Below are 40863 nucleotides of genomic sequence, written 5' to 3'. Positions count from 1 at the left end.
CTCGGCGTTGTTGATTGCCACTGAGAACTGACCCGGTAGCATAGGATATTTCCATCGAGAATTGACCCATGTTTGAACGTGTGCGTCCGGCCAACACATTTCACGAACTGAGCCATCCAGGCGATGATCTTGCGTTAGTACCGGCATTAATGCTGGGATTAGATCGGGATCTTAGATGTTGGCATGGCTCGCATGGAGATTATTTCAGGCATTGAACGCAGGCGGCGCTGGCCGTTGGAGGTGAAGCTGGCCATCCTGGCGGAAGCGGCTCAGCCAGACGTGCGTGTCTGCGATGTGGCACGTCGGCATGACGTTCATCCATCGCAAATTAGGGTCTGGCGCAGAACTCTCTACGGTCGAGATGACTCGCCGTCGTTCTTGCCGGTTCGTCTTGTTGACAACGATCCTTCGCGGCACGTGCCATCCACTGTGTCCCCGGAAACGTTTGTACGGATCTCGCTGCGCAACGGTCGCAGCCTGAAGGTACCGGCAAAGATCGAGCGAAAGACTTTGGCATCGTTGATCGCTTGTGTTGAAGCGGCACGATCGGGCCGTCAGGGAACGTACAGGTTTATCTGGCTTGCGGAGTGACTGACATGCGTCGCGGGATCGACGGTTTGTCTGCACTGGTCGAGGGAGTGATCAGACAAGCGCCTGGTTCTGGAGCGATCTTCGGGTTCCGCGGCAGGCGTGCCGACCGGATCAAGCTTTTATGGTGGGACGGCCAGGGGGTTTGCCTGTTTTACAAGGTTTTGGAACGCGGATACTTCCCATGGCCGGCAGTCAAAGATGGCGTTGTGCATCTGACGCAGGCTCAGTTGTCGATGCTCGTCGAGGGGATCGATTGGCGGCGACCGACATGGACGTCAGCGCCTCATCGCACGGGCTGAAAGTGTTATTTTGCAGGGGGTGTCAGGGGTAATACTGGCGCTAGAGGGCCAAATCAGTTACATTTTTGGGTATGGAAACAACGCCGCCACAGGGTCAGGACGAGCTATCTGCACTGCGTGCATTGGTTGCTGAACAGGCGGCGAAACTCGAGCGACAAGACGCGGAAGTTACCAAGCGCGATACCATAATCGACATTTTGCGCGCGCAGTTGGAGTTGCTGCGACATCGACAGCATGGGGCCTCGTCCGAGAAAATAGACCGCAAGATCGAACAATTCGAACTGATGCTCGAGGAGATTGAAGCGTCCCGCGCCGAGGCTGAGGTTCGCTCTGGAAGGACACCTCTGCCGGAGCTGGAAGATGCCTGCGAAAAGCCAAGGCGCAGACCTTTGCCGGATGGGCTGCCGACAGAAGAGCGGATCTATCCGGCGCGGTGCAATTGCCCGACCTGCGGCGGGACATCGTTCCTGAAAGCACCTGATAAGGTGGTCCAGGTCATGGAGCATATGCCGGCATCCGTGAAGATTGTTCGCCATGTCGAAAAGCGCTTCGTTTGCAAGGACTGCGACACATCGGTGTCTGGCAAGATGCCGACCCTACCGATCGAGCGCGGCAAACCCGGTCCCGGATTGCTTGCCCATATCATGGTCGCCAAATTCGACGATCACATCCCACTTTACCGACTGTCGGAGATGTACGATCGGCTTGGGATAGATATCTCCCGTTCCGTGATGGCCGACTGGATGGGGCGTGCATCGGCTTTGCTCGGCCCCCTGATTTTGCTGATCAGAGCGCATATCGCGGCCGTCGATCGGATCCATACCGACGACACTCCGGTCGATGTTCTCGACCCTGGACGAGGAAAGACCAAGACCGGGAGGGTCTGGGTCTACGTCTTCGATGGGCGCGGCTATCAAGACCCCAGGCCCGGAGCGATCGCTTATTATTACAGCCCTGACCGCAAGGGGGGGCACCCGGCCGAACATCTTTCCAACTTCAGTGGCGTGATGCACGCGGACGGCTATGCTGGCTACAACAAGCTGTACGGCAATCAGATCATCGAGGCTGCCTGCATGGCGCATGTACGCCGCAAATTCCATGACGTGATCAAACTCAAGCCATCACCGATCGCGCAGGAAGCGCTGTCGCGCATTGGTGCTCTCTACGATATCGAGGATCGTATCCGTGGCATGTTGCCTGACGAGAGGCGGGATTTGCGCCAGTAGCATGCTAAACCCATCCTGGCCGAGCTGAAAGAGTGGATCGAGGATGTCCAGACAACACTGCCACAGAAACAGAGGCTGGCGGGAGCTATGCGGTATGCGCTGTCACGATGGGCAGCATTGAGCGTCTATCTTGATGACGGCCGGGTTGAAATCGACAAGAACATAGCTGAGCGTGCCATGCGACCACTGGGAATTGGCCGCAAAAACTGGTTGTTTGCGGGCTCCGACAAGGGTGGTGAGCGCATCGCAAATATCCTGAGCATCATCGAAACCGCAAAGCTTCATGGCCACAATCCGGAGGCGTATCTGACCGATGTCCTGGCCCGGATCCAGGATCACCCCACCGATCGCCTCGAAGAGCTTTTGCCTTGGCGGTGGTCATCGCTAAAAGAATTGAACGAGGCGGCGTGATAGTTCGCTCCCGAACCGACAAATCGCTCAAGACAGAATTGAGCGATGCTGACCGAAAGTCCGCTCACCGGACGCTCACGGCGAGTACGGCACGGAAGCGTTCAAGATATGCCAGCTCCTCAGCTCTATCCCTGAACTCTCCCGCCCTGACCCGGCCGGCAAACTCGGTTCTATGCCGCTCATTCAGACCGGCACTGTGTTCCTGAAACGCCTGCATCGAGGTGAGGATGGAAGCCGGGCGTCTCGCATTTATCGCGGTCATATTCATCGGCCTGTCGACAATCCAGGGGGCAAACATTCCATGGGATTGCAGCACGGCGATGAACGTTTGGGATTTCCACGACTCAAAGGGAGCGTTCGTTCGATATCGCTGGCCTCGGGGAATCAGCCTGTTTGCTTCGTCAGCTTTGTGTTCGTAGACGTCTCGTCAATAAAAACCAGTCGTGCCAATGCCTTGTTGAAGAAAGGCTGTCGCCGCCCGGTCCACAGTTCACGCGCCCGCGCGACCCCGGGGCGCTGCTGCTCGCTGGCCATCAGGCTTTTTTTATGGCTCAGGTCCAGCCTTTGAAGAAGCCGTCCGACACTGGGGCGATGGACGATAACGCCAGATCCGCAGAGTTCCACGCAAAGCTCGTCCAGTGTCAGTTCGCCATTCTGTGCCATCCGCCCTTCAATCCACGCGTGATGCACCGAAAGCTTGCCGCCGCCAACATGCCCTGTCGGCGCGGGCTATCGAAAAATTCGTGACGCACCCTAGCAAAATTTAAAGGAAGATTTGTGGGTAAGTTATATTAGTTCGACAGGGTGACGAAATAAGAATTTATGTTATGTAAGCGGATGGGAGTCTCATTATTAACCCAAGGTTACCGTTATGGCCTTTCTCTCACCATCTTCATCTTCCGCAAAAACAGAAACCCTGATTGTCAGCTCCGACGGGCGCGGCGCCAACAAGGGCCGGGCAGCGGTGATGATGCTGGTAGCCGTTACGTTGTTTGCCTGCCTCGACAGCTGCGCCAAGTTCGCCAGCCGAGAACTGCCCGCTATCGAGACGGTCTGGTTCCGGTTCGCCATCCATTTCATGCTCGTGGCGGTGGTACTCAATCCATGGAAGGCGCCGGAGGCATGGCTGACAAAGCAGCCTCGCCTGCAGATGATGCGGGCGCTCATTCAGATCGTTTGCACCGGCCTCAATTTCGTCGCCCTCAGCCAACTCCAGATCGCTGAGACGTTGTCGATCCAGTTCACCGGTCCAGCCTTCGTCACACTACTGTCAATCGTGTGGCTGGGCGAAAAGGTGGGGCGCTACCGGTGGACGGCGATTGGCCTCAGTTTCATCGGTGTGCTCGTCATTACGCGGCCCCAGCCCGGTGCTCTTGACCCCGCTTTTGGCATCGTCCTGCTGTCCGTTATTATAGGCGCTGGCTATTCCATCATGACGAGGAGGCTGGCGGGAACAGAATCGGCAGGCAGCATGCTTCTTATCATGGCGGCTCTCCCGGCGCTTATTTTGACGCCGATATTGCCCTTCGTCTTCATTTGGCCGAGCGATGCGTACACCTGGCTCGCGCTCTTCGGCGCGGGCTTCTTCGGTGCGATCAGTCATTATTTCTATATTCAGGCACACCGTTTCGCGCCAGCAAGCTTTCTCGCTCCGCTACAATATTTCCAGTTTCTCGCCGTCCTCATCCTCGGCTACGTTTTCTTTGGCGACATCCCAACTGTCTGGACGTTTGCCGGCGCGCTGATTCTGATTGGTTCCGGGCTTTATATTTGGCACCGTGAGCGGGTTATCACCCGCCTCAACGAAACATAGGCTTTCCCTCCATAGAGCGCCAACTTGACATGTGTAGGCAACACCGCTTAATAAATTCGTCAACGTACCGAACAAATAAAAGGAGCGTCGTTCATGCCACTGGATATCGCGTTCGCGAGTACCGTTTTGAACGCTTCCAAGACCGCGCAGACGTTAGGCGTGAAGCAGGCGAGCGCGTTTGATCAAATGCTGAAAAATCGCCTCGTGATCGGAATCGATCTGGGTGGAACAAAACTTCTAGCAGGGCTTGCCGACGCCGAAGGCAACATACTTGCGTCGCGCGAAGAGCCGACGCGCCACGGACCAAATGCACATGTTCTCGACCAAATAACTGAGATGGCGATGGCTTTGGCACGTGAGTCAGGTGTTACCGTCGATGACATCGCACAGGTCATGATCGGTGTTCCAAGCGCAATATCACCGCAAACCGGACTTGGGTCGCTTTCACCGAACCTCGCGCTGCCAGTCGACCGGCCGCTTGCCGCCCTTGTCGGCGAACGCCTGTCGTGCCCGATCGCGGTAGAAAACGATGTCAACTTGGCAGCTTATGGGGAAGCCAAGAGCGTTGCTGGACACGACGTTGCTTCGATCGTCTTCATCTCTTTCGGCACAGGCGTCGGCATGGGTCTGGTCGTCAATGGCGCGTTGGCGCGTGGCGCTTTCGGTCGCGCAGGTGAGATCTCTTATCTGCCTGTGGGTGCTCAACCGCATGCATCAGCGCCCACATCCGCAAGCGGCCTGTTCGAGGATCTGGTCGGCACGACTGGTATCCGCCAGCGCTTTAAACTGGGCAGCGAAAGTGTTGCCGGTCTGTTTACCCGTGCGATTGCCGGCGATGCGTCCGCGTTAGAAGCAATCGATGTCGTAGCGCGCGATGCCTCGCTCGGCCTTGCCGCAGTTCAAGCGCTGATCGATCCTGCCCGCATCGTGGTTGGCGGCGGCATTGGTGCGCAGCCAATCTTTCTCGAACGCCTGCGCCATCATCTTGTCCCGCTTCTTCCGTTCGATTGCCCCGTCGAACCAAGTCGCTTTGGTGTTCAGGCTGGTCTCATCGGCGCCGTGATGCTCGCTTCCCATCTGGCCGCGGCGCGAACCGCCGCCGCTGCCTGAGCTTTCTGAGGAGACCTTGGATGACCGAGACCGATATTGCCTTTGCGAGGCCCGACGGACTGGTTGAGACCCGCCACTCGGTGCAGATGGCGTTCATGGCGCCGCGCCTGCAGGGCGATTTCATGCCGGAGGGTCAATTGAAGCTGTCCCTCTGGGGTTGCGGCCAGATGGCGAACATCTTCTTTGATGCATGGGATGGTCCTTTTATCCATGCGCCAAACCGGATAGTCGCCGGCTCTCGCTCCGTGCATGTGGCGCAGACGGCGCCGACGCTTCTTTTGCGGGGCGCGCGGCTGAAGGCTGTGCGTCCCGCCAGACGCTGTGCCTGGTGGGGCACGCTGACTGCGCCGGAAAAAGTACGCCACGAAGGCGCGCGTCGAATCGCCACCACGCCTTGGGGTTTCACTATCGTTGAAACGCGGACGGGCGGTGACATCGTGATTGCGGTCGGTGCTAGCCGTGCAGAGGCGGAGCGCGGGTTGTTGCTTTCCGCCGATGAGATTATCGCCGAATGCTCCTCGCATGTGGCGCGTTGCGATATCCTGCCTTCTGCGGGACCTCTGATGCGATCCATGGCCATACAGAGTACGCACGCCTCGCTTTCTTCGATCCGCCGCGCAGAAGATGGCCGTTTTCTTGGGCTGGCCGCTGGTCAGGCATATTCGGCACCGACCCGCACCTATTATCGCGACGGCTACTGGACACTGCAGCCGCTGCTCTTCCTAGAACCGCAGGTGGTGCGCGACCAGATCGACCTGCTGGCGACTGGCATCCAGATAGATGGCGAGGCACCGAGTGCCGTCATTCTCACTGGCCCGAAGCAGGGTGAGGAATGGGAGAGATTCCGCGTCAATTCGGCCGAATACAAGATGGAGCATCTTCGTTCAACAGACTGGTGGAGCGATCACTTCGACAGCCCTCTCTTCTTCGTCCTGACCATCGGAGACTATATACGCGTCACGGGCGATACCGCGGCGCTCTCCGACCACTGGAAAACGGTGGCGGCGATCTTCCGCCGTTACCAGGGTTTCGATCATTTCGGAACGGGCCTCGTCGTCAAACCGCGCCACGACCGTGACTGGGCCGACAATGTCTATCGCCACGGCTACGTTGCCTATGACATCGGCTTGTGGATCGGGGCGCTCGACGTAATCGCCGCCCATGGAGGAGCGCTGGATGCGGACTTGTCAGACGAGGCACGTGCACTTGCCCAGAAGGCGCGTGCCAATCTCGATGAGGCAATGTTGACGCCGGATGGCTGGTATCAAGACTACGGTCTGAAAGGCGAGTTCGTGGAGGATCACCTGACGCTCGACAGTCTGACACTGTTGCGCTTTGATGCGGTCTCCGCCGATCGGGCGCAAACGGTGCTGGAGAACGTTGCACGGTTGCTCGAAACCCGCAACAATGATCGCCAACCCTATGGAGATTGGGGCGTGATGTGCGCTTGGCCACCATTCAAGCGTACTGCCGACACCCGTGCAAAGTCCGCCTTCGCCTATCGATACCACAATGGTGCTGACTGGCCCTATCTCTCTGCCCTCTATGCCGAGCAGCGCCTGAAATACGGTGTAGGGGGGGCGGATTATCCGTTGACGCGCTGGTGGAAGACCAGCCTCGAAAAGGGCTGGATAGGCTCCGTCGAATATTTTTCGCCACCCTTCGCGCGAGGATCTCTTCTGCAAGGCTGGACTGGCATGCACGCCGCCGCGATTCTCGAGCATCGCGCCATCATCGAGGCAGCGATTGACGCAGGACGCTTGGCCGACTGAGAGACCCAAGGTACGGCAGTAGGCACACTGCCGTCTCCGATCATTGATCGGCCAAGAGATGACGCTGGATACATTACACCCCAGGGGATATCAGCAGAACTTCCGCGCCATTCAACCCGATGGGAGCGGATCGCGCCTCGTCAGGCATATTCACGTGCAAATAGAAGTGTTGCTCGTTAGCCGATGAGGAGCCACGGATGGAGGACGGGCCGACTGAGCATTGCTCAAGACTGGTTGGAGGCTCACCTTCAAACCACCCTTGCGCTCTGCGCCGCTGCATCGTCGAGGATCCAGGTTACGTCGGTATGGCCGGCCAGCGCAGAGGCGGGACAATCGGAGTGGTAGCCGCCAGCGAGCGCCTGACGGACTGCTGATTGCTTGGCGTTGCCGGTGGCGAGCACGAGGATGGACCGAGCCGTCAGGATCGTGGCGATACCCATGGTGATCGCGCTTCGCGGTACTTCGGCATCTTCAAAGAAATCTTGGTTGGCAGCCAACGTTTCGGAATGCAGGACGACGTGGCGAGTGCGGCTTTGAAGCGTTGATCCAGGCTCGTTGAAACCGATATGTCCGTTGCGTCCAATACCAAGAAGCTGCAAGTCGATGCAGCCTGCTTGACGGATTTGAAGCTCATAGGCTTCGGCTGCCTCTTCCGGATTTGCGGCCATACCGTCTGGAACGTGGGTGCGCGACAATTCAATATCGACGTGATCGAATAACAGCCGGTTCATGGTGGCGCGGTAACTTCCGGGATGATCGGGAGGTATTCCGACATATTCATCCAAGTTGAACGTCGTGGTGCGGGAAAAACTCACCCGACCGCTCAGGTACGCCGCGACCAACGCGGCGTAAACGGGTTCCATCGTGGCACCGGTGGCAAGGCCAAGCACTGCCTCGGGCTTGTCGCGCAAGACCGCGATGATGCGCTCGGCAACGGCATTTGCCGCCTGCGGTGCGTCGGCAAGGATGATCGGTGTCATGTTAGTATTCCGAGATCCGGAGACTATGCCGACGCGAGGCGGTACGGCTCTCCGCTGGATGGAGTTCAAGCAGCGCTGACGATGCGGCTTCCATCGGCGCGACGCTTGGGGAGTGATTGTTCCGTCTTGCCATCGAAGAGGTGGAAGCGGTCTGGCTTGATGCCAAAATTCAGTACGTCGCCTTCTTCAGCAGGCACATGGTCTGGCAGGTGAAGCACCGTGTTAACCTCGGAGCCTTCGACCTTGCCAAACATGTAGGTCTCCGTGCCAACGCTTTCGGTATAGGTGACCCGGACGCGAACGCGGTGATAGGTATCCGAGTGCTCCTTCAGCATATGGAAGTGGTTAGGGCGTACGCCAAGGATAACCTTGTCGCCGACGGCAGCCGCGGAGCCATCCACCGGGACTTGCACAACACCGAACCCTGCGACCTCGACGCCGACATTCTCGGCACCAACGGCTCGCAAAATTCCGTCGTAGAAATTCATTTGCGGTGAGCCGATGAAGCCGGCAACGAACTTGTTGACGGGGAAATCGAAGAGATCGAGTGGCGCGCCAAACTGTTCCAGTACACCGGCATTCAGCACCGCGATGCGATCGGCCATTGTCATGGCCTCGATCTGATCATGCGTCACGTAGATCATGGTGGCATCGAGGCGCTTGTGCAGGCGGCTGATTTCGCCACGTGTCTGCACGCGAAGCGCCGCATCGAGGTTCGACAGGGGTTCGTCGAACAGGAAGACTTTGGGATTCCGCACGATGGCGCGGCCGATAGCGACACGTTGGCGCTGGCCACCGGACAATTGTTTTGGACGACGCTCCAGCAGCGGTTCGATGGCAAGCATCCGCGCCGCCTCGATGATCCGTCGCTCAATTTCCACCTTCGTCATCTTGAGGTTTTCGAGCCCGAAAGAAAGGTTCTGGCGAACTGTCATGTGTGGATAAAGCGCATAGGATTGGAAGACCATGGCAATGCCACGATCCCCAGGTGGAAGGGCAGTCACATCCTCCTCACCGATGAGCACACGACCAGCTGTGGTCTCTTCCAAACCCGCGATGATACGCAGGAGGGTGGACTTGCCACATCCAGAAGGACCAACGAGCACAACGAACTCTCCGTCGTTGACAGTCAGTTCAACGCCGTGGATAACGGGATGCGTGCCATAGCGCTTCACCACGCCGTTTAGTGTGAGACTAGCCATTGCGAACCCCTTCGATCTATTCTTCTCGGCACGCCGCTGCAGATCATCGAAGCGGCTGTAGCGATACCACTTTGCTGTCTTTTATATAGTTCGTCAAGTTGCCGAATATAATTTTCAGATTTGTCGCCGTGGAAGGTCGTCGAATCCTTGCATCATGGTTTATATAGCTAACGCACCCACTCCGATAGTTCGTCACCTCTCCGAACCCTATGCAGATGAGCTCGATTTCTGTAGATGAGGAAAAGTGGAAATATTGAAACCGAGTCACCTAAGAGCGCATTGATGACCCTACGCCAAAGTCCTTCTCCCGTTCTCCGCCAGATTTCCGTGCGTGCCGCCATGGACGTGCTGCTGCAAGAAGGCCCGACCTCCCGTGCAACGCTGGCCAAGAAGACAGGTCTGTCCAAGCAAACCATGTCGGAGGTTATCCGCGCGCTGGAGGAATCCGGATGGGTGCGTGTCAACGGCATTATTAGCGGCAAGGTCGGGCGTAGCGCCGTGACCTACGAGGTGGCGGAAGCGAGTGGCTATGCTGTCGGCGTGGATCTAGGGGCGACGACGATCCGCATCGCCATTGTCTCTGTTTCCGGCACCATCGTTCATGAAAGCGATCATCCGACAGATGGGCGTGCAGGTGAGGCGCTGATCGGCCACGTGCATGATCTGGTTCAAAAAAATCTGCAGTTTGCAGGCATCGGTTTCGAAAAGATACTGCTGGCCGCTGTTGCGACGCCTGGTGTCGTCGATCCCGTTTCTGGATATCTGGCGCTGGCGCCTAACATGGCCGAAACGGGTCGCCTTGACGTGGTGCGCCAGCTCAACGATGCACTGGGCTGCCAAGTTGTCATCGAAAATGATGTGAATGCCGCAGTGCTCGGCGAAGCCTGGAAGGGATGCGCCGCACGGTTGGAGACGGCTGTGTTCATAGCGCTTGGCACCGGTATCGGCCTTGGTATGCTTGTCAACGGCAAGCTGGTAAAGGGCGCGCGCGGGGCGGCTGGCGAGATTTCATACCTGCCCATCGGCGCCGATCCCTATCGTGAGGATAGTCTTGAGCGTGGCGCGCTCGAAAGTGTCATCGGCGCGAAAGGTATCGTTGATCGCTATCGCGCGGCCGGTGGCGTCGAGGCCGACACAAGGCAGATCCTGGAAGCGGCGGAAACAGGTGCTGAACCAGCGCTTGCCGTAATTCGGGAAACGGCGAGGCTGGCAGCACTTCTGATCGTTTCGGTCGATGCGATGATCGATCCAGAAATGATCGTGCTAGGTGGCAATGTTGGACGAAACGCCTTGCTCCTGTCGCTGATACGGTCCGAACTACCTCGTCTGACCCGCCGCCAGATCAGCCTGGAGTCCAGCGCGCTTGGTCCGCGAGCTACTCTGATCGGCGCCGTTGCGATCGCCCTCAACCAGTTGCACAACGCACTGTTTTCGCCGCAGGAACTGCCAAGCGAAATGCGTTTGCCACAGGCGAGGAATTGAGCCGAACCATCTGTATGGTCATCTTCAATGGGCTCTTCACTCCAATTTTACGGTGAAGCGATGAGCTGGAAACGCCCTGAACTCCGACGTCAGGATGTCTCCAGCCATCCAGATGGCCCCGGAATTGATGCTGACTGTCACGCCCGCCAGCAGGCAACGTCGTGCGGCTTCAACTCTGGCGTACCGATCAGCAGCTGTTCGGCTGCAACCGGCAGAGTATAACTTTCCGGTCCGTAGTTGAACGCGAAAGTGAGGGAGCCGCGGCGGCGCATCCGGACATGTTCGGGAAGGTCGACCACCGAGAGCCCCGCCTTTGCCAAAAGATAACGCGCAACCGAGCCAAGCAGGTCGGTTTCCGGCCAGCCAGCCAGATAGTGAAAGCGACCAGCGGCGGTGAGTGCGGTTGCGCCGTCATCGAAGTGGGCAAGCACCTCTAGATCGGTCTCGAGAAAATCCCGCCAACGGGTGACGGTGCCGGAAACCGTGCCGGAGACTGCGGCAGAGAGGCCAGGCCGCATACTTTCGACCTCTGTCACCTTTAGTGGCATAATTCCCTGTAGCGTAGGGCCGGGTGGCAGGCTCTCGGGGATTGCGAAATTCTGGTCCTTCGAGCCGGTGCGTGGTCCGAATAATATCAGGGCGTTGGTTTCCTGAAACGCCTGCAGGGCCGCCTCGGAGACAATCGGCAGCGTTGGCACGAGCACCAAGCTATAGCCAGAAAGGGAGGTGCCGGGCTCCACCACGTCCACGTCGATTCCCAGCCGGCGGAAGGCCTCATACCAACGCAGTTTGAGGATGCGATAATCGAAATCCTTTCCCTGCGGCTGGAACTGCGTGACCCAGGCCGCCTGATAATCGAAGACGAGCGCAACAGGCGCAGGCGTTGTGGCGGGTAGCGGACCGAGATATGCAATCTCCTTAGCCACTCGGCTTGCTTCCGCGCCACCTTGAGACAGAATATGATCTGGACGCAGAAGGCCTGCATGCATCTGCTCCTGCGCCTTGCGATACTGCCGCCACCGGAAGTAGACCACGGCCTCGGCGCCATGCGCCAGCGCCTCCCAGGTCCACAGCCGCACCATTCCGCGTTCGGGCACGGCGTTCCAAGTGGCCCAGTTTACCGGGCCTGGCTGCTGTTCCATGATCCAGAAGCGGCCATTGCCCACAGCGCGATAGAGATCGTGCTGCAGAGCCGAGACATCGGGATGGCCGGTGCGGGCGAAGCGGTTGCGCTCCGCGTCCGTCAGCGGCAGGCTTTCGATCCGCCCAAGCGGATAAGAATCCCAACTCGCCACATCCATCTGCCGGCCCATCTCGAAATGGTCGAAGGTATGAGAGAAACCCATAAAATTATGAGTGACAAAGCGGCCTGGTGCGTGGGCGCGAATGATCTCGGCCTGCAAGCGGAAATAGTCCACAAAGAGATCGGAACGGCAGCGCATGAAATCGATCTGGCTCGATGGATTGGTGTCGCAAACCTGGCGCGTGGGAAGTTCAACCTCCGCAAAGTCGCCAACCGTCATCGACCAGAAGTCATTGCCCCAAGCCGCATTCAGTGCATCGATTGTCGTGTAGCGGGCCTTCAGCCAGTCTTGAAAGTGTGCACGGTCGAGATTGCCCCAGGAGAAGATTGTATCATCGCAACCGAATTCGTTATCCACTTGCCAACCAATAATGGCGTGATGCTCGCCGTAGCGTTCCATCATGGCCGTCACGATTCGGCGCGTTGCCTCGATGAAAGCGGGACTCGCGGGCGTATAGTGCCGGCGCGAACCAAACAGCCGCGGCAGTCCGTTACGATCAACAGGAAGGATATCCGGATGCAGATCGACAAGCCAGCGGGGCGGAGCAGCAGTCGGCGTGCCAAGAACCAGTTTGAGCCCGGCGGCGGCCAGTGTCTCTATCGCGCGATCAAGCCAGGACCAGTCGAAAACACCAGGGGCCAGTTCCATGCGGGCCCAGCCGAATTCTGCAATCCGCACCACGCCTATACCGGTCTCTGCCATGCGCCTGGCATCTTCAGCCCAGATGTCTTCAGGCCAGTGTTCGGGGTAATAGCAGACGCCAAGCATGTCACATATCCATCAGGCAGGAAAATTCGGAAGAAATAAAAAGGGAGGCGCCGGATGGTTGGTATCCGGTACCCTCGCTGACGAAAGGGCCTTAAGGGTTACTCCTTGCTTGCACCCGACAACAGCCCGTTCATGAAATAGCGTTGCAGGCTCACGAACAGCACCAGCGTCGGAATGACTGACAGCACTGACATCGCAAGCAGCCGTGGCCAGTTGATGTCCCATTGGCCGACATTATTGGCGAGCGCCAGTTGTACCGTCCATTTCGACTGGTCGGTGATGATCAGATATGGCCAAAGATAGTCGTTCCACCGCCAGACGAAATTGAAGGCGGCAAGGGCAGCAATTGCCGGGACGGATAGGGGCAGGATAATCCGAAACAGGATGCGCCATTCTGGCGTGCCGTCGATGCGTGCCGCTTCCAGCAAGCTGTCGGGAATGCTGCGGATGTACTGGCGCATGATGAACACACCCGAGGGGGTGGCCGCCGGAGCGAGGATCACGCCCCAAAGCGAGTTCAAGAGGCCCAGATCCTTCAGCACGATGAAAATCGGTATCAGGATGATTTGCAGTGGAATCATCAGAGCCGACATGATCAGCATGAAGAAGAAGGTTTCGCCTCGAAAGCGAAACTTGGCCAGTGCATAGCCTGCCATCAAGCTGATCAAGACCGAGATCGCCGCAGATATGATGGCCACGAACAGAGAGTTTTGGAAGAATAGACCAAAACCTGTCTGATCGAAGGCGGTGGCGAAGTTCACCAACGTCGCTGGAGAGGGCAGGAGCGTTGGCGGCCAGGCAAAGATGTCGTTCGGTGCCTTCAGTGCACTGGCCAGCAGCCAAAGCGGCGGCAGCAGGAAGAGCACAAGTACGATCACTAGCAATGGGCCACGGAAGGCCCAGTCGCGGGCGGCGCGGCTGGAGAGTAGGGCGGTGGTCATGCTTTCTCCTTGCTGACACGAAGCTGGATGGCAGTGAGCACGAGCAGGATCAGGAACAGTACGGCGGATTGCGCCGCGGCCACGCCGGCCTGATTGGCCTTTGTGAAGGCTGTCTCATAGATGGTCTGGATAAGGTAGACCGTCGATCTACCTGGACCGCCTCCAGTCAGAGACACGACCAATTCGTAGACCTTGAAGGCTTCGACCGAGGACAGAATGACGACCAGTGAGATACTAGGCTTTAAAAGCGGCAGCGTGATGCGCGTGAAGATGCGCCAGTTACTGGCAGCATCGACGCGGGCCGCTTCGTAGAGATCCTCGGAAATGGTAGTGAGACCGGCAATCAGGATCATCATATAGAAGCCGGCGCTGGCCCAAACCCAGACGATAACGACCGCGACCTGCGCCATTGTACCGTTGTCGAGCCATGGAACGGGCGCGACATCTACCAGAGACAGAAGATAGTTCATCAGGCCGGAATTGAGGCCGAACATCCATTTCCAGACGACGCCGGTAATCAGAAGGCTGATCATTGAAGGGAAAAAGACAACGGCGCGTGCAGCGCCCACACCGAAGAATCGGTTCTTCAGCAGGATGGCAAGCCCGAGCGAGACAACGGTCACCGCAGGGACCGCGATCAGCACGAAGCCGACAGTCTTGGCCAGTGTGCTGAAGAACTCCGGGTCGTTGAAAAGGCGGACATAGTTGTCGATGCCGACGAATTTGGGCCAGGTGGCCTGTGCCCGCTCAACCACGACGATACCGCGCTTGAAGAAGGACATCCACAGGCCTTGGACCAGCGGATAGAGGGTGAAAACCGCGAGCAGTACAACCGTTGGCGTCAACAGCATGTAGGGAAAAAGCCGTGTCGTCCATGGCGTGCCGCCAGGGGCTTTGCCGGTGGACACCGGGATTGCTCCCGGCGCCGCTTCGATGGTGGATGGGGTGCTGGTCACTGGCCCGCTTCCGTCAAGGATTCCTGAGCCGTTTTGATGATCTGGTCAATTGCCTGACTGCTAGTGATCTGGCCTGTGGTGGCCTGGAACAGCGATTGGCGCATCGGACCCCAGACATACTGCATGGCGGGGTTCGCCTGGTCGGTGGCGGCAAAATTGGGGCTTGCGGACAGCTCCTCCTTGAAGGCTTGTAGGGCGGCGGACGCCTTGGCGTTGCCGTAGTCGATTGGCGGAACCTTAAGATTAGCCGGAATGTACATTATCGGTTTGGTGTAAAGTTCCTGCGCCTTTGGATCGGTGGTCAGCCACTTGATGAAGGCATTGACTTCATCCACATGCTCGCTCGTGTTGAAGCCGATCACGTAGTCGCCGCCAACCATGCTGGACTTGACGGTGCCGTAGGGTGTCGGGCCTGCCTGCCAATCGAAAGAGGCATTTTCGGCCAATCCTCCTACTTGCCAGTTACCGGACATCCACGCGACTGCCTGACCGCTGGTGAAGAGTTGTTTCGGATTGTCAGAACTCGAACCCGACCACAGGCCTGGCGGCATGTGTGTCTTGGTCAGCCCGATGAACTTGTCAAGGACGGCGGTTGCCTTGTCGTGATCGAAGACAACCTTGTAAGGCTCGTCCTCGGAATAAATGTGGTTGCCATACTGGAATTGCATGGTCAGCCAGCGGCTCTGGGAGATATCCCAAACGAGCGGGTAGCGCACGGCGGCCTTGTCCGCCACCTCCTTGGTCTTGGCGAGGAACTCGTCCCAAGTCCAAGAGGTCTTGATGTCTGGAATATCAACGCCTGCCTTTTCAAAGGCGGACTTGTTGATCAGCATGCCTGTCGCCGTTACCTGTAGCGGCGCGGCTATGATCTGGTCGCCCAACTTGGCGCCAGCGGCCCATCCTGGAACGAAATCTTTGAGATAATCCTTGCCGAACACCGGCGCGAAATCCGTCAGGTAGGGGCGGATAAAGGGCCGCATTGACGATGTTTTCGAAAGGTCCGGCAGCGTGCCTGCAGCCGCTAGCTGGGCGAATCGATTGTCGATGTCGTCGTAGGGAACGATCTGCAAATTGAAAGTCGTTTCCGGCTTCAGCTTTGTATAGGTAGCAAGCACATCCTTGATCGCCTGCTCCTCGGCATCCGTGCCAAGATACCACATGATCTTCAGTTCAGACGCATATGCGGGCGCGCCGGCGAGCAGACCGGCTGCGATAAGAGAGCCGTACATAAACCTTTTCATTTCGGTTTTCCTTCTCTGGAGTTGGCATTTCTTGTAGTTCGCGGCCTGGCTCGTATACATCATAGGCTGGCCCCCTCGGGCGCCAGCAGCCCGGAAAGAGGAGTGCCAGAGTGGCAAGGTTCTGCAGGGGAAGGGTTCGCTGTGGAGCCTGGAGTAGAAAGTAGGCAGCGCACGGCTCGGAAGGAGACCTCCTTAACGCACCCGCAATTCGCCTTCCTATGCCTTCTCCCAAACGCTTGTCCTATTCCGACGTAACCTTCGCGTAATTTGTTCGGCAACTTGACGAAGTATGGAATCGGATGCTGAACTTTGTCAAGAGCGCAGTGCGCGGTGAATTAGCGCGACAAATATTGCTGTTGAAACTGGACTGACCTGAGACCCATTTTTCCTCCAGTTTTCGGGAGAGTCTGGGGTTTTCTATCTTGCCTTTGGCATCATCTGGTCGAATGCTGAGGTATCGCACGTCGATCGATCAACGGGCAAAACCTCGCACGCTCGAAGCTGGCTCACCCCATGCTGTTGGCCGACATGAGCCACAGCGTCCCGCTTCACATCGGGCGTTCTCATGCTCTTTCAAGATTCCGATGATCGGCTCATCCGTGAACCGTGATTGCTTCATGCCGTCCGTCTCCTCAGAGTGACGGACTCTACCAAAATATCGAGGACAATCAGGGTCTCAGGTCGTGTTCGCCAAGCTCAAAATCCTCGTCCGAAAAGCCGAAGAGCGGATCGGCGAGACAGGGTTGAGGCGCGTCGGCAATCTTCTCAAGGCCTTCGCTCCCCGCAAAAGCTCAAACTATCTAACGCAGGCAGCATATGGTTCAGTATAGGCCTGACAGACTCTAGTGGGCTTCGTCCCAGTTGCTAGCGGCTCTTGCGTCTACTTTCAGCGGCACCTTCATGTCGATGGCTGGCAGTGTGGCGCTTTCCATGATGGTGACGACGATGGGGAGGACCTTGTCGATTTCGGCTTCTTCGACCTCGAAGATCAGTTCGTCATGGACCTGGAGGAGCATGCGTGCCGATAGGCCGGACTGATCCAGGGCCGGCTCGATTTGGATCATGGCGCGGCGGATGACGTCGGCGGCTGAGCCTTGGATAGGCGCATTGATAGCAGCGCGTTCGTTGAAGGCTCTGACGGAAGGGTTGGACGATCGGATTTCCGGATAATGAATGCGGCGACCGAAGATCGTTTCGACGTATCCTTTATCGCGGGCGAAGGCTTTCGTGCTTTCCATATAGTCGCGAATACCGGGGAAACGCTCGAAATATTTTTTGATATATTCCCCCGCCTCCGCGCGGCCAATGGCAAGCTGATTGGCCAGACCGAAGGCGGAAATACCGTAGATGATGCCGAAATTGATCGCCTTCGCGCGTCGTCGCACATCCGATGGCATGCCTTCGACGGGAACGCCGAACATTTCTGACGCGGTCATCGCGTGGATGTCGATGTCGTTCTCGAATGCATTTCTCAGCTGCGGTATATCCGCCACATGCGCGAGCACGCGCAGTTCGATCTGACTGTAGTCGGCCGATAAAAGCTTGTTGCCGGGGGTCGAGACGAAGGCAGTGCGGATTTTCCGCCCTTCGGCAGTCCTTACCGGGATATTCTGCAGGTTGGGCTCGGACGACGACAGACGTCCAGTGGTCGTGGAGGCGAGCGAGTAGGACGTGTGCACGCGCTTGGTTTGCGGGTGCACGTAAGTCGGAAGCGCGTCCGTATATGTCGATTTCAATTTTGTCAGCTGGCGCCAATCCACGATCTTGCGAGGGAGTTCCGCACCTTCGGCAGCCAGATCCTCCAAGACCTGGGCGGATGTCGACCATTGCCCTGTCTTGGTTTTCGAGCCGCCCGGCAGGCCCATTCGACCAAAGAGAATGTCACCCAGTTGCTTGGGCGAGCCGATATTGAATTTTTCACCGGCGAGTTCGTAAATCTCGTCTTCGAAGGCCGCTGCTTTCTGTGCAAGCTCGCCAGAAAGGCGCGACAGGATTTGCCGGTCGACGGTGATACCGCGTTCTTCCATGCGCGCGAGGACGGGCAGGAGCGGACGTTCCAGCCGCTCGTAAACCGCCGTCATCTTGTCGGCAGCGAGGCGTGGTTTCAGCACCATCCATAGCCGCAACGTCACATCTGCATCTTCGGCGGCATAGGTCGTCGCCTTGTCGATATCGACGAAATCGAAGGTAACGCCGGACTTGCCGGATCCTGCAACCTCCTTGTAGGAGATCGGCGTGTGGCCCAGCCAACGTTCGGAAAGCGCGTCCATGCCATGCAGGCCCTTGCCCGCTTCCAGAACATAGGACATCAGCATGGTGTCATCAAAACTCTGCATGACGATGCCGAGACGCTTAACCAGCAGGTAATCATATTTGAGGTTCTGCGCGACCTTGAGCACCGAGGGGTCTTCCAGCAGTGATTTCAGCCGGACAAGCGCCTCATCGAATGCGATCTGGTCTGGCGCAAGTTTGATACCGTCGCTGAACAGATCGCCGCCCGAGCCTGTCTTGTGGTTGAGCGGCACGTAGGCTGCACGAATATCGAGGCCACCAGCATCCTTGGAATTGTCGGCCACCGCCAGGGAAAACCCGACGAGCTCGGCCTGCATAGGGTCCAGCGAGGTGGTCTCGGTGTCGAAGGCGACGACGCCGGTTTCGCGCGCAAGCGCTATCCACCGATCGAGCTCTTCGACGGTGCAGATCGTTTGGTAAGACGTGATATCGATTTTGGCGGCAGAAAATCCGGCTTCTCGCGATGATGCCAAGGCAGCCGGTCCTGTGCCATCCATCTTGGAACCGACCGGATCGAAATTGTCGACGGCATTTTCGGCCAGTGGAACAGATAGATTCGTTGCTGCATCCATATCCGGGCCATGCGCCTGTGGACCACGCTCGACAGGCACATGCGCTGCATCGATGGATGCTGCATCCGCTCCTGTCGTTTCGGCAACGCGCCGCGTCAGCGTGGTAAATTCCATGGCCTTGAGAAAGGCGATCAGCTTCGGGCCATCCTGTGGCTCAAGCGTCAGGGCGTCGAGTGGCATTTCCAGCGGTACGTCGGTTCGAAGCGCGACGAGCTGGCGCGACAGACGCGCAAGCTCGGCATTGGCAACGATATTTTCGCGGCGTTTCTGCTGCTTGATTTCGCCAGCGCGCTCCAGCAGCGTATCGAGATCGCCGTATTCGCCCAGCAACTGTGCTGCCGTTTTCGGCCCAATTCCGGGAATTCCGGGAATGTTGTCGGTCGAATCGCCGGTCATGGCTTGCAGGTCGATCATCTTTTCAGGAGCAACGCCCCATTTTTCGATGACATCGGGCACGCCGATCTGCTTGTCCTTCATGGCGTCGTACATATGCACATTGGCCGAGACGAGCTGCATCAGATCCTTGTCGGATGAGATGATGGTCACGTCGGCGCCGATCGCCTCGGCCTGGCGGGCATAGGTCGCGATGATGTCATCCGCTTCGAAACCCTCGGTCTCGATGCAGGGGAGGTTGAAGGCTCGGGTGGCCTGGCGGATCAATCCGAACTGCGGCACCAGATCTTCCGGCGGTGCGGAGCGGTTGGCCTTGTAGAGATCGTAGAGTTCGTTGCGAAAGGTTTTCGAGGAATAGTCGAAAATCACCGCAAAATGCGTAGGCGTAACGCCGACATCGGTGTTGCGCGCATCCTTCAGCAGCTTCCACAGCATGTTGCAGAAACCGGAGACGGCATTGACGGGCAATCCATCCGATTTGCGGTTTAGCGCAGGAATGGCATGGAACGCCCGGAAGATGAAACCGGAGCCGTCAACGAGAAAGAGATGATCGCCTTTTTTCATGGGAAGAAGGGATAGCGCGCCAAAGCGCAAAGGTCTATCGTCGCGACGACTGCCCTACAACATTCTTTGACCGTGTTGCGAGTGATGAATGGGAAATCGAATATCTCAGTCCTGCTGGCGACGGTGATGTTGGTGGCAGACGGTCTTCGCGGCCACTTTCCAGCGCATCGCAAAAATAGACAAAGCCTCGCGTCAAGCGCAGTTCGAGCTTTTGAATGCCGCACTGATCGCCACCTTTCTTGTCCTCCTTCAGCCGAAAGACGCAGCGAGCGCATGGCGCGTCGGACTTGATTTCGGTGCTGGTACCTTGATCATCGCCGACGCGAACATTCTGCTATTTGCGTATCGGTGCAAGATGCGTCAACAGGTCGATCAAACTTCACCGGAACGTTACAAATTTGTAATTCTGCCCTCCCTTGAAAAACCGCATTTGAAGGCGCATTTCTTGGAGGACGGCGACTGATCACGCCGTAGTCTGATTGCTGGCTCGTCCCCCGCCGCTTCAGACCGGACAAAGGCCTACCCCCCCTCTCCGGGCCTTTGTCCTTCAACATACCGCCATGGCTGTCCCTCCCGGCCATGGCGGTTTTTTATTGTCGTTTTTTGATCCGTATGCTCCGCGAAAGCCAACCGATCTACATAGCATGATATGCAATAAAAGCCGTGCAGCGTGATCCAAGGGAGGAGATGATATGCGTTTTTCGAGAAACGATTCGGCGACCTATCTTGCAGCGCAATTGGCAAAAAGTTTTTCGAAGGCGCTAAACAGGCGCGCGGTGGTGCTCAGTTTTTCTCCGGGCCAATTTCCGGTGTTGCTGGAGCTCTGGAACGAGGATGGCCTGACCCAGCGACAATTGCTGGATCGCGTTGATGTCGAACAGGCGACGCTTGCCAATACGCTGGGGCGGATGGAGCGCGACGGGTTGATCCATCGCAAACCGCATCCCAGGGATCGCCGGGCACAGATTATCGAATTGACGGAGAAGGGCCGCGAGTTGGAGGTCCAGGCCATTGCCGCCTCCCAGGATACAGACGATGCGATGCTGGCGGGACTTTTGAAGTTCGAGCGACACTTGCTGCTCGAATATATGGGGCGTACGATCGACGCAGCGAGAGCGGCCGACCAGAAAATCTGATGTGAAACTTTCGAGTCCGCGCGACCATGCGCGGTAGGGCAGATGTCATCGCCTTCGGCAAAGAGGTGATTTTCCGGCTCGAAACACTGAAGTCTTTGCTCTATTGTCCTGAAATCTTCGCATGACAGGATCGCGTAATGACAGACATATCCCCCGTTCTCTCGGCGGTTGACGAAAACCTCAACTCCAGCCTCGACAAGCTTTTCGAATTCGTTCGCATAAAATCCATCTCGACGGACCCTGCCTACAAGGCGGAATGCAGCAAGGCGGCTGACTGGCTGGTTCGTGATTTGACGAATATCGGCTTCAAGGCATCCGTGCGTGAAACCGCAGGTCATCCTATGGTCGTTGCCCACCACGATGGCGCGGCACCGGATGCGCCGCACGTCTTGTTTTACGGCCATTACGACGTTCAGCCTGTCGATCCCCTCCATCTGTGGGAAAACGAGCCGTTCGATCCTGCGTTGAAGGATATTGGCGAAGGCAGACAGGCCATCACGGGGCGTGGTACCTCGGATGACAAGGGTCAGTTGATGACCTTTGTGGAAGCGTGCCGGGCCTACAAGCAGGTCCATGGCGCGTTGCCGCTGCGCATCACCATTCTGTTTGAAGGCGAAGAGGAATCTGGTTCTCCCTCGCTCAAACCCTTCCTTGATGCCAATGCCGATGAACTGAAGGCGGATTACGCGCTGGTGTGTGATACCAGCATGTGGGATCGCGAAACACCTGCGATTGCGGCAGCCCTGCGCGGGCTGGTCGGAGAAGAAATCGTGGTGACGGCGGCTGACCGCGATCTCCACTCCGGTCTTTTCGGCGGGGCTGCGGCCAACCCGATCCATATTCTGACGCAAATCCTGGCCGGTCTGCACGATGAGACGGGTCGCATTACCTTGCCGGGCTTCTATGATGGCGTTGAAGAAACACCGGGCAATATCAAGGCGTCGTGGGATAATCTCGGCCGCACCGCCGAAAGCTTTTTGGGACAGGTCGGTCTCTCCATCCCGGCTGGCGAAAAGGGTCGTTCAGTTCTGGAACTGACCTGGGCGCGCCCAACTGCTGAAGTCAACGGGATCATCGGGGGCTATACCGGTGAAGGCTTCAAGACCGTGATTGCGGCGAAAGCGTCGGCGAAAGTGTCGTTCCGCCTGGTTGGGAACCAGGACCCTGCCGCTATCCGCGAAAGCTTCCGTGCCTATGTCCGTTCCAAAATTCCCGCCGATTGCTCGGTGGAATTTCATGAGCACGGCGCTTCGCCAGCCATCCAGCTATCTTATGATTCGCCCGCATTGACGAAAGCGAAGAATGCGCTTTCGGACGAGTGGGCAAAGCCTGCCGTTGTGATTGGGATGGGCGGATCGATCCCCATCGTGGGGGACTTCCAAAAGATGCTGGGTATGGATTCGCTGATGATCGGCTTTGGCCTGACGGATGACCGTATTCATTCGCCGAATGAAAAATACGATCTGCAATCGTTCCACAAGGGCATCCGTTCGTGGGTTCGCATCTTGACGGCCCTGGCTGTGAAATAAAAAAAGCCGCCCGGCAACGGGCGGCGTTATCGAGGCGAATGCCTGAAAAAGCAAAAGGCCGGGGCAAGCCCGACCTTTCCTTACCGTTTCAGCCTCAGTGCCAGTACATCCGTGGTCAAAGCGCATAAAACGGTATGTGTCTCAGCACGGCGCCAGCAAATCCGCTGTCGCTCATGTCTTCCGAAACAGATTGCGCTGCTTTGGTTAACATTTAGTTAACGCTCAACTGCGCCATCATTTCGTTCAGATGACCTCATAAGAGGTTGCTGAAACACTGATGGCCTTTATATTGGTGTCGGGTCGCATGTTTTCAAGGGGAAGACTGATTTTTAACCCAGTTCCGTCTTCAGAGTGCGCTTCAAGGCGGGCGCTTTACCCAAAGAAAAAGGCCGGTTTGACCCGGCCTTCAACGTTTTATCGGATCAACCCCACAGCCGATCCATCGTCAGTCTTAAGCAGCGACGATGCTGTCTGCAGACATCTTGCCAGAACGACGGTCCTGCACGAGTTCATAGGTGATCTTCTGACCATCCTTGAGGCCGTTCAGGCCAGCGCGCTCAACTGCGGAGATGTGAACGAAAACGTCCTGTGCGCCATCATCAGGCTGAATGAAGCCGTAGCCCTTGGTTGCGTTGAACCACTTTACTGTACCAGTCGCCATAACGATGTTCCTTCCGTTGGCATTACTTTTGCGCTGAACGTCAGCGCGGTGTTCTCGAATTTGAAGGGAAGATCGTCGTTTACGTCTATGGGGACGCTGAAGCTCTGGTCGTCAAACAAATATCGATGGCAAAACACCTAAGGTTACGGCACCAATAAGTCAAGTTTCTTCGATAACGAAGCCGCGTCTGCTGCCTCGAAATTTGCGACCTGATCGTGTAAATTCCTGCAGGAATTCGGGGTATCTCAACTGAAACAGGAATCTAGGAAAGCAAAAACCCGGCGCGGGAGGAGGTGCGCCGGGTTCTTGATACTGACTGACAACTGGGAGGAGGAGTGTTGTCAGTCCAATCGGGCGACGCTGGGAGGAGGAGTGCGTCGCTTCGATGATTTGAAAATACCATATTCGATAGCGATGAACAGTCGAGACATTGCAGCGCAGCATTGCGTAAAATGCATACCTCTCTATCGAAACCTTGCTTCTGTGAAGCGCAACGCCTAAAGATTACGCATGAGCCTTGAATCCGTCAGAGAATTCTTCGCACGTCGTGCACCCGAGATCGGCGTGCTGGTGACCGAGGACAGTTCTGCGACTGTGGCTATGGCGGCGCTGGCCCACAATGTCGATCCAGATCAGATCGCAAAGACGATTTGCCTGAGGGCCGGAGACATCGTTCTTCTCGTCGTCACTGCCGGCACAAAAAGATTGGACAATCGCAAATTCCGCGACCGATTCGGTGCCAAACCGCGCATGTTGGGCGGTGACGACGTCGTGGAGGTGACCAGTCATCCCATCGGCGGCGTTTGCCCCTTCGGTCTGCCCTCTGCCATGCCCGTCTATTGCGACATCTCGCTCAAGGCCTATGACGAAGTGGTACCGGCAGCCGGAGCCACCAATGCCGCCGTGCGCATTGCACCCGATCATATGGCAGCACTCACGGCGGCGGAGTGGATCGACGTCTGCCAGTGACGGCAACGTGATGGTTCGACGTCCTTAACCCCACCTTAAATCGCCGCATTTAAGCTTCATCGGGATCGAAAGGCGATCACGGTGCAGCAGATCGAAGCGCCACATCATGGAGCAATTTCCCGCTAATGGCAGGTAACGGCAAGTCACGCCAGCGCGTAGAACCTTCTTTCGGGGATTTCAAGGAATCCGGCGATGATCTGCGTCTGGATGAAAGCGACCGCATTACCGGCAACAAGGGCAAAGCGCGCGGCAAGACGTCCGCGACCTATGACGTTGACGATGCACCGGCACCCAAGCGCCAGCGCGCAAAACCGTCTCGCGCGCAAAAGCGGCAGACGCGTTCCGCTGGCGGCGGCATAACTGGTTTCATCCGCACATTCGCCTATTGGTGCATCGTGCTTGGCATATGGGGCGGTATCGGTGTGGCAGGTCTCGTTGCCTACTATGCCGCGCGTATGCCCAGCGCCAGCACATGGTCGATTCCCGAGCGTCCGCCCAACCTCAAAATCGTCGCGGTCGATGGTTCCGTTCTTGCCAATCGCGGTACGACGGGGGGCGAGGCGCTGGCGCTAGAGGATATGTCGCCCTATTTGCCCCAAGCCGTCATGGCCATCGAAGACCGGCGGTTTTATTCGCACTTCGGTGTCGACCCGCTTGGCCTTGCCCGTGCCATCGTTACCAACATCGTCAGCGGTCGCGCTGTCCAGGGGGGGTCAACACTCACTCAGCAACTGGCGAAAAACCTGTTCCTGTCTCCCGACAGAACGCTGGAGCGCAAGATTCAGGAAGTTCTGCTCGCCTTCTGGCTGGAGCAGAAATACACCAAGGATCAGATCATGGCGATGTATCTGAACCGGGTCTATTTCGGCTCCAACGCTTATGGTGTTGAAGCGGCGTCGCGTCGTTATTTCAACAAGTCCGCCCGGGACGTCAATCTGGGCGAGGCCGCTTTGCTGGCCGGATTGCTTAAAGCGCCGTCGCGCCTGTCACCTGCGCGAGATCCTCAGGCCGCCGAAGAGCGTGCGCAGGTCGTTCTGCAGTCGATGCAGGATGTCGGCTTCATAACAGAAGACGAAATCAAGACAGCCATGTCACAGCCACCCACCAAGGCCAAGCGCTTCTGGTCTGGTGCCGAACACTATGCCGCCGATATGGTGCTCGATGAAGTGCGCATGCTGGTGGGCGATGTTAAGCAGGATCTGGTGGTCGATACGACCATCGATCTCGATCTGGAGAAAGAGGCTGAAAAGTCGTTGTCCGACGTCTTGAAAAACGAGGGCAAGAAGCTCGGCGCATCGCAGGCAGCACTGGCCTCCATCGATGGCACCGGTGCCATCAGGGCCATTGTTGGCGGCGCTGACTATTCCCAAAGTCAGTTCAACCGCGCATCCAAGGCCAAGCGCCAGCCCGGTTCGGCCTTCAAACCCTTCGTCTACATTGCCGCGTTGGAAAATGGCCTGACGCCCAATTCGGTGCGAAACGACGCGCCGGTCAAGATCGGCAAATGGACACCGGAAAATTACGATCAGAAATATCGCGGCGAGGTCACCCTTGCTACCGCACTGGCCAATTCGCTCAACACCATCGCAGCCCAGCTCGTCATGGAAGTCGGCCCTGAAAGGGTCACTCAGGTGGCGCACCGCATGGGCATCGAATCGGATTTACAGGCCAATGCCTCCATTGCGCTGGGAACGTCGGAAGTCTCGCTTCTGGAGCTGACCTCGGCCTACGCGCCGATGATGAATGGCGGCTTCAAGGCCACGCCGCACATCGTCAAGCGAATCACCGATGCCGATGGCAAGGTTCTCTATGAGAACAAATATGACAATCCGCCACGGGTGCTGAGCGAAGCGATTGCCGCCACCATGAACAGCATGTTGACCGGCGTCATCAATGCGGGCACCGGCAAGGCCGCCAAGCTCAAAGGCTGGCAGGCGGCGGGCAAGTCCGGCACCACGCAGTCCTTCCGCGACGCGCTGTTCGTCGGCTATACCAGCACGCTGACAACGGGCGTCTGGTTCGGCAATGACGATGGCACCTCCATGAAAAAGGTGACCGGTGGTGGCCTGCCCGCTAAGGCGTGGAAGGAATTCATGACGGCTGCCCACTCCGGGCTGACGCCATCGCCGCTCTTCGGTCTTGGCAATTTAGGCACCCCTGAGATCGGTCAGCCCATGGCCGATGCACCGACTGCCCTGCCAAAATCGCTCAGTGATCTCATATCCAATGCACTGGGTGGAAACGGTGCGCCTGTCCCGGCTAACTATCCGGCAGCACCAGTCGGTCGCGACCAGACCGCATCAAACCCGCAATATCCGCCGGTCGATGCACCGTCCCAGCAGTTCCCGCAGCATCAGCAGCAGCAGCAATATGATGGCGGTCCTGTACCCCCGGCCGATATCGGCGGCGGTGGTTTACAGCAAAGACAGCCCGCACCGAAACAGACGACCCTGTTCGACATTCTGATGGGCAACTGATCGCACGTCTATGTCGCATCCATCTGGACAGAAAAAAGCCCGGTCGAGCCGGGCTTTTTTCGTTTTAGTTGATCTGTTCAGGCGGCGCATTCGGATCCGGCAAGGGAGCCGGATTGGCCGAAAGCGTGCGCAGATAAGCGATCAGATCGGCGCGTTCCGTTTCTTTCTTGATACCGGCAAAGCCCATGGCTGTACCTGGAACGTGCTTCTTCGGCGCCTCGATGAAATAGCTGAGGTGGTCGTAGTCCCACTTCACGGTGCTACCCTTGGAAAAGTCCTTCATGCCAGCCGAATAGCTGAAACCTGCGTGGCTGGCGATCGGGCGATTGACGACGTCATAAAGATTAGGACCGACTTTGTTGGGGCCGCCGCTCTCCCCGGTGTGACAGCTCGTACACTTTTTGAAGACGGTCTCACCCTTCGCGGCGTCAGCGCTGGCGAGAAGCTTTGCAATTGGCGTGGCAGCGGCGGCGGGTTCACCGCTGGCGCTGTCAGCACTTGTTTCTGCAACAATGGCGTAGCCTTCCTTTTCCGGCGCTGGCGCGTGGAAAATTCCCTCGGATGCGATCGACACCGACATCAGGACGAAGATCGTGCCCAATAGGGCACCAACCGCCATGTTAACACGTGAATCCATTGATTTGCGCTCCCTCACAACCGTTCGCATAAACGGACATCTTGAAATTGCTCGAAAGCTATGGCTTTTGCACAGCCTGCGCAACTTGAATATGTTCCCCGCACCGTGACGTATTGCCACTTTTCAGGCGGGATTTGAAGGGTGTTGGATGAATAATAACGTTTTCGAAAAGGCCATTGTCCTTATTCCGGCACGAATGGCCTCCACACGCCTTCCCGGAAAGCCTCTGGCGGATATTGCGGGCCACCCGATGGTCGTTCAGGTTGCAATGCGCGCGCGCGAAGCAGGTGCTGAGCGCATCGTCGTCGCTGTCGATCATCCCGATGTCTTTGACGTGGTGAAGAATGCCGGTTTCGAGGTGACGATGACGAGCCTCGACCACCAGTCCGGCTCCGACCGGATTTTTGAAGCCCTGCAAAAAGCCGACCCGCACGGCCGCGCCGAATTCATCATCAACGTTCAGGGCGATCTTCCAACGATCGAGCCGGAGACGATCCGTGCCTCACTCCGTCCCATGGAAAATGCCTCGACTGATATAGCCACGCTGACGGTCGAAATCACCGATGAGGAAGAAAAGACCAACCCCAGCGTGGTCAAGATCGTCGGCAGCCCGATATCCCAGACACGTTTGAAGGCACTTTATTTCACGCGCGCGACGGCACCCCACGGCCAGGGTCCGCTTTATCATCACATCGGGCTCTACACCTACCGCCGCGCAGCACTCGAAAGATTCGTGTCCCTCAAGCCATCGGCCCTTGAGATGCGTGAAAGCCTCGAACAGCTACGGGCGCTGGAGGCCGGCATGCGCATCGATGCGGAAATCGTCCATTCGGTGCCGCTGGGCGTCGACACACAAGTGCAGCTCGACAAGGCGCGCGAGATTTTGGGAAACACAGGCAGATAATGGCGATCAAATCATGAGCAGCAATTCGATTGCCTTTCAGGGCGACTATGGCGCCAATTCCGACATGGCCTGCCGCGATGTCTTTCCGCAGCTTGACCCGCTGCCGTGCCCGACGTTCGAGGATGCCTTCAACGCGCTTGAAAACGGTGACGCCGATCTTGCGATGATCCCCATCGAAAACACGCTCGCGGGTCGTGTCGCCGATATTCACCACCTTTTGCCCGAATCACGCCTGCACATCATAGGCGAATATTTCATGCCCATTCGCTTCCAGCTGATGGTGTTGCCGGGTGTGAAGAAGGACGAGATCAAGACCGTCCACAGCCACATTCACGCGCTGGGACAGTGCCGCAAGATCATTCGCTCCAACGGCTGGAAGCCCGTCGTTGCAGGCGATACGGCCGGTGCGGCAAAGCTGGTCTCCGAACTGGGCGATCGCAGTATGGCAGCGCTTGCGCCGCGGCTGGCATCAGATCTCTACGGTTTGGAAATCCTGGCAGAGAATGTCGAGGATTCGGACAACAACGTCACCCGTTTCGTCGTCCTGTCGCGCGAGGAAGACTGGGTCAAGCGGACATCGCCGGAAGAGGTGATCGTCACGACCTTCGTCTTCAATGTCCGCAACATTCCAGCCGCGCTCTACAAGGCCATGGGCGGCTTTGCGACCAATGGTATCAACATGACGAAACTGGAAAGCTACCAGCTGGGCGGCAAGTTCGTGGCCACGCAGTTTTATGCGGATATTGAAGGCCATCCCGAAGACGAGCCGGTGCGCCACGCTTTGGAAGAACTGCGTTTCTTCTCCGAAAAAGTTCGTATTCTCGGCGTCTACAAGGGCCATGCCATGCGGCGCAAGCTCAACATCCTCTAAGCTTGCGATCCGGTTTATTCAGCCGTGTCCCATTCGATCCAGTCGCGCATCAAACGGTGCGCGATGGCACCGCGTGGTGGTGGTGACTGGCCGTTGGCCGCCCCCATCTCCAGAAGGGTAGCCACCTCGTCGCGGCTAAACCAGCGGCAATCTTCAAGCTCTGCCTCGTCGCGGGTGATATCGGTCGACAGCGCTTCGGAAAAACAGCCGATCATCAGCGTATGGGGCATCGGCCAGGGCTGGGAGGCATGGTAACGCACCCGGCCAACAGCGATATTGGCTTCCTCATGCGTCTCGCGGCGAACAGCGTTTTCAATGGTTTCGCCGGGTTCGACGAAGCCCGCAAGGCAGGAATACATGCCGGGTGGAAAATGCGCTCCACGACCCAGCAGGCACAGTTCCCGGTCCAGATCGATGGTCAGCATAATGACGACGGGATCGGTACGCGGGAAAATCGTGTGGCTGCACGCAGCGCAAATCCGCTTGTAACCGCCGATATGCAGTTCCATCGCGCCGCCACACCGTCCACAAAAACGATTGTCTGAGTTCCAGTGAAGAAGGCTCACAGCCTGCGCGACCTCGCCCAGCAATTCCTCACCGATCAACTGATCGCGATAGAGGCTGCGGGCATCGACAGGCTTGAAATGGCTGGCAAGATTGTCTTCGGCGGTTCGCACCGGCACTGCGACGCGTGGCTCGCCATTGTCCTTGTATCCGAGAAGAACAGCATTTTCGAAATCGGGATCGAGCTCGGCCAGCTCGTAGGCCGAAAACAGCGGGTCCAGAACCTGACCGTCATGCTTGAGCACGAGCTTGGTACCTGCAAAGGCCAGAAGATGTGTACCTTCCACCTTCAGCGCATCGGAGACACAGCTTTCGGTTCGCTTTTCGGCCAGACGATCCAGATCATTCTGGGCGAATGCGGTCAGAGTGCTGGGTTCCGGATGGGGGGAGTTGGTATCGAATATGCTTTTTGAATTCATCACAATGCGCCGGCCAGTTTCTTCATGAGATCATGTCTGTCATCGTCCGCGTAGGGAACAGCTGTCCCGTGACCCCAGATCGGACCCGGCCAGCATTCATCGCCTTGCCTGCGGGCAATGATATGGACGTGGAGCTGGCGCACGATATTTCCAAGAGCGCCGACATTTATTTTTGTCGCTCCCGTCAGTTCTTTCAGCGCAGAGGCGACCTGATTGGTTTCGAAAGTCACCAGCGCCTGATCCAGCGGGGTCAACTCGAAGAGCTCGCTCTTGTCGTTGCGTTGCGGCACGAGAACGATCCACGGCCAACGCTGGTCGTTTTGAAGACGCATTTGGCACAAACCCAGCCGGGTTATCAGCACGCTGTCGCGCGCCAGTCTTTCATCCAGCCGGAATGTTTCCACGGCATCCTCCCAATTGTTTTGAATGTGATAGCAGTTTTTTGGCAGCTTGGCTTGCATTTGCTTTTATTATTGCCGATATGTGCCTCCGGGAGGTTGGTGGTGGACGAGCCACTCGCCAACCGGGTCAGGTCCGGAAGGAAGCAGCCCTAACGAGCCAGGCACGGGTCGCCGTGCCAGCCTCCCACCTTTTCTATTTCGAAGACGTGCTCAGGTTTCGCCGGGCCAGTTCGGCCTGAAAGCGGGCGCCACCCAAAGCATGTCTCGCAAAAGTGTATAGCGGTTTTGCGACCAAGACATGCGATAGTTTTAACGACTGGCGAGGCGATGAGCGAAACCGGAACCAATCAGCCCAAGACAAAAGAGCAGGGTGCCGGTTACCGGGTTCTGGCGCGCAAGTACCGCCCCAAAGATTTTTCCGACCTGATGGTTGGCCAGGAGCCGATGGTTCGCACGCTGACCAACGCGTTCGAAACCGGCCGCATCGCGCAAGCCTACATGCTGACCGGCGTTCGCGGCGTGGGTAAAACCACCACGGCCCGTATTCTGGCGCGCGCGCTCAACTACAAGACCGACGAAATCGACAAGCCGACGATCGATCTGCGGATTCCAGGTGAACATTGTCAGGCCATCATGGAAGGCCGCCATGTCGATGTGATCGAGATGGACGCTGCCTCCCATACCGGCATCGACGACATCAGGGAGATCATCGAGCAGGTGCGTTACCGCCCGGTCTCGGCACGTTACAAAGTTTACATCATTGACGAAGTGCACATGCTCTCGACGCAGGCGTTCAACGGTCTCCTGAAGACATTGGAAGAGCCGCCCGAGCATGTGAAGTTCATTTTCGCGACGACCGAAATCCGCAAGGTTCCCATCACCGTTCTGTCACGCTGCCAGCGTTTCGATCTGCGCCGCATCAGTGCGGCCGATCTGGTTGGTCTGTTTACCGCGATTGCTGCCAAGGAAGGCTTCGAGGCCGAGAGCCAAGCACTGGCAATGATCGCCCGCGCCGCCGAAGGGTCTGCCCGTGATGGCTTGTCGCTTCTGGATCAGGCCATCGCCCATGGCGGTGGACGGGTCGAGGCGGAAGCGGTTCGCGGCATGCTCGGTCTGGCCGATCGGGCCCGTATTGTCGATCTGTTCGGTCATGTGGTGAAGGGCGATGTCGCCTCCGCCCTGGAAGAGTTTACGGGTCAGTACGAAGCGGGTGCCAACCCCGTCGTGGTGTTGAACGACCTTGCCGATTTCACCCATCTCGTCACCCGCATGAAATATGTGCCGGACGCAGCCGACGACCCATCTCTGTCCGAGGTCGAGCGTGTCAGTGGCGCTGAGTTCGCCGATACGATTGCAGTCTCTGCACTATCGCGCATCTGGCAGATGCTGCTGAAGGGCATTCCTGAAACCGAAAATGCCTCGCGTCCGGCCGGTGCCGCCGAAATGGTGCTGATACGGCTCTCGCATGCCGCCAATCTGCCCGCCCCGGAAGATGCCGCACGTCGTCTCCTGGAGCTTTCCAACGGCGAAGGTGGTACGTCCGGCAGTGGAGCGCCATCCGGCGGTGGCAATGGCGGCGGTGCGCGGGCTTATTCGTCCACGCAGGCTGTCGCATCCGCTCAGCTTTCACCGCAACGCCAGACATCGCCACAGCCGACAGCCCTGTTGCGCGCGGTGCCGGACGCTCGCCCGCAGGAGATGCAGGTTGCAACGCCAAAGCCAGAGGAACGGCTGGAACCCAAGGTTCCCGTCAATTCCCTGAATGATATCGTTGATCTTTGCACCAAGCACCGTGACCCAATTTTGAAGGCGAGATTGCGCAATTTCGTCCATGTCGTGCGGCTGGAGCCCGGGCGGTTCGACCTGCGGCTCGGCGAAGGTGCGCCCGGCTCGCTTCCCGGAGAGATCGGCACGAAGCTGAAGGAATGGACCGGCATCCACTGGGTCGTGTCCATCAGCAAGGAGACTGGCGAGCCGACGCTCGTGGAGGCCGAAGGCAATGCGCGCGAAGCCCGCTTCGTCGATGCGCGCCAGGACCCGGATGTCGCTGCCATTCTGGCGCAGTTTCCCGGTGCAAAGATTACCGACGTCCGCATCCGCGCACCCCTGGTGGATGACGTCGAAGAGATCGCGCCGCCCTCCGTTGCCGAATCCAGCGAAGGCGATATTTTGCCGGGCGACGACATAGAATTCTAAGCAAAAGACAGGAGTTTCGACATGCGTGACATCATGGGAATGATGGGCAAGGTCAAGGAAATGCAGGCCAAGATGGAAAAGATGCAGGAAGAGATTGCTGCACTTGAGGTCGAGGGAACATCCGGTGGCGGTCTGGTTACCGTCAGGATGAGCGGCAAGGGATCTCTGCTTGGTGTGAAGATCGATCCTTCGCTTTTGAAGGAAGAGGAAGTCGAAATTCTCGAAGACCTGCTGGTTGCAGCCCATAATGACGCCAAGCAGCGCGCCGAAGCCGTCACCGCTGAAAAGACGCGCGACCTCACCGCCGGTCTGCCAATCCCGCCGGGCATGAAGCTTCCCTTTTAATCGACCTCAACCGTCCAGCATGGCCCTGAAACGGCTGGCAAGCGGGGTGGTGAGATAGGCATCCCGCTCCGCTTGCGACAGTCTGCACGGCCTGAACCGTTGAAGAATGACGGGTATCGGCAGCTTGGTCCCCTGATAGGGCGTGAACGTCACCACTTCATCGGTGGCGATCATGCCCCCTTTGAGCACACGACAATAAAAGCCTGGCTGTCCCGCCTGCTTGAAGCGAGGCGCGAAACCATCGTCGCCAATCCGCGTTGACAGTGTGGCACAGGGAATGCGGGCGGCGGTCACTTCCAGCTGCACCTCTGCTGCTATCAACCGGTCGCCCACATGCATCTGAGCGCTGTCGATGCCTTCGATCACAAAGTTCTCCCCGAAAAATCCGGGTTCGATGACAAATCCCAATTCGCGCGACCAGAAATCGAGATCTACGGAGCCCATGACGTAAAGCGCCTGATCCGGCCCGCCATGGTGCTTTTTGTTGCAGACGGCGTCGCTGACGATACCGGCCTGATCGACCAGAACAGGACCTTGCACGGGATGTTTGAAAATCCCGGTTTTCGATGTTTTTCCGGGCAGGATTTTCGCATCGGCCCGGCAGATGGCGCGTATTTTCATGGGATGCTTTCCGCTTGTGATTCCCGTTATGACATTTATGCAGTAGAAAGCGCTCATGGCAAAACGAGTCACCGGCCCAGAAATCGAAAAACTCATCCAGCTTCTGGCCAAGGTGCCGGGACTTGGGCCCCGTTCGGCCCGCCGCGCAGCACTGCATCTGATCAAGAAGAAAGAGCAGCTTCTCGGCCCGCTCGGTCATGCCATGGGTGACGCCTATGACAAGGTGAAGGTGTGCTCGCACTGCGGTAATGTCGACACCATGGACCCCTGCACGGTCTGCACCGATGATCGCCGCGATCAGGCCATCATCATTGTGGTCGAGGATGTTTCCGACCTCTGGGCTCTGGAGCGGGCAGGCGCCATGAACACCGCCTATCATGTTCTGGGCGGTACGCTATCGCCGCTCGATGGTGTGGGACCAGAAGACCTGAACATCAAGGGGCTGATCGAACGCGTCAGCGAAGGTGGCATTCGTGAGCTCATCATCGCGGTCAACGCCACTGTCGAGGGACAGGCGACGGCGCACTACATCACCGACCGGCTAAGCGATCTCGGCGTCAAGATCACTCGTCTTGCCCATGGTGTGCCGGTCGGTGGCGAACTGGATTATCTCGATGAAGGCACGTTGACCGCAGCCCTGCGCGCCCGAACCGTGATCTGACACGCCAAGCATTGGTCTCTGGCCGGTTGACTGAAAAGGAAACGGAATGCGTCTGAAAACGATTGGCCTCATCTTCGCCACTGCCGCCTGTCTTGTGCCAGCCAGTGCAACACTTGCGCAAACGAACCCGACGGGTGCCGCCGCTGCCAGATACGATGCCGCCTTCAACACATGGCTGAAACAGGACATCTGGCCGGAAGCACGCCAGGCCGGTATTTCGCAAAAGACGCTGAACGCAACGCTCACGGACCTGTCCATAAACTGGAAGTTGCCCGATCTCATCATTCCCGGTCAAAAGCCACCAAAGGAACAGGCGCAAAGCCAGGCAGAGTTTTCGTCGCCCGGCGCTTATTTTTCAGAGCAACGTTTGCAGGGCCTGGCGGCAACAGGCCGTTCGCTGGCAGCAACACATGCCGCGACGCTCAAGCGCATCGAGGCGACCTATGGCGTCCCTGGCAACATCATCATTGCGGTCTGGGGCCGGGAATCCGGCTTCGGTCGCGCAAAGCTGCCCAACTCCGTCATCGACGTGCTGGCAACCAAGGCCTACACCTCCACCCGCAAGGACATGTTTCGTGACGAGCTGATCGACGCCCTGAAAATCGTTGAAAGCGGCGATATTTCAGCGTCGAAGATGATGGGCTCATGGGCGGGCGCCCTTGGCCAGCCGCAATTCATGCCCTCCAGCTACCTGAAATATGCCGTTGATTTCGATGGTGACGGTCACCGCGACATCTGGAATTCCGTGCCTGATGCCCTCGCATCCATAGCCAACTATCTTTCCAAGCGTGGCTGGCAGCGAAACCGCGATTGGGGTTTCGAGGTTTCCATACCAGACGATGTATCCTGTGCGCAGGAAGGTCCTGATCTGGCCCGCCCGGTTGCGGACTGGCAGAAGATGGGCATCCGCCGCGTCTCCGGAAAAGCCTTTCCTTCCAATGATTTGACAGCGGATGGCATGATGCTGGTTCCGGCTGGTCGCAACGGACCGGAATTCGTGGTGACGCCGAATTTTTATGTCATCAAGGAATACAACAACTCCGATCTCTACGCGCTTTTCATCGGCAATCTGGCCGATCGTATCGCCTATGGTGCGGGGCCGTTTCAGGGACAGTGGAGCGATGTCGGCTCCATGCTGCGCTCCGATGTGCTGGCCATGCAAAAGGCGCTGGTCGCGAAGGGCTATGATGTCGGAAAAGCCGATGGCCTCGCAGGCTTCAAAACCCGTCGTTCCCTGGGAGACTGGCAGTCGAAAAACGGCATGCGGCCGACATGCTTTCCGCAAGCGTCGTTGAAAGCCAGACTGAAGTAGTGTAGGGCTTAGCGCGATTAAAGTCTGGCGTCACGGTCGCGACGCGAAAGCCTCATCGGCCCCTTATCGAAAAAATATGGGGAAGGGCTGGTCAAAGCCTGATGGGGCATGTATAAGCGCGCCAAAATTCAGATATAGAAACATGAGACATTCGGCCTGGGTCCTGGCTGGTTCCCGTGTTTCGCCGCTTCAGTGGAGTTACACAAATGGCAGTACCTAAGAGAAAAACAAGCCCGTCCAAGCGCGGCATGCGTCGTTCGGCCGATGGCCTGAAGTCCGCAACATATGTTGAAGACAAGAACTCCGGCGAACTTCGTCGCCCACACCACATCGACCTGAAGACAGGCATGTACCGTGGTCGTCAGGTTCTGACACCGAAAGAAAGCGCTTAATCTTTAGCGCAGTCTTTGATTGACGAACAAGCCGGCCCCTGGGTCGGCTTTTTTGTTTTGATCGGAGCCGGTTCGATCCCGCTTGGAAAATCAGGCGCCTCCACTTAGACTTGTATGAGGGAGAGCGGACATCGATCAGTCTGCCATGTGGAGGGGTGAGCCGGTGAGATATCGCTGGATCGGTGTTGTCATTGTTTGCTTGGGCCTTGGCGGTTTCGCCTTGACCAAGGGGAGCGATCTCGTTGCCGAAAGCTATTTCGATGAGGTCGCCGCTCAGGGCGGCACGACGCTGAGGCTGGCGGTCTCGGCTCTCGGTGGGCATCTCAGTCGCTATGAGCCGCTGCCCGCATTGATGGCTGATCACGACGATATCGAGGAGCTTGTCGCGCATCCCCAGGATCAGGCCCTGCGGCTGCGCGCCAACATCTACCTTAAATCCATCAACGATTTGCTGAAATCCTCGGATATCTACATCATGACGCTGGATGGCGAGACGATTGCCGCCAGCAATTACGACGGTCCGGCAAGCTTCGTCGGACAGAATTTCAGCTACCGTCCCTATTTTCAGGATGCGGCCAAAGGCCAGCAATCGAAATTCTTCGCGCTCGGCACCACCTCGCACAAGCGCGGTTATTATTTCGCTTCACCCATCCTCTTCAACACCGAAATCAAGGGCGTCATCGTTTTCAAGGTGGATATAGAAGGCATCGAAGCGTCCTTTGGCAATGGCGAAAACCGGATTTTTGTCAACGATCCCGAAGGCATCATCTTCATGACGGGAACGCCGGAATGGCTTTATGCGGCCGTGCAGCCATTGACGCCCGAGCGCATTGCGAAAACCGAGAGATCACGCCGCTATTCCGACGCCAACCTTACGCAGCTTCGCCTTACCCGCAGCACGTTCGGCAAAAACGACCTGATGACCATTCGCGAGGGCGATCAGGACCGGGAGTATGTCTTCCTGTCCCAGCCGATGCCGGATGCAGGCTGGACGGTCAATGTGCTGATGGACACGGGCTCGGTGCGCACGCAGGTCAAGACGACGATGATTGCCATTGTTCTGTGCCTTTGCCTTGCCGTTGCGCTGGTGGCTGCCATGTTGCAGCGGCGCAAGAGCCTTCAGGACAGGCTTGTCCATCAGGCCGAAGCGCGTGCCGAACTGGAGCGACGGGTGGAAGAACGCACGGCCGACCTTGCCCGCGTCAATGTCGACATCAAGCATGAGATTGCCGAGCGCAGGCAGACGGAAAAGCGGCTGCGCAAAACCCAGAAGGATTTGATCCAGGCTGGAAAGCTGGCGGCACTGGGACAGATGTCGGCTGCTCTGTCGCACGAGTTCAACCAGCCGCTGGCTGCGGCCAAGACCTATGCCGAAAGCGCATCTTTGCTGATAGAGCGCGGGAGAGTGGGCGAGGCCTCGGACAATCTCAAGCGCATCTCCGCGCTGATCGACCGCATGGCGGCCATTGGCAAGCATCTTCGCAATTTTGCCCGCAAACCCAACGAAAAGCTCGGCCCCGTGCCACTGGATACCGTCGTCAGCGACACACTGGAGATCGTCAATGCCCGCCTGAAGGCGGCGGATGCCACGCTGGTCGTGGACCTGGGGCCAGTGCCGCTCAACGTCAAAGCGGGGCCTGTCAGACTTCAGCAGGTTCTGGTCAACATCATCTCCAATGCTGCCGATGCCGTCGAAGGGCTTGAGGATCGCCACATCGATCTCACCGCCCGCCAGGAGGGCGACAAGGTCATTCTGTCGATCCGCGATCGTGGCCCCGGCGTGCCGTCGGCGATCATCGAACGCATATTCGATCCCTTCTTTTCCACGAAGGGTGTCGGCAAGGGGCTGGGCCTCGGGCTGTCCATTTCCTACAATATCGTCAAGGATTTTGGCGGGCGTTTGAGTGTGACCAATCTGCCCGAAGGTGGAGCAAGGTTCGATATGGAGCTGGATGCTGAACTGCCGATGGAGATGGCTGCCGAATGAGTGTGTCGCGTGTTCTGTTGATCGATGACGAGGAGGATTTGCGGCTTTCTACCGCGCAGGCGCTGGAGCTTGCCGGTTTGGAGGTCGTTACAGTCGACAATGCCGATCATGTCTTCGAACTGATCGGGTACAGCTTCGATGGTGTCATCGTCAGCGATATCCGCATGCCGGGCATGGATGGACTGACCCTGCTGCAAAAGGTCCGAGAACTCGATGCGGAAATTCCGGTCATTCTCGTGACAGGCCATGGCGATGTGCAACTGGCGGTCAGCGCCATGCGCAACGGCGCTTACGATTTCATGGAAAAACCCTTCAACGTTCAATATCTTGCGGGCATCATCAAACGCGCCATAGACCGACGTTCGCTCGTTCTGGAAAACCGCAGGCTTCGCGCCGTTGCAGGCAAACGCGACGATCTGGAAACCCGTTTGCCGGGACGCACGCAGGTCATGGTCGATTTGCGCTACCGCATCAGGGCAATCGGTGCCGCCGATGCCGATACGCTGATCATTGGCGATACCGGCGCCGGCAAGGAAGTCGTGGCGCGTGCGCTTCACGATGTCAGTGCCCGCGCCGACAGGCCCTTCGTTGCCATCAATTGCGCGGCCTTGCCGCAGCACCTCATCGAAAGCGAATTGTTCGGCCACGAGGCAGGTGCTTTTCCAGGCGCGCTGCGCCCACGTTACGGCAAGTTCGAACATGCGCGGGGCGGAACGGTGCTGCTCGACGAAATCGGCTCCATGCCTTCAGACATGCAAGGCAAGCTGCTGCGGGTTCTTCAGGAACGCACGATAACCCGTCTCGGCTCCAATGAGAGTGTCGAGCTCGACGTCCGCTTCATTGCCACCAGCAAGGCCGATCTGGCGCAGGAAGCACTGGCGGGCCGCTTTCGGCAGGATTTGCTGTATCGGTTGAATGTCGCCACCGTGCATGTGCCGTCACTTGCCCAGCGCCGCACCGATATTCCGCTTCTCTTTCTCCAACTGGTGCGCGAAGCCGCCGCGCGTTATGGCAGAGACGATCTCGATGTGCCCTCGGAAATCATCTCGACGCTGTCCATGCAGGATTGGCCCGGGAATGTGCGAGAGTTGAGAAATGCCGCAGACCGGCTGGTTTTGGGGCTGGATGGCGGCGCCTCGGAGGGACAGCAGCCTGCCTCGCAGGATCCGGCAAACCTGTCGGCCAAGGTCGCAGAGTTTGAAAAATCGGTTCTGGCAAGAACGATCGCCCTCCACAAAGGCAACCTCAAGGCTGTCTATGAGACGCTCGGAATATCGCGCAAGACGCTTTACGAAAAAATGCAGAAACACGCTCTGACCAAACATGGCCTTATGGATGAAGACCTGAACACACTGTCGTAATCCGTTTGATAAGCTTTGATGGGTGGATTTCTACCCATCGGCGGTGCCCAATGTTTCGATTTCCACCCATCTCGGCGGCTTCGAGGGCTCTTTTCCGTTGGTTTTCATGGACTGCCATTGCGCGCATCTCGACACCGATTGCAAATAGCCTCACCCCGACCGACCGCAATAGGAGTGCGCCGGTCGAAGAGGCCATATTTCATCGGGAGGAAAAGATGAAAATTCTGAAAACCGTCACAGGTGCAGTCGCTGCTGCTGCCGTATCACTGTTTGCCCTGTCCGCGGCTGCGCAAACCTACCCGCAGCGCAACATCACCATGGTCGTTCCCTTCGCCGCAGGCGGCCCGACCGATACGGTCGCGCGCCTTGTTGCCGAATCCATGTCCAAGGATTTGGGACAACAGATCATCGTCGAAAATGTCGGCGGTGCCGGTGGTACCCTTGGTGCAGGCCGCGTCGCATCCGCCGATCCGGATGGTTACACCGTGCTTCTCCACCACATCGGCATGGCGACGAGTGCCACGCTATACCGCAAGCTGGCTTACAACACGCTCGAAGCCTTCGACTATGTCGGTCTCGTCACCGAAGTGCCGATGACCATCCTGTCGCGCAAGACGCTCGAAACGACTGATCTCAAGGGCCTGATCGAATACGCCAAGGCCAACAAGGATACGGTGACCGTCGCCAATGCCGGTATTGGTGCGGCCTCCCATCTGTGCGGCATGCTGTTCATGAGCGCCATCCAGACGCCGCTCGTCACCGTTCCATACAAGGGTACCGGTCCAGCAATGACCGATCTTCTCGGTGGTCAGGTCGATATCATGTGCGACCAGACGACCAATACGACGAAGCAGATTCAGGGCGGCACGGTCAAAGCCTATGCCGTCACCACGCCGAAACGTCTGGATGTTTTAGCAAATGTGCCGACCTCGGCTGAAGCCGGTCTGCCGAACTTCGAAGTCGGCGTATGGCACGGCATCTACACGCCCAAGGGTACACTGTCCGCTATCAACGAGCGGCTGTCCAAGTCGCTTCAGATCGCGCTGAAGGACCCGAATGTCGCTGCCCGTTTTGCCGAGCTTGGCACCACGCCGTCGCCTGAAGCCGATGGCACACCAGCGGCCCTCAAGGCCAAGCTCGAAGCCGAGATACCGCGCTGGAAAACGGTGATAGAGGCCGCCGGTCAGTACGCCGACTGAGCCTGCTTTCAAGCAATCGACCGGTGGCCTTCAAGAGCTGCCGGTCTTCACTCGCCAGCGGGGGACATCACCATGAAATCACTTTCTTTCGACACAACAGAGGCGGTTTGCGGCGCCTTCTTCATGCTTCTCGGCATTTTCTTTGCCTGGCAGTCCTATGGGCTCGAACTGGGAACGGCATTTCGCATGGGCCCCGGCTATTTCCCGCTGGTACTGTCGCTCATTCTTGTCGGGCTCGGCACACTCATTCTCGTGCGGGCCGGGAAGGTTCAGGGCGAGCCGCTGGGGCCAATCGCCTGGCGTG

35 protein-coding genes, 1 other RNA gene and 1 pseudogene (1 of these 37 running past the window's edge) are annotated in these 40863 nt (G+C 57.8%); 24 read left to right on the top strand and 13 right to left on the bottom strand.

Annotation, left to right across the window (positions count from 1 at the left end; genetic code table 11):
• Nucleotides 1-183 precede the first annotated feature (183 nt).
• The 3 genes and pseudogenes from tnpA to tnpC all read left to right on the top strand — a co-directional run bounded on the left by tnpA (nucleotide 184) and on the right by tnpC (nucleotide 2527).
• The gene (gene tnpA, locus EKM04_RS19960) at nucleotides 184-591 is read left to right on the top strand and encodes an IS66-like element accessory protein TnpA (protein WP_183896799.1); all 408 of its coding nucleotides are present in this window, start codon (nucleotides 184-186) and stop codon (nucleotides 589-591) included.
• Between the two features lie 5 nt (nucleotides 592-596).
• Nucleotides 597-890, top strand: coding sequence for an IS66 family insertion sequence element accessory protein TnpB (gene tnpB / locus EKM04_RS19955; protein WP_183896798.1), 294 nt, complete (start codon nucleotides 597-599; stop codon nucleotides 888-890).
• A gap of 71 nt (nucleotides 891-961) precedes the next feature.
• Nucleotides 962-2527, top strand: a pseudogene (tnpC, locus tag EKM04_RS19950) (IS66 family transposase).
• A 384-nt stretch (nucleotides 2528-2911) separates the two neighbouring features.
• Here the strand turns inward: tnpC and EKM04_RS19945 are convergent.
• Nucleotides 2912-3190: a hypothetical protein gene (locus EKM04_RS19945; protein ID WP_234910964.1), complete on the bottom strand. Its 279-nt coding sequence runs from the start codon at nucleotides 3188-3190 to the stop codon at nucleotides 2912-2914.
• A 208-nt stretch (nucleotides 3191-3398) separates the two neighbouring features.
• On the opposite strand from EKM04_RS19945, the gene EKM04_RS19940 reads away from it, so the two are divergent.
• From EKM04_RS19940 to EKM04_RS19930, 3 genes are all read left to right on the top strand, one after another.
• Complete coding sequence (locus EKM04_RS19940; protein WP_183896797.1) at nucleotides 3399-4340, top strand: DMT family transporter; 942 nt, start codon at nucleotides 3399-3401, stop codon at nucleotides 4338-4340.
• A gap of 93 nt (nucleotides 4341-4433) precedes the next feature.
• A complete protein-coding gene (locus EKM04_RS19935; protein WP_234910963.1) occupies nucleotides 4434-5450 on the top strand; it encodes an ROK family protein in 1017 nt (338 codons plus the stop codon).
• Between the two features lie 20 nt (nucleotides 5451-5470).
• Nucleotides 5471-7222, top strand: a complete 1752-nt coding sequence (locus tag EKM04_RS19930) for an amylo-alpha-1,6-glucosidase (protein ID WP_183896796.1) — start codon at nucleotides 5471-5473, stop codon at nucleotides 7220-7222.
• Nucleotides 7223-7470: 248 nt separating this feature from the next.
• Here the strand turns inward: EKM04_RS19930 and nagB are convergent, their stop codons facing one another.
• Together nagB and EKM04_RS19920 are read right to left on the bottom strand one after the other, a co-directional pair.
• A complete protein-coding gene (gene nagB / locus EKM04_RS19925) occupies nucleotides 7471-8202 on the bottom strand; it encodes a glucosamine-6-phosphate deaminase (protein ID WP_183896795.1) in 732 nt (243 codons plus the stop codon).
• 65 nt (nucleotides 8203-8267) lie between these two features.
• A complete protein-coding gene (locus EKM04_RS19920) occupies nucleotides 8268-9404 on the bottom strand; it encodes an ABC transporter ATP-binding protein (RefSeq protein WP_183896794.1) in 1137 nt (378 codons plus the stop codon).
• 282 nt (nucleotides 9405-9686) lie between these two features.
• Here EKM04_RS19920 and EKM04_RS19915 point away from each other — a divergent pair, with 282 nt between their 5' ends.
• The gene (locus EKM04_RS19915; RefSeq protein WP_183896793.1) at nucleotides 9687-10886 is read left to right on the top strand and encodes an ROK family protein; all 1200 of its coding nucleotides are present in this window, start codon (nucleotides 9687-9689) and stop codon (nucleotides 10884-10886) included.
• Nucleotides 10887-11023: 137 nt separating this feature from the next.
• Here EKM04_RS19915 and EKM04_RS19910 read toward each other — a convergent pair whose 3' ends face one another.
• The 5 genes from EKM04_RS19910 to polA form a co-directional block, all read right to left on the bottom strand.
• Nucleotides 11024-12958 carry a beta-galactosidase gene (locus tag EKM04_RS19910; protein ID WP_183896792.1) on the bottom strand — a complete coding sequence of 645 codons (1935 nt, stop codon included), beginning with the start codon at nucleotides 12956-12958 and terminating at the stop codon, nucleotides 11024-11026.
• Nucleotides 12959-13056: 98 nt separating this feature from the next.
• Nucleotides 13057-13899 (bottom strand): carbohydrate ABC transporter permease, encoded by an 843-nt coding sequence (locus EKM04_RS19905; RefSeq protein WP_183896791.1) that lies wholly within the window; start codon nucleotides 13897-13899, stop codon nucleotides 13057-13059.
• Nucleotides 13896-14855, bottom strand: a complete 960-nt coding sequence (locus tag EKM04_RS19900) for a carbohydrate ABC transporter permease (RefSeq protein ID WP_252094089.1) — start codon at nucleotides 14853-14855, stop codon at nucleotides 13896-13898. Before EKM04_RS19900 ends, EKM04_RS19905 begins: the two co-directional genes overlap by 4 nt.
• Nucleotides 14852-16096, bottom strand: a complete 1245-nt coding sequence (locus EKM04_RS19895) for an ABC transporter substrate-binding protein (RefSeq protein WP_183896790.1) — start codon at nucleotides 16094-16096, stop codon at nucleotides 14852-14854. The genes EKM04_RS19900 and EKM04_RS19895 overlap by 4 nt, the downstream gene beginning before the upstream one ends.
• Nucleotides 16097-16938: 842 nt before the next feature.
• Nucleotides 16939-19917 (bottom strand): DNA polymerase I, encoded by a 2979-nt coding sequence (polA, locus tag EKM04_RS19890; RefSeq protein ID WP_183896789.1) that lies wholly within the window; start codon nucleotides 19915-19917, stop codon nucleotides 16939-16941.
• Nucleotides 19918-20128: 211 nt separating this feature from the next.
• Here polA and EKM04_RS19885 point away from each other — a divergent pair, with 211 nt between their 5' ends.
• The 3 genes from EKM04_RS19885 (at nucleotide 20129) to EKM04_RS19875 (ending at nucleotide 22582) form a co-directional block, all read left to right on the top strand.
• On the top strand, nucleotides 20129-20380 hold the full coding sequence (locus EKM04_RS19885) for a hypothetical protein (protein WP_183896788.1): 252 nt from the start codon (nucleotides 20129-20131) through the stop codon (nucleotides 20378-20380).
• 229 nt (nucleotides 20381-20609) lie between these two features.
• A complete protein-coding gene (locus EKM04_RS19880) occupies nucleotides 20610-21053 on the top strand; it encodes a MarR family winged helix-turn-helix transcriptional regulator (protein WP_183896787.1) in 444 nt (147 codons plus the stop codon).
• 137 nt (nucleotides 21054-21190) lie between these two features.
• A complete protein-coding gene (locus EKM04_RS19875) occupies nucleotides 21191-22582 on the top strand; it encodes a dipeptidase (protein ID WP_183896786.1) in 1392 nt (463 codons plus the stop codon).
• Nucleotides 22583-23033: 451 nt separating this feature from the next.
• Here the strand turns inward: EKM04_RS19875 and EKM04_RS19870 are convergent, their stop codons facing one another.
• Nucleotides 23034-23243 (bottom strand): cold-shock protein, encoded by a 210-nt coding sequence (locus EKM04_RS19870; RefSeq protein WP_045230211.1) that lies wholly within the window; start codon nucleotides 23241-23243, stop codon nucleotides 23034-23036.
• A 510-nt stretch (nucleotides 23244-23753) separates the two neighbouring features.
• Between EKM04_RS19870 and EKM04_RS19865 the strand changes: the two genes are divergently transcribed.
• Nucleotides 23754-24212 (top strand): YbaK/EbsC family protein, encoded by a 459-nt coding sequence (locus EKM04_RS19865; RefSeq protein WP_183896785.1) that lies wholly within the window; start codon nucleotides 23754-23756, stop codon nucleotides 24210-24212.
• A 125-nt stretch (nucleotides 24213-24337) separates the two neighbouring features.
• Nucleotides 24338-26689 (top strand): transglycosylase domain-containing protein, encoded by a 2352-nt coding sequence (locus tag EKM04_RS19860; RefSeq protein WP_183896784.1) that lies wholly within the window; start codon nucleotides 24338-24340, stop codon nucleotides 26687-26689.
• Between the two features lie 64 nt (nucleotides 26690-26753).
• On the opposite strand, the gene EKM04_RS19855 is transcribed toward EKM04_RS19860, so the two are convergent.
• Nucleotides 26754-27326, bottom strand: a complete 573-nt coding sequence (locus EKM04_RS19855; protein WP_183896783.1) for a c-type cytochrome — start codon at nucleotides 27324-27326, stop codon at nucleotides 26754-26756.
• 148 nt (nucleotides 27327-27474) lie between these two features.
• On the opposite strand from EKM04_RS19855, the gene EKM04_RS19850 reads away from it, so the two are divergent.
• Together EKM04_RS19850 and EKM04_RS19845 are read left to right on the top strand one after the other, a co-directional pair.
• The gene (locus tag EKM04_RS19850; RefSeq protein ID WP_183896782.1) at nucleotides 27475-28230 is read left to right on the top strand and encodes a 3-deoxy-manno-octulosonate cytidylyltransferase; all 756 of its coding nucleotides are present in this window, start codon (nucleotides 27475-27477) and stop codon (nucleotides 28228-28230) included.
• Nucleotides 28231-28243: 13 nt separating this feature from the next.
• Complete coding sequence (locus EKM04_RS19845) at nucleotides 28244-29101, top strand: prephenate dehydratase (RefSeq protein WP_174151704.1); 858 nt, start codon at nucleotides 28244-28246, stop codon at nucleotides 29099-29101.
• 14 nt (nucleotides 29102-29115) lie between these two features.
• Here the strand turns inward: EKM04_RS19845 and nudC are convergent, their stop codons facing one another.
• Together nudC and EKM04_RS19835 are read right to left on the bottom strand one after the other, a co-directional pair.
• Nucleotides 29116-30084: an NAD(+) diphosphatase gene (nudC, locus tag EKM04_RS19840; protein WP_183896781.1), complete on the bottom strand. Its 969-nt coding sequence runs from the start codon at nucleotides 30082-30084 to the stop codon at nucleotides 29116-29118.
• Complete coding sequence (locus EKM04_RS19835) at nucleotides 30084-30545, bottom strand: HIT domain-containing protein (protein ID WP_183896780.1); 462 nt, start codon at nucleotides 30543-30545, stop codon at nucleotides 30084-30086. Before EKM04_RS19835 ends, nudC begins: the two co-directional genes overlap by 1 nt.
• A gap of 31 nt (nucleotides 30546-30576) precedes the next feature.
• Here EKM04_RS19835 and ffs point away from each other — a divergent pair.
• From ffs to EKM04_RS19820, 3 genes are all read left to right on the top strand, one after another.
• Nucleotides 30577-30673: signal recognition particle sRNA small type (gene ffs / locus EKM04_RS19830), an RNA gene on the top strand.
• Nucleotides 30674-30812: 139 nt separating this feature from the next.
• A complete protein-coding gene (locus EKM04_RS19825) occupies nucleotides 30813-32681 on the top strand; it encodes a DNA polymerase III subunit gamma/tau (RefSeq protein WP_183896779.1) in 1869 nt (622 codons plus the stop codon).
• A 21-nt stretch (nucleotides 32682-32702) separates the two neighbouring features.
• Nucleotides 32703-33026, top strand: coding sequence for a YbaB/EbfC family nucleoid-associated protein (locus EKM04_RS19820; protein ID WP_174151708.1), 324 nt, complete (start codon nucleotides 32703-32705; stop codon nucleotides 33024-33026).
• A 6-nt stretch (nucleotides 33027-33032) separates the two neighbouring features.
• On the opposite strand, the gene EKM04_RS19815 is transcribed toward EKM04_RS19820, so the two are convergent.
• Complete coding sequence (locus EKM04_RS19815) at nucleotides 33033-33647, bottom strand: MOSC domain-containing protein (protein ID WP_183896778.1); 615 nt, start codon at nucleotides 33645-33647, stop codon at nucleotides 33033-33035.
• 55 nt (nucleotides 33648-33702) lie between these two features.
• Here EKM04_RS19815 and recR point away from each other — a divergent pair, with 55 nt between their 5' ends.
• From recR to EKM04_RS19780, 7 genes are all read left to right on the top strand, one after another.
• Nucleotides 33703-34308 (top strand): recombination mediator RecR, encoded by a 606-nt coding sequence (recR, locus tag EKM04_RS19810; protein WP_174151710.1) that lies wholly within the window; start codon nucleotides 33703-33705, stop codon nucleotides 34306-34308.
• 46 nt (nucleotides 34309-34354) lie between these two features.
• A complete protein-coding gene (locus tag EKM04_RS19805) occupies nucleotides 34355-35620 on the top strand; it encodes a lytic murein transglycosylase (protein WP_183896777.1) in 1266 nt (421 codons plus the stop codon).
• A gap of 206 nt (nucleotides 35621-35826) precedes the next feature.
• Nucleotides 35827-36012: a 50S ribosomal protein L32 gene (gene rpmF, locus EKM04_RS19800; RefSeq protein ID WP_003507205.1), complete on the top strand. Its 186-nt coding sequence runs from the start codon at nucleotides 35827-35829 to the stop codon at nucleotides 36010-36012.
• Between the two features lie 163 nt (nucleotides 36013-36175).
• The gene (locus tag EKM04_RS19795) at nucleotides 36176-37999 is read left to right on the top strand and encodes a sensor histidine kinase (protein WP_174151712.1); all 1824 of its coding nucleotides are present in this window, start codon (nucleotides 36176-36178) and stop codon (nucleotides 37997-37999) included.
• Nucleotides 37996-39360 carry a sigma-54-dependent transcriptional regulator gene (locus EKM04_RS19790; protein ID WP_174151713.1) on the top strand — a complete coding sequence of 455 codons (1365 nt, stop codon included), beginning with the start codon at nucleotides 37996-37998 and terminating at the stop codon, nucleotides 39358-39360. The genes EKM04_RS19795 and EKM04_RS19790 overlap by 4 nt, the downstream gene beginning before the upstream one ends.
• A 215-nt stretch (nucleotides 39361-39575) precedes the next feature.
• A complete protein-coding gene (locus EKM04_RS19785; protein WP_183896776.1) occupies nucleotides 39576-40559 on the top strand; it encodes a tripartite tricarboxylate transporter substrate-binding protein in 984 nt (327 codons plus the stop codon).
• Between the two features lie 72 nt (nucleotides 40560-40631).
• Nucleotides 40632-40863: the 5' portion of a tripartite tricarboxylate transporter TctB family protein gene (locus EKM04_RS19780; RefSeq protein WP_174151715.1), read on the top strand. Its footprint extends 230 nt past the window's final position; only the first 232 of its 462 coding nucleotides appear in the window; the start codon lies at nucleotides 40632-40634; its stop codon lies beyond the right edge, outside the window.

Origin of the sequence: Rhizobium skierniewicense Ch11 (assembly GCF_023757665.1) — a bacterium.
In the GTDB taxonomy this organism is placed as follows: domain Bacteria; phylum Pseudomonadota; class Alphaproteobacteria; order Rhizobiales; family Rhizobiaceae; genus Agrobacterium; species Agrobacterium skierniewicense.
The sequence above is the reverse complement of the archived record's forward strand: the minus strand, read 5'-3'. Positions and strand labels throughout refer to the sequence as shown.

Coding starts and splice junctions, on each gene's coding strand:
- EKM04_RS19905 (WP_183896791.1), bottom strand. CDS start 13,899: ATGACCACCGCCCTACTCTCCAGCCGCGCCGCCCGCGACTGGGCCTTC.
- EKM04_RS19820 (WP_174151708.1), top strand. CDS start 32,703: ATGCGTGACATCATGGGAATGATGGGCAAGGTCAAGGAAATGCAGGCC.
- EKM04_RS19850 (WP_183896782.1), top strand. CDS start 27,475: ATGAATAATAACGTTTTCGAAAAGGCCATTGTCCTTATTCCGGCACGA.
- EKM04_RS19855 (WP_183896783.1), bottom strand. CDS start 27,326: ATGGATTCACGTGTTAACATGGCGGTTGGTGCCCTATTGGGCACGATC.
- EKM04_RS19865 (WP_183896785.1), top strand. CDS start 23,754: ATGAGCCTTGAATCCGTCAGAGAATTCTTCGCACGTCGTGCACCCGAG.
- rpmF (WP_003507205.1), top strand. CDS start 35,827: ATGGCAGTACCTAAGAGAAAAACAAGCCCGTCCAAGCGCGGCATGCGT.
- EKM04_RS19910 (WP_183896792.1), bottom strand. CDS start 12,958: ATGCTTGGCGTCTGCTATTACCCCGAACACTGGCCTGAAGACATCTGG.
- EKM04_RS19935 (WP_234910963.1), top strand. CDS start 4,434: ATGCCACTGGATATCGCGTTCGCGAGTACCGTTTTGAACGCTTCCAAG.
- EKM04_RS19930 (WP_183896796.1), top strand. CDS start 5,471: ATGACCGAGACCGATATTGCCTTTGCGAGGCCCGACGGACTGGTTGAG.
- tnpB (WP_183896798.1), top strand. CDS start 597: ATGCGTCGCGGGATCGACGGTTTGTCTGCACTGGTCGAGGGAGTGATC.
- EKM04_RS19895 (WP_183896790.1), bottom strand. CDS start 16,096: ATGAAAAGGTTTATGTACGGCTCTCTTATCGCAGCCGGTCTGCTCGCC.
- tnpA (WP_183896799.1), top strand. CDS start 184: ATGGCTCGCATGGAGATTATTTCAGGCATTGAACGCAGGCGGCGCTGG.
- polA (WP_183896789.1), bottom strand. CDS start 19,917: ATGAAAAAAGGCGATCATCTCTTTCTCGTTGACGGCTCCGGTTTCATC.
- EKM04_RS19880 (WP_183896787.1), top strand. CDS start 20,610: ATGCGTTTTTCGAGAAACGATTCGGCGACCTATCTTGCAGCGCAATTG.
- EKM04_RS19805 (WP_183896777.1), top strand. CDS start 34,355: ATGCGTCTGAAAACGATTGGCCTCATCTTCGCCACTGCCGCCTGTCTT.
- nudC (WP_183896781.1), bottom strand. CDS start 30,084: ATGAATTCAAAAAGCATATTCGATACCAACTCCCCCCATCCGGAACCC.
- EKM04_RS19785 (WP_183896776.1), top strand. CDS start 39,576: ATGAAAATTCTGAAAACCGTCACAGGTGCAGTCGCTGCTGCTGCCGTA.
- EKM04_RS19815 (WP_183896778.1), bottom strand. CDS start 33,647: ATGAAAATACGCGCCATCTGCCGGGCCGATGCGAAAATCCTGCCCGGA.
- EKM04_RS19870 (WP_045230211.1), bottom strand. CDS start 23,243: ATGGCGACTGGTACAGTAAAGTGGTTCAACGCAACCAAGGGCTACGGC.
- EKM04_RS19920 (WP_183896794.1), bottom strand. CDS start 9,404: ATGGCTAGTCTCACACTAAACGGCGTGGTGAAGCGCTATGGCACGCAT.
- recR (WP_174151710.1), top strand. CDS start 33,703: ATGGCAAAACGAGTCACCGGCCCAGAAATCGAAAAACTCATCCAGCTT.
- EKM04_RS19860 (WP_183896784.1), top strand. CDS start 24,338: ATGGCAGGTAACGGCAAGTCACGCCAGCGCGTAGAACCTTCTTTCGGG.
- EKM04_RS19835 (WP_183896780.1), bottom strand. CDS start 30,545: ATGCAAGCCAAGCTGCCAAAAAACTGCTATCACATTCAAAACAATTGG.
- EKM04_RS19940 (WP_183896797.1), top strand. CDS start 3,399: ATGGCCTTTCTCTCACCATCTTCATCTTCCGCAAAAACAGAAACCCTG.
- nagB (WP_183896795.1), bottom strand. CDS start 8,202: ATGACACCGATCATCCTTGCCGACGCACCGCAGGCGGCAAATGCCGTT.
- EKM04_RS19790 (WP_174151713.1), top strand. CDS start 37,996: ATGAGTGTGTCGCGTGTTCTGTTGATCGATGACGAGGAGGATTTGCGG.
- EKM04_RS19915 (WP_183896793.1), top strand. CDS start 9,687: ATGACCCTACGCCAAAGTCCTTCTCCCGTTCTCCGCCAGATTTCCGTG.
- EKM04_RS19875 (WP_183896786.1), top strand. CDS start 21,191: ATGACAGACATATCCCCCGTTCTCTCGGCGGTTGACGAAAACCTCAAC.
- EKM04_RS19945 (WP_234910964.1), bottom strand. CDS start 3,190: ATGGCACAGAATGGCGAACTGACACTGGACGAGCTTTGCGTGGAACTC.
- EKM04_RS19825 (WP_183896779.1), top strand. CDS start 30,813: ATGAGCGAAACCGGAACCAATCAGCCCAAGACAAAAGAGCAGGGTGCC.
- EKM04_RS19845 (WP_174151704.1), top strand. CDS start 28,244: ATGAGCAGCAATTCGATTGCCTTTCAGGGCGACTATGGCGCCAATTCC.